Source organism: Cryobacterium sp. N19, assembly GCF_002929595.1.
GTDB lineage: Bacteria > Actinomycetota > Actinomycetes > Actinomycetales > Microbacteriaceae > Cryobacterium > Cryobacterium flavum.
Genome location: NZ_PJJR01000051.1, coordinates 111,369 through 169,039, shown reverse-complemented (window position 1 = coordinate 169,039; position 57,671 = coordinate 111,369). Strand labels below are relative to the sequence as shown.

Here is a 57,671-nt window from a genome sequence, read left to right as displayed (position 1 = left end):
CGAGCTCGAACGTGGCCATGATCGACTACGCCGGAGCCGTGGCAGCGACTACGGGAATTGTCGGCCAGTGGCGTTTGGGCGAGGCTGCGGGCACCGGGTCGTCGTCGGATTCCTTCACCGGCCCGGCCGGGTATCTGAAGAATCACCTGAACGAGCAGTCCGTGCAGTGGGCGGAACTCGACAGCACCGACAGCCGGATTCTGGGCGGTCGTGCCATGCGGGTTGGCACCGGCTATTCCCTGAACTACCTGCCCACCTCCCCAACGAGTGCGAACTACGCCGTCGAAGCCGATCTCTACAGCGCCAGTACGCTGGCCGGCGATGTGATTGGGCTGGTCGGCCGAATGAATATCTCCAGTTACAACCTGTATGCGGGCGGTTGGTTCGGCAACGCCGATGGCAGCGGTGCCTGGCGAATCGCCGAAGCCTCCGGCGGAAATTACACGCTTCCGTCCTCCGCCACGAGCACTGCCCAGTCGGCACTGGTCGTTGGTGAGACCTACCGCCTGCGGCTGGAGGTCAGCGGCACGAGTTCAACGGCACTCAACCTCTACGTCAACGGTGTATTGAAGGCGAGCTACACGGATGCCTCGTCGCCGATAACTTCGAGCGGAGTCGCCGGCTTCATCGATGGGATTCCCGATAACCGGGCGACCAAGACCACGTCCACGGGGCTGCAGCTCGACCACTTCGAGGTCGTCCCCCTCACCTACCCCCGAATCGTACCGAGCGTCGGCACAAATGTCGGTGACTACCTCAGCGGTCCGTCTCTCGGCGCGGCCGGTATCGACGCGTCCCGCGGGGGAATAAACACGGCAGCCTCCTTCAACGGCACGACCAACTACGGTTCAATCGCCAACTCGGTTAGCTCGGCCTTCTCGGTTGAACTGTGGTTCAAATCGACGCAGGGCCTCGGCAGCGGATGCACGGCCTGGTCGCAGGGCGCCGGCCTGGTCGATGCTTCGTCAGCACTCGCCCCGCACGGATTTGGAATTTCCCTCTGCGCGGACGGCTATGTTCTGGCCGGAACCGGCACGACCACGGTCAAGAGCGCCTCCGGCGGATACGACAACAATGCCTGGCACCATGTCGTGCTCACCCGGGCGTCGAATGTGCTCGTGTTGTACGTCGACGGCGTCAGCGTGACATCCTCGTCTGGCACCGCGGCCTCGTTGGCCAGCCCGTTCAACATCAACATCGGACGCCTGCAAACGGGCACCAACTACTTCGCCGGCACCCTCGACGAAATCTCCGTTTACGGTGCCGCACTGAGCGCCGCTATCGTCAGCAATCACTACCAGCTCGGAAACTCGCCGGCGGCAGATATCACCGGACCGTCCGGCGGGTCGGCGGCAATTATCGGCCTCACCGGCACTGGCTCGGCGTATTCCACGTCCACTTCGCTCAGCCTCACCCTCAACCCGGGAACGGATGTCGGTGGGCTGGCTTCCGGCGCCCACCTCGACCGCGCGACGGCCACGTTGTCGTCGTCCGGCACCGCCGACGGCAGCTGCGGCACGATGGGCAGTTTCTCCGTCGTCGCGACCGACCCGGCGGGAACCGTAACCGACACGGTCACGTCCCCTGGCTGCTACCAGTATCGCTACGTCGTGCTCGATACCAGCGGCAACTCCACCACGTATACGAGCGCGGTTGTGAAGGTCGACAGCACGGCGCCGTCAACGCCGACCTTTTCGTCTTTTGCGGCATCCGCTTCGACCAACAGCTATTGGAGTTCCACGACCGGTACCGTCTACTACCGGTCGGGCCAGACCTCGGGATCATTCACCGCCACGGCAAGCGCCACCGACACCATCTCCGGGATCAAGGCCTACAACTTCACCGCCCCCGGCGCCAATTGGACCTCGAGCGGCGGCGGAACGACCGGCGTGAACACCTATTCGTGGACCGGTACCCCGTCGGGCAGCGTGGGTAGTGTGACCGCCACAAACAACGCTTCGCTCACCTCGGCCAGCGCCGCCTTCACGCTGACGCCCGACAACACCGCGCCGAGTGGCGGCACCGTCACGCCTCCGAACGGGACGATCACCAGCTCGACGACCAGTATTGGTTTTACGACGGGTACGGATTTTGGTGCCGGTCTCAGCACGCGCCTGCTGCAACGGGCATCCGCTGCGCTGACCGGATCGACCTGCGGCGCGTACTCAACATTCGCGACGATCACCAACGGAACGAACCCCGGTTCGACCCCGGTTTCAGACACCGTGTCCGGCGGGAACTGCTACCGGTACCAGTACGTCGTGGCCGATAATGTGGGCAACACGGTCATCGCGGCCAGCGGCAGTGTGCTCAAGGTGACGTCGAGCTACTTCACGACCGTCTCGGGCACAACGGGACTCCTCGACTATTACCGCCTGGGCGACGCGTCGACATCGACATCGACGACGATCGCCGACAGCAAGGGAAGCAGCCCGGGTACCTACTATCTCTCGCCGACACGCGGAGTCACCGACTCTGCGATTGCGGGCGACACCGCGGTCACGTTCAACGCATCGGCGTATCAATACGGGAGCGTTACCCGAAACATCAGCGGAAGCATGTCGATCGAGTTCTGGTTTAAGTCGAGTCAGGTCTTCGGTTCACCGTGCGACTCCTGGTGGCAGGGGGCCGGCCTTGTCGATGCTGAAGTTAATGGCGCAGCCTACGACTTTGGAGTGTCGCTGTGCGCCGGCAAAGTGGTCGCCGGGGTCGGTGGCGGGCAGAATGGCAACGACACCTCGATCGTGTCGGGCTCGACCTACTACGGCGCCTGGACTCACGTCGTCTTCACGCGCAATATCTCGACCGGTGCTCTCGTGCTCTACGTCAACGGCGCAGCGGTGGGTACAGCGACGGCCCACACCACCGCTCTCACTGCACCCACCGCCATCACACTGGGGAGTCTCCAAACGCGCACGAACTACTTCACCGGCAGTCTGGACGAGGTCGCCTTCTACAACACCGTTCTCACCGCTGCCCAGGTGAGCGCACACTACGCCGCGCGGTAGTCCGAGCTGACGACCGGCGACGGCTCCCGCAGTTTCCGCTGCACCAACAGCGCGAGCTCGCGCAGCAAGACCTGGTCCACCTCAGCCAGGAGGCGAGGCGCGGAGTCGAAGACGCACAGGGCGCCAATGCGCTCCCCCGACGGCGATTCGATCGGAAAACCGGCATAAAAGCGGATGCCCGAATCGGCCAAGACCAGCGGGTTACCGTGGAAACGGTGATCGTTGCGGGCGTCTTCGACCACGAGCGCGCCCGCACCCTGAATGGTGTGCGCGCAGAACGAGTCGGCCCGCGGAATCTCGGTGCCCTCAACTCCCACCCGGGCCTTGTGCCAGTGCCGATCACGATCGATGACGCTGATCACCGCCGCCTGGGTGTCGAAGAGTCGCTGGGCGAGCGCGACGATTTCATCGAATCGGGCCTCTGGTGCTGGGCCGATACCCAGGCCGTCAACGGCGGCCTGCCGGGCGCGCTCGCGCCCCAAGGCATCCGCTTGGCCGGCATCACCGCGACGCGTAATGCCGAGGCGTACCGAGTCGAGGCTGTCGGCCATGGCACTGGCCAGCAGCACCGCCCAGAGTCGGTAGTCGGCGGCAGTGCGATGGCGGTCAGGGGTGATCGTCGCGCTCGGCGAAAACGGGACGAAGGTCGTGCGCGGAGCTTCGGCGGCGAGCCGGGCGCTGATCTCGTTGAGGTCGGCAGCCGACCGATCGGCGATCGAACCGAGCGAGCGGTTGAAGATCTCAATGCTGCGAATGGGGGGAATGCCGAGGAGAAAAATCTTGGTGCTGCGCGACGTTTCGCGTTCCAACACCCGTAGCAGGTGCAGGAGCCGCTCGTGCCACTCCGGCTTGCTCGTCAGGTCGAGCGCCTCGTTGATGCCCAGCGTCACCACGACCGCATCGAAGCGGCCGAGCCGGGTGCCGACCACGGCGGCCAGGGCGGATTCCGCGGTCATCGTGCGGGTGGCCACGAGGTCGATGTCGACGCCTCGACCGGTACGCACGGACAGCTCCCGGGCGAGCGAGCCGGGCAGGGCAATCTGATGGCTCAACACGCCCCAGCCGACCGCTGGCCCGCAGCCCAGGATCAGCACGCGATCGCTGTCGATTCCTGGCGCGTGGGCCTGCGGGGCGTCGCTCGGACGGGGCAGATGGCGGTCTTGGCGTTCGGCAGATGCCGCCCACACGCGCATGAGCGGGCGGAGTACCCACCGGGTGAGATCGTGAATTTGGTGCCTTTCGGGAACAGCAGGAAAATTCATTCTGCCCCGAATGGGGGATCCCCGAATACCACAAGGCTCATTTTCAGCTAATTCGCGGGCTGGGGGGCCTAAACCAGCCCAGCCACCGCGTTTGCGAGGGTGAAAATGCCCAGGCCAGCGAGGGCGCCGACCACGGTTCCGTTGATGCGGATGAACTGCAGGTCGCGACCCACCTGCAGTTCGATCTTCGCGGCCGTCTCCGCGGCCGGCCAGCGCTCCACGGTTTCGGTGATCACTCCGGCGATCTCGTGCCGATAGTTCGCGACGATGTAGCTGGCGGTGTCGGCGAGCCAGCGGTCGATGCGCAAGCCGAGGGCAGCATCCGTTGTGAGGCGGCGACCGACGTCTTCGAGCGTCGAGCGGATGCCGACCCGCAGCGCGCTGGTCGAGTCGTCGAGGGCCTGAGTGAGGGAAGCCTTGATGGCCTCCCAGGTGTCGCCGGCGAACTCCCGCAGCTTGGCATTGTCGAGAATCTCGTCCTTGAGATTTTCGACTTTGGCGATCATGGCTGATTCATATTGCAGGTCGTGCATGACCTCGCTGAGGTACTCGTCGAGGGCTTTGCGCACCGGATGCCTGCGGTCGTTTCGCGCGGACGCCACAAACGCAAGCACCTCCCGGTAGGCCTTGTCGTCGACGAGTTTGTCGACGAAGCCGGGCAGCCACGTCGGCAGCCGCTGCGACACCACGCGCCCGAACGCCTCGGGATGGGCGCGCAACCAGCCGTCGGCGCGGTCGAGCAGCAGGTCGACGGCCGCGTGCTGCTGCCCGCTCGTGACGAGGCGCTCCCCCACCTTGCCCAGGCTCGGGCCCCACTCGGGCTTCACCAGGTGTTCGCGCGCGACGGATTCAATGAGGTTCTTGATGGCGTCGTCGCCGAGCAGGTTGAGCAGGCCCTGGCCGGCGACGGCGAGCTCGTCGGTGAGGCGTTCGGCGTTGGATGTAGTGGTGAGCCAGGCGCCGAGGCGGCGGGACGGCTGCATGGATTCGAGTTTGCCGCGAATGACGGTTTCGGAAAGAAAATTGGTCTCAACGAATTCGCCGAGGCTCGCACCGATCTCGTCTTTGCGGTTGGCGATGATGTTGGTGTGCGGGATTTTTAGCCCCAGCGGGTAGCGAAACAGGGCGGTCACGGCGAACCAGTCCGCGATCGCGCCGACCATGCCACCCTCGGCGGCGGCGCGTACGTATTCGAGCCAGGGGTAGCTCTCCTGCAGGGCGAACGACACCGTGAAGATGACGGCCATGAGGGCGAGCAGCCCGGCCGCGAGGCGCTTCATGCTTCTCAGGGCGGTACGGCGTGCCTGGTCGTTCGGAGATTCTGCGGGGGACGCGGTTTCTGTTGTCGCGCCCGAGGTCTGGTCGGGGGCGACTTGTTCGTTGCCCGGGGTTCTGCTCTGCGCCATGGCTCAAGCCTGCCCGATTGCGGGGCTGCGCGGGTGCACATTTGGGCGCGGCGTGTTCGAGGCCGTGCCCGAGGTGTTCGTGCGTGGGTTCCTCGCCAAACCACCCACGATGACCTGAGACATCAACTGCCCACGATGTCGTGAGACATCACAAACTCACGGCTCGACGAACGCCGCGGTCACGAACTCACGGCTCGGTGGGGAGCGCCGGACCGATACTCTGAGGGGGTATGCGATTCGCTCGGACCGCATCGCATGCGTCGACGGAGGTGATCTGAGCGTGAAAGCTGGTGTTGCAGCCTCCGTTTCGCACCGGCGCACCGCGCTGCTCGCGCTTCTGGCCCTGGCCGCCCTGGTGCTGAGCGTGCTGGCCATGCACTCCGCCTCCCCCGAGGCCGCCCCGAGCACGGCGGCATCCGCTTTCAAAAGTGACGACGTGATGTTCGCGCAGCAGATGATTCCGCACCACGAACAGGCCGTTGAGATGAGCGATGACCTGCTCACCAAAGACGGCGTCGACCAGGACGTCGTCGATCTGGCGACACAGATCAAGGCCGCGCAGGCGCCCGAGATCGAAACGATGCAGGGCTGGCTCAGCGACTGGGATGCCACCGAGGACGGCATGGCCGGGATGGACCACGGCACCGGCGGCATGATGAGCGACGACGACATGATGGAGCTGCAGGACGCCTCGGGAGCGGATGCCGGAGCGCTCTACCTGACCCAGATGATCATGCACCACGAGGGCGCGATCGCGATGGCCAGGGCCGAGCTGAACGATGGGGAGAACGCCGACGCGCTCGCCCTGGCCGAGGCGATCGTGAGCTCGCAGACCGGCGAGATCGCCGTGATGAACGACCTGCTCGCCGCACGCTAGTGACCGTCACGGTGAGCCGTCGTCGGGTATTGACCATTGGGGGCCTCGGCCTGGCCGCAACCGCCATCGGGGCGGGGGCGGCGTGGCAGCTGTGGCCCGACGGTTCGGGCGGCGCGTCGGGCGGGCCCGAGTTCGTGCAGCCGAAGGAACTGTCCAGCTCGGCCGGTGAACTCACGGTGAAATTGGATGCCGCACCCGTTCGAGTTCACCTGCGCCCTTCGACCGTGACGGCCCGGCGCGAGTTGGTGTTCGCCATGGGAATGGGGTCGGGAATGGGCGGCGGCATGATGACGCCCACGATCAACGGGCAGGTTTTCTCGGGCGACCGGGTCGACCTGACTGTGGCGTCGGGCAGCGTTGAGGAGTGGACACTGCGCAACGACAGCGGAATGGCGCATCCGGTGCACCTGCACGTCTGGCCGGTGCAGATCGTGGAGCAGAACGCACGGGCGGTGTCGGCAGCCGTCTGGCAGGACGTGGTGAACGTTCCGCCGCTCGGCCAAGTGCGGGTGCGCATCGCGTTCGACGACTTCGGCGGTCGCACGGGCTACCACTGCCACATTCTCGACCAGAGGACACCGGCATGATGGGCGTCGTCGAATCCCGTTAGCGTGTGCGTTCGGCCCCCTGTGGGTATACCCTTGGGGGGTATAAGTTGCATTATCGAGAGAATCGGCATCGAGGAATGACATGACGCAGCCCGACCTTGGCAGCACGGATCACGAAATGATGGACCACGGGGCCATGAACCACGGAGCCATGAACCACGGCGGCCACGGCGACCATGTCGGGCAGTTCCGGCGCCTGTTCTGGACCATGCTGGTCATCTCGCTGCCCGTCGTGGGGTTCAGCCACATGTTCTCGGGGCTCGTCGGCTACGCCGTGCCCGATATCGCCGGAATTATGTGGATCTCTCCTGTGCTCGGCACCGTCATGTACGTCTGGGGCGGCCGCCCCTTTCTCACCGGCGCGGTCAGCGAGCTGAAGGCCCGTAAACCCGGCATGATGCTGCTGATCGCGCTCGCGATCACGGTCGCGTTCCTCGCCTCCTGGGGCGCGAGTCTCGGCCTCATCGACGGCGAGCTCGACTTCTGGTGGGAACTGGCCCTGCTGATCGTGATCATGCTGCTCGGCCACTGGATCGAAATGCGGTCGCTGGCGCAGACCTCCACTGCCCTGGAATCGCTCGCCGCCCTGCTGCCCGATGAGGCCGAGCGGGTCGAGGGCGACGAGATCGTCTTGATCTCGCCGAGCGATCTGGTGCTCGGTGACCTCGTCGTGGTGCGTCCGGGCGGGCGAGTGCCGGCCGACGGCCAAGTCACCGAGGGAACGGCCGACGTCGACGAATCGATGATCACCGGCGAATCGCGGCCGGTTCAGCGCTCGGTCGGCGACCAGGTCGTGGCCGGCACGGTCGCGACCGATTCCGCCCTGCGCGTGCGGGTCACGGCGGTCGGCGACGACACGGCGCTGGCCGGAATCCAGCGTCTGGTCAGCGAGGCGCAGAACTCGTCGTCGCGGGCGCAGCGCATCGCCGATCGCGCCGCTGGCTGGCTGTTCTGGTTCGCGCTCGGCTCGGGAGTGCTCACGGCGATCGTCTGGACCGCGCTCGGCCAGCCGCAGGATGCCGTCGTGCGCACCATCACCGTGCTCGTCATCGCCTGCCCGCACGCGCTCGGGCTGGCGATTCCGCTCGTGGTGTCGATCGCGACCGAACGCGCCGCGAAGGGCGGCGTGCTGATCAAGGATCGCCTGGCCCTCGAGAGCATGCGCCAGGTCACGTCGGTGCTGTTCGACAAGACCGGCACGCTCACCAAGGGCGAGCCCACGGTCAGTCACGTTGCTGTTGCCGACCAGGTCGCGAGCAGCGAAGCGGATGCCACGGCTCAGGCCGCGCAGACTGACGCAGATTCGGCTGGCCCGGGTTCGGTCGAGGCGGGCACGTCGGCCCGGGGTTCTGCTTCGGGTTCGGATTCAGCCGCCACTTCACGATCGGTCTCGACACCGATCACCGCCGACGACGTTCTCGCGTGGGCGGCGGCCGTGGAGGGTGACAGCGAGCATCCGCTTGCCCGTGCTATCGTCACGGCGGCGCGAAACCGCGAGCTGACCGTGCCGCGCGCGACCGAGTTTCACACTGCCGCGGCGGTCGGGGTGACCGGTCTGGTCGACGGGCACAGCGTGAGCGTCGGCGGTCCGAGCATGCTCGACGAACACGGAGCCCGGCCGCTGCCTGAGACCGTGGCCTGGCAGCGTCAGGGCGCGATCATTCTGCACGTGCTGCGCGATGGCGTGGTCGTGGGCGCGATCGGTCTGGCCGACGAGATTCGCGAAGAGTCGCGGCAGGCCGTGGACGCGCTGCACCGGCTGGATATCGAGGTGGTCATGATCACCGGCGACGCCGAAGCGGTCGCCCAGTCCGTGGCCGCCGAGCTCGGCATCGACCGGGTGTTCGCGGGGGTGCATCCGGAAGACAAGGCGCGTAAGGTAGCCGAGCTGCAACACGAGGGCCGCCGCGTGGCCATGGTCGGCGACGGGGTGAACGATGCCCCAGCGCTCGCGCAGGCCGATGTCGGCATCGCGATCGGCGCCGGAACCGACGTGGCGATCGCGTCGGCCGGCGTCATTCTCGCGAGCGACGACCCGCGTTCGGTGCTCTCGGTCATCGAGTTGTCGCGGGCGAGCTACCGCAAGATGAAGCAGAACCTGTGGTGGGCGGCCGGCTACAACCTGCTGTCGGTTCCGCTCGCTGCGGGCGTGCTCGCCCCGATCGGGTTCGTGCTGCCGATGGAGATCGGGGCGCTGCTCATGTCGGTGTCGACGGTGGTAGTGGCGCTGAACGCGCAGCTGCTGCGCCGTCTCGACCTGCGGCCCGAGGCGAGTGTGCAGGCGCGGTAGCGCCGCGCTGACGCATCCGCTCACCGGGCCCACCTTATGGTCAGGGGCCCAGTTTATAAACTGGGCCCCTGGACGGGGCCTGGGCCCCGTCCGCAATGCGACGTGCGCGACACGGGTCAGTGGCAGTGACCACCGGATGCCGGGGGCACGTTAGCGGGGACGTCCAGCACGGGGCTGCGGTCGAAGAAGCCGTCGGGGCGCAGCTTGAAGCCCACGGTGTCGACCGGCATGATCGGCCAGTCCTCGACCCGCGGAAAGTGGGTGAGGCCGAAGGTATGCCAGAGCACGATGTCCTCGCCGTCGATCGCTCGGTCGGCCGCAATGTAGGCGGGCAGCCCGGCGCCGCCGGCGTGCTGGTTGACGAAGTCACCGGTGGGATAGCGTTCGTCTTCGGCGAAGCGGGTGACCCAGAGGCCCTTGGTGGCGAACGCCGCGCGCTGGGCCACCGACGACTCCGGGTCGGCCAGCAGCACGGGCAGCCCCTGCGGGTGCAGCTTGTACGCGACGGGTTCGCCGAGGCGATTGAGGGAATTGGGGTTGGAGACGTGCCAGGTGCGGCCGATGGCGGCATCCGCTTGTCTGACGCCCTCGAGCTCGGTGGCGAGCACGGTGCGCTGGCGGGTGAAGGCGTTGCCGCGCTCGTTGCCGGGGCCTATCGGAACGCGCACGACGTCTTCTTCTTCGACCCGGTTGGTGTCGCCGTCGAGGGCCATGTCGAGGCGGGCGCTGAACAGGTGCTGGTGAAAGGGGGCGCCGAGACCGGGAGCGATTTCGGAGGCGTAGGGATAGCCCTTGCCGGCGTAGGCGCTCGTGAAGACGACGCCGGTGGCCTTCGCCTCGAATTCGATGGTGCCGTCGAGGTAGAGGTACCAGTAGAAGCCGTAGTCGTAGTTGCCGACGGTGGTGAAGAAGCTGATGACGAAGCGGCGGTTGCGGCGGGTGTATTCGATGCCGCTCCACAAATCGCTGTGCTTGGCGAGGATGCTCCAATCCTCTTCGTGCATGCAGATACCGTTGCGAATCTCGCGCGGGTTGCCGAAGCCGTCGGTGATGACCGGGCTCAGGTAGGTAATCTCGCCGAGGCAGTCGCAGCCGAGTTCGAGCGAGTTGGCGTACTGGCCGACGAGGTATTCGCCGGTGTCGAAGTAGTTCTGCCAGGACCGCACGGGGGCCGGATCGCCATACGGCACGACCATCTCCGCGATCGACGCACGACGGATGATGGAGCGTGTCTTCGCGCCGTCGCGAAAGCCGATGTTGTGCAGCACGACGCCCTCCCGCACGTCGAAACCCACGTCGAGGCTCCATTTCTCCCACTCGATGTGGTTGCCGCCGGTGACGGTAAAGCTCACGCCATCGGGCTGGGTGATACTGATCGGCTTGAGCGTTTCGCGCAGCGGGCCGGTGAGGGCGGGATCGGTGAAGTTGCCGTGTTCGGCGGGGATGGGAACGACGCCGAAGTCGAGCACCTGGTCCACGGTCTTCGCGACGATGTCGACGTAGGCGACGAGGCCGTCGATCGGGTGGGCCCAGGCGCTGTCCTCCGGAAAGTTCTGCACGAAGGCGAGGCCGCGCAGAATGCGGCGGCCCTTCTCGTTCGGGTATTCGAATACCCCCGCGGAGAGGGGAGCGACGCGCACGGTGGCCACGTCGAGGCCGCGGGCTGCGAGTGCGGCCAGCCAGCGGGCATCCGTTGTGAGGAGGTCTTCGACGGCGCCGAATTCTTCCTCGAGCACGGGCAGTTCACCGGTGAGCGCGGTGTCGAGGGTGACGCGGGACTCGACGGTGCCGTGGGTCGCCGAGACGATCACGTCGGTGGGGGCTGCGCCGGACACGTCGTGCAGAAAGACCCGAAAGCGACGGTTGATCTCGGTGGCACCTCGCGGCGGGTCGAGCAGGCCGAGATAGGCAACCCGAAGACTGTCGCCGAACAGGCCGGCGTCGGCCAGAATCGTGCGCACGGTTTGCAGTTCCTGCGCGGTGGGAAGTGCAAAGTCGGTGACGATGTCGGCAGTCTCGGCGGTGAGCATTGCGTCTCATTTCCTGGATCGGCCCGGCGGTTGCAGCTCCGGGGATTTATTTCCTATGGTTGTAGAATATAAATGGTCAGCGCTGCTGCTGGCAAGCCTTTCGAGAATCTTTCTGACAAGCTGATGCTCCCAGCTCTAACCGCACCACCAGAAGAGGGCCAATGCCGAAAGTCGTCGATCACGACCAGCGTCGCGTCGAGCTGGTCAATGCCACCTGGCGCATCATCGCCCGGCACGGCATCGAGGGCGCGACCCTGCGCGAGATCGCCACCGAGGCCGGATTCGCCAACGGCGCACTCAAACCCTACTTCGGCACCAAGGACGACCTGCTCACCTTCGCCTTCGGGCACGTGTTCAGCCAGACCAACCTGCGCATCGAGCGCGGGGCCGCTGGCCTGACCGGGCTGGCCGCCGTGCGCGCCTTCTGTCACGAAATTCTTCCGCTCGATGAGACGCGTGTGAGCGAGGCGCGCATCGTGATTCCGTTCTGGCAGAAGGCGCTGACCAATGCGGCCAAGGCGCAGCTGCACGATGAGTCGATGCTGCAGTGGCGCCTCGCGCTGCTCGGGCACTTGGCCGAGGCACGCGCAGCCGGCGAGATGCACACGGCTCCTACCGACACGGATGTCGTGGGTCACCTCCTGAACGTGCTGCTCGGCGCGCAGATCACCGCTGCGCTCTCCCCCGACGAGCACGCCCCGGAACAGCTCGTGGCCCAGCTCGACGGCTACCTGCACCTGCTTTCGACCGGAGATTAGCGCTCTGGGTTGCTCGGTTGCCACAAGCTGCCCGCGCAAGCGGATGGGCGCGCCCGACGCTCATGAGAGCGCCCGAAACGGGCAGCCGCGCGCGCAGCCGTTGGCAGCGCCAACGACGGGCCAGGCTCACTGTGTGGGCGCGTCATCCTTCGATTGGGACCGTGAGACCCGCACCGGAAGCAGAGTCCACAGGAAAGCGGAACCGCAGGCAGCCGACAACGCCAGGAGTGCGCCCTGGTCGAAGACCACGCCGAACACGGCGAACAGGGCGGCGGCGGCCAGAGATACCCACCCGACTCGATTACGGATCAGCTGAGCAGCGGCCAAGCGAGCATCGTCATCCATTTTTTCGCTCCACTCGCGACCGGTCAATCACTCTCCGGATACTAGCCAGTTCCGTCGATCTGCGTGCAGATCTATTTTCGCCGAGTGTCGAAAAAAAATGACAAGGGAGCCGTGCAGGACTACATTGGCTCCAGACGATCATGAAACTCCCCCAGAGGGCCGATCTGGTCAGGACCCGGCGAAGGAGCTGCTCGTGACGATGACGGTTGTGAACTCGGTAACGGGCGCCGCAGGCACGAGCACCATGCCACCCGAGGACACCGTTCCGCTGACCGCCCCAACCGACCGAGTGCAGTGCGCCATCGCCGACTCCTTCTCGCAGTGGCGCACCCTCGTGTCGCAGTCATTCGTTCCGCTCGAGGTGCGCAGTGCCTCCCGTAGCTTTCACGGCACCTTGCGCTCGCGCGTGCTCGACGAGCTCTCCATCGTCGAGGTCACCGCCAACGGGCACCAGGTGATTCGCACACCGTCGCTGATCGCGGCATCCACTCGACAGTATTTCAAGCTGAACCTGCAACTGACCGGCACCGGCTTGCTCGTGCAGGACAACCGCGAGGCCACCCTGCGCCCCGGCGACCTGGCCGTGTACGACACCAACCGGCCATACACGCTCGAGTTCGAGAAGGACTTTCGCACTCTCGTGCTCATGTTTCCGCACGACGTACTCGACCTGCCGGCTGATTCGGTGGGCCAGCTCACCGCCGTGCGGCTGCCCGGCGACGCCGGACTCGGCCGCCTGATCAGCCCATTCATGGTGCAGCTCGCGGAAAACCTCGACGTGCTTTCCGGCGCGAGTGGGCACCGCCTCGCCTACAACGCCGTCGACCTGATCGCGACCATGTTCGAGAGCGAACTGAACCTGCGCCGCGACCCGGTGGCGGGGGCGCACGGCGACCTGCTGGGGCGCATCCGCTCGTATGTGGATGCCCACCTGGGCGACCCGGAGCTGTGCCCGGCGAGCATCGCGAGCGCCCACTTCATCTCGACCCGGCACCTGCACAACGTTTTTCACGAGGCCGACAACACCGTGGCGAGCTGGATCCGCACCCGCCGGCTGGAGCACTGCCGCCGCGACCTGCGCGACCCCATTCTTGGAGACCGCTCGGTGGGCACCATCGCCGCTCGCTGGGGCTTCGTCGACGCCGCGCACTTCAGCCGCATCTTTCGCACGGCTTTCGGCGAAACGCCGAGCACCTACCGTCGCGTCTGAGCCCGCTTTCGCGGTCGCGCGGCACGCTTCGTCGGCGTGCGCCTCGACGGCAGGCAACCGTCACAGCATGCGCAATTCGACAACTGCGGTGCCGCAAATGGCAAACGGTTTGGCCCAGAGATTGCCACGCTGATAGCCACAGGTGAAGCGGATGGAGCGTGCATCCGTTTCCGCACCCGACCTCTTACTCAACGAGGAGTAGCCATGACCCAGACCAAGCCCGACCAGGCGACAGCACCGGAAACGGCCCTGCACAAGGGCCGACTCGGCGTTCTCGGCATCGTCTTCTTCGTGGTCGCGGCCGCGGCGCCCCTCGTGGGCATGACCGGCGCGGTGCCCGTGGCGATCGTGCTCGGCAATGGCGCGGCGGCCCCCGGCGCCTACGTGGTTGTCGGACTCACCCTGCTGGTGTTCAGCGTCGGCTACGCCGCGATGAGCCAGCGCGTCACCAATGCCGGTGCGTTCTTCGCCTACATTGGCCGGGGCCTGGGTCGCCACCTCGGCACCGCATCGGCGTTCGTGTCAATTCTCGCCTACCTTGCCGTGCAGCTGGCCATCTACGGATTCTTCGGCGCCCTCATAGCCGGCCAGGTGGGCGTGCTCCCCTGGTGGGCCTGGTCGCTCATCTCCTGGGGCATCGTGACCCTGCTCTCCCTGCTCAGCGTCGACGTCGGCGCCAAGGTGCTCGGCGTGCTCATGCTGCTCGAACTGACCGCGCTCGTGGTCACCGCGGTCGCCATCCTGCTCGACGGCGGGCCGGAAGGAATTAACTTCTGGGCCTCGTTCAACCCCGCCGCCATCGTTGCCGGCGGCCTGGCCGGCTCGGCCGGCATCGCCTTCGCGTTCGCCTTCGCCTCCTTCATCGGCTTCGAGGCCACCGCCATCTACGGCGAAGAATCCAAGGACCCGAAGACCGTCGTTCCCCGCGCCACCTACCTCGCCGTCGTCGTCATCACCGTTCTGTTCGGCCTGACCGCCTTCGCTATGGTGACCGGCATGGGCGCATCGACCGTGGTTGAGAAGACCGTCGAACTCTCGACCGTCGCGGGCGTTCCTTTGGCAGACCCGGCCGCAGTGCTGTTCGCACTCGCGACCCAATACGTGGGCCCGTGGATGGCGACGCTCATGAGCATCCTCGTGCTGTCGAGCCTGTTCGCCGGGCTGCTCGCCTTTCAAAACGCCGCGAGCCGCTACCTGTTCGCGCTCGGTCGCGGCGGCGCGCTGCCGGGGCCGCTCAGCACGGTCAACGGTCGCGGCGCGCCGAGCACGGCGTCGCTCGTCACGTCCGTCATCACCGGCGTCGTGCTCGTGGTGTTCGCGGTGTTCCAGCTCGACCCGGTACTCAACCTGTTCTACTGGTTCAGCGGGCTCTCGGTGATCGCCATCGTACTTATCGAGATTCTGGTCAGCATCGCGATCATCGCGTATTTCCGCCGCAACAAAGGCACCGAGAATATCTTCCAGACGGTGATCGCCCCGGTTCTCGCCACGTTCGGCCTGCTGCTCGGCGAATACCTGTTGATGAGCCACTTCGGACTGCTCGCCGGCACCGTGGCCGACGGCGTTGACCCGACCACCACCTCCTGGGGCCTCAGCACCATCGGCTGGGTGCTCGTGGCTCTGCCGTTCGCGTTGCTGATCGGCGGCTATATCTTCTCCCGGCTGCGCAACCACGAGAACGATGATCTGGTGCGGGACGTGCTGTCCTAGCTGCGACATCCACTTGGTGAGTGCCTGCGGCCTTCGAGCCGCAGGCACTCGTCGTTGGTGGAACGGATTCCTGGCCGCGCGCCGAGCCGTGCGCGAGGTGTCCCGCGAATCGGACTGGTGGGCATACACACGTGGCATTCTTCCTCCACCCCCAGCGGATGCCTACCCGACGCGCAGGCGGTGACTCGCCTCGATGCGCTGGCCCCAGAACGTACCCACGATGATGAGCGCGGCCCCGGCGGCGCCGATCAGGCCGAGGGTTTCGCTGCCGAGCGACACCCCCACGAGCACCGCCCAAATTGGCTCGGTTCCCATGAGCAGGCTGGCCCGGGCCGCCGACGTGCGGCGAATCGCCCACATCTGCGCGAGAAACGCGAACACGCTGCAGGCCAGGCCGAGGTAGAACACGCCGATCCAGGCGGCCAGGTTGAAGGTCGTGACGGCGGTGACGAGGCCGGGAAGATCGAACGCGGTGAAGACCGCCGCCCCGACCAGCGCCTGCAGCAGGGTCAGAGTGATGGTGCTGTCGCTGCGGCCCCGAACGAGGTGGCCCATCATGGTGACGTGCAGGGAGCGCACGACCGCCGCCGCGAGAATGAGCAGGTCGCCCACGTTCGGCTGCGCGAATCCGTTGCCGGAGACGAGCAGCGCTACCCCCACGACCGCGAGCACCGCCGCCACGAAGAAGGGGCGCGGCAGCCAGCGGCGGGCCGCCACCGACTCGAGTACCGGGGTCATGATGATCGTGAGGCTGATGATGAGCCCGGCGTTCGTGGCGGAGGTGAACGCCACACCTTGGGTCTCGAGCCAGAGGATGCTCGCCTGAGTGACCCCGAGCAGCAAGCCGACCCCGAGCGCCCGCCAGGTCGGAAGGCGTTCGCGCCGCACGACCCAGACGATCACGAGGGCCAGCGCCGCGACCAGAAAGCGCAGCGCGAGCACGGCTGACACGCTCGCCTGCTCGGTCAGCATCTTTGCGCTCAGGTAACTGCCACCCCAGACCAAGGCCACGAGCAGCAGCACGAGGTCGACGCGGTAGCGTCCCAGGTGCGGCAGCAGAGTACGGCGGGTCAGAACGGAAGTCATGAGGCAATGGTGCGCGACGGCATCCGTTAAGTCTAGACACCATTTTATAAACGGATGCTTTAGCCTGAGCTTATGGAATTGCGCCAGCTTGCCGTACTGCGGGAGCTCGGCGAGCGCGGAAGCGTCGCCGCTGTGGCCCGCGCCCTGCACGTGTCGTCGTCGGCGGTCTCGCAGCAGCTCAGCGCCCTCGAGCAACGTGCCGGCGTCAAGCTCACCGAGAAACACGGCCGGGTGCTCCGGCTGACCCCTGCCGGCGTCGCCCTGGCGAGCGCCGCCGCCGACGTCTCGACCGCGATGGCCCGGGCCGACGAGGCCGTGGCCCGGTTTCAAAACGACCCCGGCCTGCCGGTGACCGTGAGCGCGTTCCACAGTGCCGGGCTGGCCTGGTTCGGCCCGCTGCTGAACCGAATGCACTTGAGTGGCGGCCCGACCGTGGGCTGCGGCGACGAGGATGTGCCGCGGGAGCGTTTTGCGGCGCTCGTCGCCGACTATGACCTGGTGATCGCGCACCGGGTGCCGCACGATCCGGCCTGGCCGAATACCGTCGCGGTCACGCCGTTGCTGTTCGAGCCGCTGGATGTGGCCGTGCCGGTCGGGCATCCGCTGGCCGAAAAGGTATCGCTCACCCTCGACGATATTCGAGACGAGCCGTGGGTCACCGGTCACGTTGGGTTTCCGCTCGCCGAGGCGGTGAACGTGGTCGCGGCGGCGGCCGGTCAGCCGCTGCGCATCGCGCATCGGATCAACGAGTTCTTCGTGGCGACGTCGGTTGTGGCGACCGGGGCGGCCATTGCGCTGCTGCCGCGCTACACAATGGCGCCGCGACAGGGCGACGGAGTCGTGCTCGTGCCGTTTCGGGGCCTCACTGTGGGGCGGCAGATCGACGTGTTGAGCCGCCCGGAAACGCTCGCCCGCGCCTCGGTGCGCAGGGTGCTGGCCGAACTCGTCGACGTGGCCGGGCAGCGTTAACGCAGCTCAAACCCGTCATGACGGATGCCCCAGCGCACGATCCACTGCTCCCCCGGCTCTACCCAGTGCAGGCCGGCCCCGGAGTTGAACGCATCGGCGGGAGCGGTCATCGGCTCGATCGCGATCGCGAGGCCGCGCACCGGCTCGCCCGCACCCTGCGTGACCGGAAAGATGCGCGGCGTGAACACCTGCACGTAGCGCATGCTTTCATCGCCCCAGAGGGTGAGGCTTCGGCCATCCGGCGCGGTGAGGGTATGTTCGGCACCGACTCCGACGCCGCCGAAGCCGTCGTCGAGGTCTAGATCCCCGACCAGGGCGCCCGCGCGCAGGTCGAAGCGGGTGCCGTGCACCGGGGTCTCACCAATGGGGTTGAGGCGGTCGTCGACGTCGAGGTGGGTCGCGGCATCCACGCGCACGATGAGGTCGCCCGTGGGCACGTCTCCGATCTTCAAAAACGGATGCGCCCCCACGGCCACCGGCGCGGGCTCCGCTCCCACGTTGCGCACCCGATGCGTGACCTCGAGCCCGCTGGAAGTGAGCGCGTAGGTCACCTCGGTCTCAAGGTGAAATGGGTAGCCGGACTGCGGAAAGACCGTCGCCGCCAGGGTTACCGTGTCTGTGCTGCGCGATACCTCCCGGTACGGCGCGAAGCGCAGCAGCCCGTGGCTGGCGTTCTGCTTGGCCGGCTCAGTGAGAGCGAGCTGGCGGGTGATTCCGTTCTGAGTCCATTTGCCGTCACGAATGCGATTGGGCCAGGGCACGAGCACAATTCCGGCCGCCATCGGCGGTTGCACTGACTCGTCGAAGGTCTCCACCAAGTCTATGCCATTTACGGAATATGCGCGCAGTCCCGCCGCGACCTCGGTCACGACGGCGCGAGCGGGGCCGCTCGGGGTTTCGCGGGTCAACTCATACTGGATTCCGGTGGGTGCACGCATCCGCTCAGTGTATTGCGGGCGGGGCCGGGCATGCCCGACGCGATATAGCTCCGACCCGAGCCGCTGCGGGGTCGCAGGTGCAAACCGAGCCGAGTGGCGCCATCCCTCGGCAGTAGGCTGACGCGTATGACTGCTGACAACGCCGCCCGAATCATCGTCCTGCCGAACACACCGGCTCCAACCATCGCCGAGACCGCGTTCGTCGCTCCCGGCGCCGTGATCGTCGGCAACGTCACCCTCGCCGACCGGGCCAGCGTCTGGTACAACTCCGTGCTGCGCGCGGAACTTGCGCCGATCACGATCGGCGCCGACTCGAACCTGCAGGACAACGTCTCCTGCCACGTCGACACCGACTTTCCGCTCACCCTCGGCACCGGCGTCTCGGTCGGGCACGGCGCAGTGCTGCACGGCTGCACCATCGAGGACAACGTGCTCGTCGGCATGGCCGCGACCGTTCTGAACGGAGCCATCATCGGCACCGGATCGCTCGTGGCCGCCGGAGCCGTCGTGCTCGGCGGCACCGTTGTTCCCCCCGGTTCGCTCGTGGCCGGTGTTCCCGCCAAGGTGCGGCGCACGCTGACCGACGAGGAGATCGCGAGCATCCGGCACAACGCCACGAGCTACCTGGCACACACCGAGCTGCACCGCGCAGCCGTCGCCCAGCAGTAGCGCAGGAGCCGAGCGGGTGCCGCGCCGGCCTGAATGCCGCCCCCATACCGGAGGCGTCGTTCACAACTGCGGAAATTCCCGTTTCGAGCGGGCGAGACGCCCTGATTTCGCACAAATATTTGCGAAGTTTCCGCAGTTACGCACACTTACTCCGGTACCACAGCTGGCGTTACGCCAGCAGGGACTGCTCGGCGGCCTTCACTACGTTGGAGAGCAGCATGGCGCGGGTCATCGGGCCGACGCCGCGCGGGTTCGGCGACAGGTGCCCGGCCACCGAGGCCACATCGGGGTGTACGTCGCCGGTCAGGCGGCCCTTGCCGGTGACCGGGTCCGTCACGCGGGTGACTCCCACGTCGAGCACGGCGGCACCCGGCTTGATCCAGTCGGCCTGAATCAGGTGCGGCACGCCAACGGCGGCCACGACGATATCGGCCCGACGCACTTCGCCGGCAAGGTCGACCGTGCGCGAGTGGGTCAGCGTGACGGTCGCGTCGAGGCCCTTGCGGGTGAACAGCAGGCCGAGCGGGCGCCCCACGGTGAGGCCGCGGCCGACCACGACGACCTTCTGGCCCACGATCGGCACGTCGTGACGACGTAGCAGCTCGACGATGCCGGCCGGGGTGCACGGCAGCGGTGAGCGCAGTTCGCCCTCGATGCCGAGCACGAGCCGCCCGAGGTTGGTCGGGTGCAGGCCGTCAGCATCCTTCGACGGATCGATAAGCTCAAGCATCGCGTTCTCGTTATGACCAACGGGCAACGGCAGCTGGATGATGTAGCCCGTGACTTCGCGACTGTGATTGAGGTCGTTGATCGCCGCGCGCACGTCGGCGCTCGTCGCCGAGCCGGGCAGGTCGATGCGCAGCGACTCGATGCCGACCTCGGCGCAGTCGCGGTGCTTGCCCGCCACATAGGTCTCAGAACCCGGGTCATTACCCACGAGCAGGGTTGCCAGGCCGGGCACGACGCCGTGCGAGCGCAGCGCCGCGATGCGGTCCCGCAGCTCGGCCTTGATGTCGGAGGCGGTCTTGACCCCGTCGAGTGTGATTGCCGTCATCGTGGATCCCTACTGTTGTGGTTCAGTTCGGTGCCGTACTTCGGTTCGCTTGGACGGGGCCCAGGCCCCGTCCAGTGGTGATTACCGGGTGCTTGCCGGGTTCATCGCAGGCGGGCGACAGCGGATGCCCAGCCGAGCGGCCGGCGACATCCATCTGCGAGAGCGGATGCCGCGGGCCAGTCAGCGGCATCCGCTTCGACGAAAGTTACTGCTGCAGGCCGGAGTAGAGCGGAAACGCCTGCGTCAGAGCGCCGACGCGGGTGCGGAGCGCTGCGATGTCGGCGCCGGGCTTGAGAGCCTCGGCGATGACGTCGGCGACCTCAGTGAACTCGGCGTCGCCGAATCCGCGGGTGGCCAGGGCGGGCGTGCCGATGCGGAGGCCCGAGGTGACCATCGGCGGGCGCGGGTCGAACGGAACCGAGTTGCGGTTCACGGTGATGCCCACCTCGTGCAGGGCATCCTCGGCCTGCTGGCCGTTGATCTCGGAGTGGCGCAGGTCGGCGAGCACGAGGTGCACGTCAGTGCCGCCGGTGAGCACATCGATGCCGTGGGCACGCGAGTCGTCGGCGGTGAGACGGTCGGCGAGGATGCTGGCACCGCGCAGGGTGCGCTCCTGGCGTTCCTTGAACTCGGGCTCGGCGGCGAGCTTGAACGCGGTCGCCTTGGCGGCGATCACGTGCATGAGCGGGCCGCCCTGCTGGCCGGGGAACACGTTCGAGTTGAGTTTCTTGGCCAGGGCCATGTCGCGCGAGAGGATGAACCCAGAGCGCGGGCCGGCGAGGGTCTTGTGCACGGTGCTCGACACGACGTCGGCGTAGGGCACGGGCGAGGGGTGCAGGCCGGCGGCGACGAGTCCGGCGAAGTGGGCCATGTCAACCCAGAGCAGCGCGCCGACCTCATCGGCGATGGCGCGGAAGGCCTCGAAGTCGAGGTGGCGCGGGTACGCCGACCAGCCGGCGATGATGACCTTCGGCCTGCTCTCGAGCGCCTTGTCGCGCACGACATCCATGTCGACGCGGAAGGTTTCCGGGTCGACGCCGTAGGCGACCGGGTTGTACAGCTTGCCCGAGAAGTTGAGCTTCATGCCGTGGGTGAGGTGGCCTCCGTGGGCCAGCTCGAGGCCGAGAATCGTGTCGCCGGGGGTGGCGATGGCGGAGAGCACTGCCGCGTTGGCGGTGGCGCCAGAGTGCGGCTGCACGTTCGCGTAGGCGGCGCCGAAGAGGCTCTTGGCGCGGTCGATGGCGAGCTGCTCGGCGACGTCGACGTACTCGCAGCCGCCGTAGTAGCGGCGCCCCGGGTAGCCCTCGGCGTACTTGTTGGTGAGCACGGAGCCCTGCGACTGCAGCACGGCGCGCGGAACGAAGTTCTCGCTCGCGATCATTTCGAGGTAGTCGCGCTGGCGACCGAGCTCCTGCTCGAGCACGGCGGCGATCTCGGGGTCAACGACCGAGAGCGGTTCGTTGAAGGTTGACTTCAAGACAGTGGCGGAATCAGGCACGGAGTTCTCCTTATATATGGATGTTGCGGCCCAGGCGTGCGGCCACTAACCGTGTCAGTCGCTCCCCGATGGTGACCCATCTTCGTGCTACGCCAGTTGCGACCCGATTAGTATATCAGCGGATGCCCGCGCCCGCCGCCCAAACATCCGCTCGCGCCTCGTGGCACGCGTCCAGGAAGCTGGCACTGGTTGCAACGCCTGCCAGCTTCGGGGGCACGTGCCGTGAATCTCGAAGGCCGGGAATAGCCGCGCAGGTTCTACCGTTACGATAGATATACATGCAGACGCATAGAAAGTTGGAGGATGGCATGCAGTTCGGAATCTTCACGGTCGGGGACATCACCAGCGACCCCACCACGGGCGACACCCCCACCGAGAACGCCCGGATCAAAGCCATGGTCGCCATCGCGCAGAAGGCCGAGGAGGTCGGTCTCGACGTCTTCGCCACCGGCGAGCACCACAACCCGCCGTTCGTGCCGTCGTCGCCGACCACCATGCTCGGCTACATCGCCGCGAAAACCAAACGCATCATCCTCTCCACCGCGACCACGCTGATCACCACGAGCGACCCGGTGAAAATCGCCGAGGACTTCGCCATGCTGCAGCACCTCGCCGACGGCCGGGTGGACCTCACCCTGGGCCGCGGCAACACCGGCCCGGTCTACCCGTGGTTCGGCAAGGACATCCGCGAGGGCATCCCGCTCGCGCTGGAGAACTACGCCCTGCTCCGCCGGCTCTGGCGTGAAAACTTCGTCGACTGGGAAGGCCAGTTCCGCACCCCGCTGCAGGGTTTCCAGTCCACCCCGCGCCCACTCAACGGCGTGCCCCCGTTCGTCTGGCACGGCAGTATCCGCAGCCCCGAAATCGCCGAACAGGCCGCGTACTACGGCGACGGATTCTTCTCCAACCACATCTTCTGGCCCGCCTCGCACACCGCGAAGATGGTGCAGTACTATCGCCAACGCTTCGAACACTACGGCCACGGCACCGCCGCACAGGCCATCGTCGGGCTCGGCGGCCAGGTGTTCATGAGCAAGAACTCGCAGGATGCCAAGCGCCACTTCCGCCCGTACTTCGACAACGCCCCGGTCTACGGCAACGGCCCGAGCATGGAGGACTTCACCTCGCAGACCCCGCTCACCGTGGGCAGCCCGCAGGAAGTCATCGACCGTACCCTCGGATTCCGCGACTACGTCGGCGACTACCAGCGCCAGCTCTGGTTGATGGACCACGCCGGCCTGCCGCTGAAGACTGTACTCGAGCAACTCGACCTGCTCGGCGAAGAGGTCGTGCCCGTGCTGCGCCGCGAGTTTGCGAAGAACCGCCCGGTCGACGTACCGGATGGCCCCACTCACGAATCCCTGCGCCTCGCCGCCCACACTCCGGTTGCCGCTACGACCGCGCTGCCTGACGACCTCGACACCGCCGCCGCCGCCATCGCACCCGCCCGAACCGGCGCCGCCTTCGGCCTCACCCGCACCACGCAGACCGGAGCCTGAGATGACCACGACCGAGCGCACCCTCGCGGTCGTTTCGGCCGGCCTGAGCCAGCCGTCATCAACTCGGCTGCTCGCCGACAAGCTCACCGCTGCCACCGTGGCGCGGCTGACCGACGAGGGTGTCACGACCCAAGTGGTGACCTACGAGCTGCGCGACTACGCGCAGGACGTGATGAACAACATGCTCACCGGTTTCGCCAGCCCGCGGCTGCAAACGATGATCGAGGTCGTCACCGCGGCCGACGGCCTCATCGCCGTCACACCGATCTTCACGACCAGTTACAGCGGCCTGTTCAAGACGTTCTTCGACGTGATCGACAACCGCTCTCTCACCGACCAGCCGGTTCTGATCGGCGCGACCGCGGGAACGGCCCGGCATTCCCTGGCCCTCGACTACGCGCTGCGCCCTATGTTCACCTACCTGCACGCCGTTGTCGTGCCCACCTCGGTGTTCGCCGCCTCGGAGGACTGGGGCAGCGGCGACGGCGGAGTGGACAGCCGGCTGGCCACCCTGCCCGCCCGCATCGAGAGGGCGGCCGGTGAGCTGGCGACCTTGGTGGCCGCGTCGGACCGGTCGAGCCGCGTGCCCGACCCGTTCGAGCTGCCGGCCGGCTTCAACCCTGCCGGTTTCAGCCCGTCTCGATAGTCACGGCACTCGTTCCAGGTCATGGCACCCCTACGTAGAGTGCCCTGATCTCTAACCGGTGCCGCGACGCGGGCACGTACGTCAGCAGCCGGGTCCGCGAGGGTTGGCGTTGCAGTCTTCGGCCACGAGCACAGTGGATTCCGTCGCGGAGGGTACGGTGAAGATGCCGTCGACGGGTCGCCAGCCCTGGTCGCCGAAGCTGTAGTCGGCGCGGTAGTCGACAGTGAGGGTGACCGAGTAGCTGCCCCTCGCGGCGTACTTGTGGCTGGTGGGGGTGCTGGAAAATTCGGTTAGGCCGAGGTCGGCCCAGCTCGCCCCACCGTCGGCGGATACCGCTGTCGTGCCGTCGCCGTAGTCCCAGCGGTAGCCGATCGGCGTGAACATCACCTGGGCCGGTTCGCCCAGCAGTAGTCCTTCGCCGATCTGAGCGGATGCCCCGGCCCAGAAGTTCGCGGCCAGCCCAACGATCGCCCAGCCATTGGGCTCCATGCCGGTGGGGGCGGGGTAGGCGGGAAAGTTCTGCAGGTCGGAGACTCGCACGATGGTATCGGGAGAGCATCCGGCGCACGGGACCGCGGGTGCGTTGTGCTGGGCCAAAGGCAGAAATGTGCCGTTGCCGCAAGGAATCGTTTCGATTCCGGGCTTCATCGGGTCGCCGTTTGCGCACACTGTCGGCAGCGCGGGAGTGACCGACCCTCCACCGGAACCGTGCTGCTTGCCGGCAGACTTGCCGCTTCCTCGTACGCTAGACCCCGTGGCGGTCTCTGCGGTCAGGTCAACGCCCGGTCCGGCCACAACGGCATGCGAAGCGGGACATGTACCGTCCGTTGTTTCAGCTCGGGTACACCCCACAGCGGTTGCCGCTACTGGAGATCCAATAATGCCGAAGGCTACGAGCGCGATGCAAGCACTCAACAGAAGTTTCGACCGGACCATACGTTTTCCTTATCAACTAAGAGATGAGATGAGTTCGAATCGCTGGAGACGAAAGTCACCTGTAGCGGAATGCGAGTGAGCCGGTCGCTCGGCGTGACATCGATACCAGACGCATCGAACAGTCGAAGGCCTGAAACATCGGAACACATGTAGACCTCGACTTCTGCGTGGCCATCGCCTGCGTCTGTATACCTAATGAGCGCAATTGAATCAAAGGTGGAAGCACCTTCCCCAAGATGCCCCGCTGTCGTGAAATTCGCGAGTCCAGCGACAACCTGTGGCAAGTAACTTCTACTGACTGACGTGCTCAGCGCAGTCAAATTGTCGGGGCTGGTTTTGTGCGTCATCACGTCGTCCGAGAACGACGCATATGCGGCGTAAGCCTCAGTGGCCGTGGCCAGGGCCTCGTCGTTTGAGGCGAAGACGGGGGTAGTGTCGGTCGGTGCCGCCATCGCGTCAGGGACTGGCTTGGGTGTGGCGCTGGGTGCTGGGGCGGGTGTGGCGGAGCATCCGCTCAACGCGCCGGTCGCGAGGGCTATCAGGAGGGCGCTGAGCACGGCGTTGTGCAGCGTTTGGTGACGCGAGGGGTTTCGCATGGGGTCAGAGTAGACGGGTTACTACAATCCTGCCGAGTGTTTCCACAGGCTGGTGCGGAGGTCCAAATCAGGCTATGGGCAAAGCGAAACCCGAACCTCGGGTCGCCGGGCATCGCGTTTCGACCGTGCAAACCCCACGTGACGGGGCAACACCAACGTGCGCTGGGCCACAACGATCGTTCCGGTCAGCGTCGAAGAACGAGAGATCGCCGAAGACTCATCGACTTGTCGAAACATTTCTTTGGGTTTTCTTTGCCGGTTTTGCCGGTGTTGTGCTTTTATAAGTGATATTTTCTCGTGTCGGTGGTTGGGTATTGAGTTGAAGCATGAACAACCTGGCGATGGAGCTCACTCGGGCGGCGAATGCTGTCGCCGCTCTCGGTGGGTCCAGCGCTGAATTCGCCGGACTGTCCGATACAGAGGTGCTCGCCGCGCGCGTGCCGATTGCGGCGTTGTTGCGGCTGACGAACACGGCGGCCGCCCTGCTGGCGGGTACGAACGCGGAACGGTCCCGGCCGCAGCTAGGACAGTCCGGTTTGGCAGCACGGCCGGGGTTCGGCAACCCGACGTTGATGGTGCAGCACGCCACCGGTCTCAGCCGCATCGAAGCGGGACGGCTGGTCGCCGTCGGCGTGCTGATGAGCGAGACGGAGACGGCCGAGCGGGACGCCGCGGCAGCCCGCGAAGCGACGCCGGCTGAAACCACGGGCGCCACCCAGACCACGAAGAACACGCGCGCGGCTAAGGCCACCGGGCCGTTTGGGTACTTTGAGGGAAGCCCGGCCCCCCGTATCGAAAGAGACGATCGACCGACATCTGTGCGACGCCGGTTACCTCGGCATCCTGTTCAGCCAGGACGGCCAGCCCCTCAACGTCGGACGCGACGAACGCCTGTTCAACCGGGACCAACGCCGAGCCCTCGCCGCCTGCGCCGGCGGATGCCGCTGGCCCGGCTGCAATCGACCACCGTCCTGGTCGGAAGCGCATCACGTCGAAAACTGGGCTGACCTCAGACTTTCTAACATCGACCACGCCATCCTGCTCTGCGCCCACCACCACCTGCTGCTCCACAACAAGCACTGGAAGATCCTTCTCTTGGGAGGCTTGTACTGGCTGCACCCCCCGGTCGAGATCGACCCTGAGCAGACGCTGATCGCGCTGCCCAGCAAGAACCCCCTCCTGCAGGTGCCCCTCGTGCAGGAGCCCATGCTGCTCTAGCCGCCGCGGTAGAACGTTGCCCGTGCGCCACCGCAAGCCGGGTCGCGTTGGACGATGCCGGTCTCGGCGAGCTCGACCAGCGACATGTCAGGGCCACACACGCAACGTCACATTGGACGATGGCGATCTCGTCTTGGGCCCACCTTATGACCGCGGGCCCAGTTTATAAACTGGGCCCAGGGACGGGGCCCAGGCCCCGACCGCAAAAAGAGCACCGACGCGCGACCCGACAAACACCCGTGCGGCGCACCGGTCGACGGGTCAGCGATCGGCGGGTCAGCGGTCGGCCCGGCGGTCCTTCAGCTCGTCGACAATGAGCAGGTCTGGCCGCAGGTGCTCGGTCTCGTACGCGGCCCGGCCCACCAGGTGCGCGGCCATCGGCGCGGTCAGGGCCTGGAAGACCACAATCGCGACCACGAGAGTCACGGTTCCGACCGAGAAATTGTTGATCGCGACATCCGCTGTCACCGCCATGAGCCCGAAAATCTGCGGCTTGGTCGCGGCGTGCAGTCGCGACAGTACGTCGGGAAAACGGATGAGCCCGATTCCGGCGGCCAGGCACATGGTCGCGCCGGCTAGCACGAGAATTGCGGTCAGCACATCGTGCAGAACGGCGCTCATGCGTTGTCCCGACCGGGCAGAAAGCGGGCGACGCTGAGCGAACCGAGCACCGCGAACAGCGCCAGCACGAGCAGCACCGGCAGGGTGTCGGTGTGCCGGTTCAGGGCCATCTCGGCGCCGAGGGCGCAGATGATGGTCGCCACGAGCACGTCGGAGGCGATGACCCGGTCGAGCACGCTCGGTCCAATGACGATGCGGTACACCGACAGGAGCGCCCCGACCGCGAACATGACCGACGCGACCACGGCCACAATCTGCAACATCATGACAATTCCTTTCCTGATCGACGAGCACTGAGCCGGTTTGCGGGCAGCACCCCGCGCATCCGCTCGACGTCTTCGTGCGAGCCGAACCCGCGCACGATGCGCCGTTCGGTGTCGAGTACGCGCCGCCGAAACTGCTCGATATCGCTGGCGCTCTGCATATTCAGCACGTGCAGGTACAGGATGGACGATTCCCGGTCGATGTCGACGACGATCGAGCCGGGCACGATCGAGGTGGCCACCGCCGTCCAGGTTAGAATTAGGTCGCTGCGCGTGCGCAGCCGTATCTCCAGGATCGCGTTCGACGTGACCAGCCGGGGCTTGACCGCGAGCCAGGACACGTCGACCGACGCCCGCACGATGTCCACGATGAGCCGCACGAAGAACACCACGGTGTGCAGCGGATGCACGCGCCCGCTCAGCTGCACCGGCACCAAATAAAACGCCACGGTCACGACGATTCCCACGACGAGCCCGACCAGCAGGTTGAGCCAGGAGAACTCGCCCCAGAGCAGCATCCACAGCACGATCAGGGCGATCAGCGGCGGAATTTGATTGCCGACGGCTTCGAGGCGCTCGCGCGGAGTGGTCACTTGGCGCCGCCCTCGAAGTTGGTGCCCACATTACTGTCGGCGATCGACCCGGTTCCGTTCGGGAACACGGCATCGATGTAGGTCGACGGCGAGCTGATGTTGGCGGCGGCCCGGGTGGCGAGGTCGAAGATCGGACCGGCGAACACGGTCAGGCCGAGGGCCAGCACGAGCATGGACGTGGTCGCACCGACCATGAGCGGGGAAACCGTCTTCTTCAGCACGATGCCCTCGTCCTGCGGGTCTTCCACGAGCGACGCCGACATCGACGAGGTGTAGTCCTTCACTTGTTTCTTCGGCCGCCAGAACGCCATGTTCCAGGCCCGGGCCAGGGCGTAGAGGGTGAGCAGCGAGGTCAGTGCGCCCACGCCGATCAGCACGTAGATGATCGGGTCGCCCACGATCGTGCCGGCCTGAAACAGGGCGATCTTGCCGAGAAAGCCGGAGAACGGCGGGATCCCACCGAGGTTGAGCGCGCCCAGAAAGAACAAAATGGCCACGAGCGGTGACGATTTCAGCAGTCCGCCGAGCCGCGACAGCGAGGTGGTGCCGCCGACCCGGTCGATCAGGCCCGCCGCGAGAAACAGGGTGGTCTGCACGGTGATGTGGTGCACGACGTAGAAGATGGTCGCGGCAATGGCGAGTGGGGTGCCGATGGCGATGCCGAAGAGCATGTAGCCGATGTGGCTGACCAGGGTGAATGAGAGCAGCCGTTTGATGTCGGCCTGGGCGAGCGCTCCCAGAATGCCGACCAGCAGGGTCAGCCCCGCCACGATCATGAGTGGCATCGAGAACTGATTGTCTGGAAAGAACAGGGTCTGGGTGCGCAGGATCGCGTAGACACCGACCTTGGTGAGCAGCCCGGCGAACACCGCGGTGACCGGCGCCGGGGCGGTCGGGTAGGAGTCCGGCAGCCAGAACGACATCGGGAACACGGCGGCTTTCACCCCGAAGGCGATGAGCAGCAGCAGCCCGAGGATCAGCTGAATGTCGGCGGGGAGGTCGGGCATCCGCTCGGCGATGAGGGCGAGGGTGACCGTGCCGGTGGCCCCGTAGATGAGGGCGATCGCGCTGAGAAACAGCAGCGACGAGACCAGGCTCACGACGATGTAGGTGATGCCCACGCGAATGCGCGCGCCGGTACCGCCGAGGGTGAGAAGCACGTAGCTCGCCGACAGCAGCATCTCGAAACCGACATACATGGTGAACAGGTCACCGGCAACGAAGGCGTTGAACAAGCCGGCGGCCAACACGAGATACGTGGGGTGAAAGATCGAGACTGGAGTCTCGGTGTCACCGTCGACGATGCCCTGGCCCACCGCGAACAGCAGCACGCCGAGCAGCATGAGCGCCGAGATGAGCAGCATGAGCGCCGAGAGTCGGTCGACGACGAGCACGATGCCCCACGGCGCTTCCCAGCCCCCGACCTGCACCACGACGGTTCCAAACCGGTCCACCAGCGCAAGCAGCACTGCGCTCATCACCGTGGCGGCGGCGAGGCTCAGCACGCTCACCAGCACCTGCAGGCGACGACGCTGGCCGAGCATCAGCGCGACGGCGGCACCGAGCAGCGGCAGGCAGACGATGAGGGGTACGAGGGCGGTCATCGCGCATCTCCCTCGGGCTTTTTCGACGCAGCGCGAGCGGATGCGCCGGCGCTGCCGGCCGCATCCGCTTTGCTGGAGACGGTGTCTTCATCGCTCGTGGCGCCGTCGCCGCGCTCGAAGTCATCGATCGACTCGGCGACCGCGTCGTCATCATCGGAGGAGGAGCGGAAGGTGGCGTCGGCTTCGTCGGCACTCTCGGTGGCGTGCTCGTCGGTGAGGGTGTCGCCCTCATCGCCGAGCTGGGCCAGCCACCACGAGCGATAGATCAGGGCGAGCAACAGCGCGGTGATGCCGAAGTTGATCACGATCGCGGTGAGCATGAGCACCTGCGGAATCGGGTCGACCATGTCGGCGACGCTCGAGCCGGTGACGATCGGCGAGCTTCCGGGCCGGCCGCTCATGATGAAGATGAGCAGGTTGGTGGCGTTGCCGACGAGTAGGAAGCCGATCAGTACCCGGGTGAGGCTGCGTTCGAGCATCACATAGACGCCGGCCGCGTACATGACGGCCATCACAATGACGAGGGTGAGGGAGGCGCTCATTGGGATGCTCCTCCGTTCGAGGAATCGTTCACGGGGCTGATGCTCACGCCGGCAGCCGTGTCGGTGGGAGGTTCGGCGTCGGTCGCCGGGGCCGGTCGCGGCCCGACCTCGTCATTTTCGCTCTGCCGGTCGATTTCGCTGCCGAGGCTGCGCAGAATGTCATAGGTCAGCCCGATGACAACGAGATACACGCCGATATCGAAGATGGTAGAGGTACCAAACGACAGGTCACCGAGCACGGGCACGGACGCCGTGAAGTAGGCCGATTCGAGCGGGATCCCGTCGAAGAACAGCGAGACGACGGCCATTCCCACGGCGAGAATCACTCCCAGACCCAGGATTTTGCCTGGATCGATCGGCGCCGCTTCGCTGAGCTCGTAGCGTCCGCCGGCCAGATACCGGGCCACCAAGGCCAGGCCGGCCAGCAGTCCGCCAGCGAACCCTCCGCCGGGCAGGTTGTGACCGGCGAACAGCAGGTAGATCGACACGATCATCGCGGGGTGGAAGAGCAACCGCACGAGCACTTCAATGAGAATCGACCGGCTGCTTGGGTCGTTTTTACGCCCGGCGAGGAGAAAAGCCTGCCGGGTGACGGCGTGGCCCTCACTCGATAGCTCGGGGTCGGCGACGACGCGACGACGGTTCGCCACCGAGCGCAGGCTGCGGGATTCCTTCAACCTGGGCACGACCGAGTTGCGGCCCGACACGAACAGCAGGCTCGCAACGCCCGTGGCCACGACGATGAGCACCGAGACCTCACCCATGGTGTCCCAGGCGCGAATGTCCACGAGCATCACGTTGACGATGTTGTCGCCGTGCCCGTCGTCGACCGACAATCGGGGCAGTGCGCCGGCGATACTCGCGAAGTCCCGCGCCCCGAGCGCGATGAACCCAATGGTGCCCATGACCAGGCCGACCAGGCTGCCGATCAGCAGGCGACGCTTGCGGCGCACCGGTTTGTTGTGCTGGGCGATGTTCGCGGGCAGTCGGCGCAGCACGAGCACGAAGATCACCAGGGTGATCGACTCGACTAGGGCCTGAGTGAGGGCGAGGTCTGGTGCCCCGTGAAAAGCGAACAGGGCGACCAGGCCGTAACCGGTGACGCCTGCAAGAATCACGGCGGTCATCCGCTGCCCGACCCTGGCCGCCATCACCGCGCAGATTCCCATAATCAGGGCAATCAGTACCTGACCTGGGTAGTCCCACAGCACGATCGCGTCCGGCCAGGTGCGGTTGACGAAGGCCGCAAAACCGAGGGCCAGCACGAAGACGGTAAGGATGGTGCCGAGGTACTGCGGGAGTCCGCCCTGCTGCGCGAAGTGGGTGACGCGGGCCGCGATGCGGTCGACGGCGCGGATGGCCTTGCCGTAACCGCGGCCGGCGTCGATGTAGTCGGGAACCCTCGCCTGCAGTTTCGACACGCCGCGGCGGGCTCGAAACAGCAGCGCGCCGAGCAGCAGCACGGCCGCACTCAGGTAGAGGGCCGGCTCGAGCCCGTGCCACAGCGCGAGATGGTACGGCGGTTCGGTGACGCTGCCGGCGCCCGGAACGGTGTCGGCATAGGGCGCGAGCAGCGGATCGAGCATGGAGGCGAACAGACCAAGACCAATGGTCGCGACGGTGAGCACCCCGGGCGCGAGCAGGGTGTCCCAGGGGCTCGCGTGCAGCACGGTCTGGGGCTGTTCCTTGCGCCTGCCGAAGGCCCCCCAGAAGAAACGGATGCTGTATGCCACCGTCAACACGGACCCGACGGCCGTGCCGATGAGCGCCGCGTAGCCCCAGCCGGACCCGCCGACGCCGGCGTCGAGCAGGGAGGTGAACACAGCCTCCTTGGCGACGAAGCCGAACAACGGCGGCAGGCCGGCCATCGACGCGACAGCGATGAGCGCGATGACGGCGAGGCCGGGAGCTGTGCGACCGACGCCGCTGAGCTTCCGCCAGTCGCGGGTGCCGGCCCGGTGGTCGATCACGCCGACGACGAGGAACAACGTGGCCTTGTAGAGGGCGTGAGCGAGCAGCAGAGCGGCGCCGGCGAGGGCGGTGTCGCGGGTGTTGAAGCCGATCGCGATCATGAGAAAGCCAAGCTGGCTGACCGTGCCGTAGGCGAGCAGAAGTTTGAGGTCGTACTGGCGCAGGGCCCGCCAGGCGCCGACGACCATGGTCCAGACGCCGAGGGTGACGAGCACCGGCAGCCAGCCGTCGCTGTCGGCGTAGCCAGGGGCGAGCCGGGCGACGATGTAGATGCCGGCCTTGACCATGGCGGCGGCATGCAGGTACGCGCTCACCGGGGTCGGCGCGGCCATCGCGGCCGGCAGCCAGAAGTGGAACGGCACCAGCGCACTCTTGGAAAGCGCACCGACCAGGATCAGCAGCACGGCCCAGGTGCCCATGGTGCCCGTCACCGGGTTGGCCACGATATAGGCGAGGCTCGTAGTGCCGGAGGCGACCGAGATCATCACAACACCGACCAGCATGACCAGCCCGCCGAAGGTCGTCACGATCAGCGCCTGCAGGGCGGCGCCGCGGCTCTCGCGTTTATGCGTGTAATGCCCGATCAGCAGATAGGAGAGCACGCTCGTGATCTCCCAAAACATGAACATGATCACCAGGTCGTCCGCGGTGACGAGGCCGTACATGGTGCCGGCAAAGGCGAGCAGCAGCGCGGCGAACCGGCCGAGGCTGGGCTCGTCGTCGGCGAAATACCGCGCGCAATAGATAAGGACGAGGGCGCCGATGCCCGTCACGACGAGGGCGAGCAGCCAGGCCAGCGTGTCGACCCGAAAAGACAGGCTGATACCGAGCTGCGGAATCCACGGGATCGACTGGGTCACGGCCCCGCCGGCGGTGACCGTGGCGGTCTGGGTGAGCGTGTACGCGAAGGCCCCGGCCGGCAGCAGGGCGATCAGATAGAAGACGCGGGTGCCGAGACGCCGGGTAAGCCAAGGCGTGAGCACCGAAAGAACGACAAACGCGAGGAGGAAAAGAACCATGCGGCCTCCAGGCTTGTCAGGTCGGGGTATGAAGGTCTAGTCTACCCGCCTACAGGCGGCCCCCCGCCGGGGGTTCTGGCAACGCGCTCAGCGCAGGGCTCGGGGCCGCAGAGTAGGGTTGCGCTATCCCCCGGCCGACGCCGCACACCGCCAGAAGCGCGCGTGCGTGCAGTTTCCGGCCACTTCCCGCGCCACTCGAATCGTTTCTCACACGAAGCCTTCTGCGTGACCGGCCAGCGAAATCGAGTACCGTTTTGAGCCCCACCCGCGGCCAGCAGCCCTCATCCATGCCCGCGTCGGGCGATTCGTCGTCGGAACCGCACGGTCACCACGACCACGCGATTCCGCCCGAAGAAACCCCGTTCGAGCACATCGAAGACGCCCTGAGCGTGCACGAGGATGACGCCCTGCACAAGGGACTCAAGTCTCGCCACGTGCAGATGATCGCGATCGGCGGTGCGATCGGCACCGGCCTGTTCCTCGGTGCCGGCGGACGCCTCGCCAGCGCCGGTCCCGCCCTGGTGTTCGTCTACGCGATCTGCGGTTTCTTCGCCTTCCTCATCCTGCGGGCGCTCGGCGAACTGGTGCTGCACCGCCCGAGCTCCGGCTCCTTCGTGTCGTACGCGCGCGAATTCTTCGGCGAGAAGACTGCTTTCGTCACCGGTTGGCTGTACTGGCTCAACTGGGCCATGACGGCGATCGTCGACGTGACCGCGGTGGCGCTGTACATGAATTTCTTCGCCACCTACTGGGCGCCGTTCGGCGAGGTGCCGCAGTGGCTGTACGCCCTCGCCGCACTCGCCCTGGTGCTCTCGCTCAACCTGCTCTCGGTCAAGGTGTTCGGTGAGATGGAATTCTGGTTCGCCCTGATCAAGGTGCTCGCCATCGTGGCATTCCTGATCGTCGGAACCTGGATGGTCATCTTCGGCACGCCGCTCGACGGGGCCACCGCCGGTTTTGCGCTGATCGGCGAAAACGGGGGCTGGCTGCCCAACGGGCTGATCGCATCCGTTCTGGTGGTGCAGGGCGTTGTGTTCGCGTATGCCTCGATCGAGCTGGTCGGAACGACGGCCGGGGAGACGAAGAACCCCGAGAAGGTCATGCCGAAGGCCATCAACACGGTCATCATTCGCATTGCGGTGTTCTACGTGGGGTCCATTCTGCTGCTCTCGCTGTTGTTGCCGTACACGGCATATAAAGCCGGCGAAAGCCCGTTCGTCACGTTCTTCGGCACGATCGGCATCGACGGCGTCGACGTGATCATGAACCTCGTCGTTCTCACCGCGGCCTTGTCGTCGCTGAACGCCGGTCTATATTCCACCGGGCGCATACTTCGATCGATGTCGCTTGCCGGCTCAGCGCCGCGTTTCGCGGGCAAGATCAGCCGCAACGGAGTGCCGTTCGGCGGCATCCTGCTGACCGGGGTCGTGACCCTGCTCGGGGTGGGCCTGAACGCCATCGTGCCTGACGAAGCTTTCGAGATCGTGCTGAACATGGCGGCGATCGGCATCGTGAGCGCCTGGGGCATGATCGTGCTGTGCCAGCTGAGGTTGCAGGCCTGGGCCAAACGCGGCATTGTGGTGCGCCCGGTGTTCCGCATGCCGTGGGCGCCGTACTCGGGCTATCTGACGCTCGTGTTCCTGGCCGGTGTGCTCGTGCTGATGGCGTTCGACTGGCCGGTCGGCACCCTCACGATCAGCTCGCTCGTGCTCATCGTTCCGGGACTGATGATCGGCTGGTACGCCTGCCGCGGTCGCATTCTCGAGATCGCCGCAGCCCGCGACGGCTTCACCGGCCGCGTGCCGGTCGTGGCCAACCGTCCGCTCTCCGACCGTTCGCGCGACTAAGCGGATGCGGCCTGGCGCGCCTGGGCGCGCTGCGTCATGAGGTCAGTGACCACCACGAGCACGAGGGCAACGACCAGCAGCCCCACGTAGACCAACGGCACCCGCTCGAGCCCGACGCTGTCGATCAGCACCGCACCGAGCAGTGCACCACCGCCGATGCCGGCGTTGAACGCGGTGGTGTAGAAGGCGCTTGCGGTATCGCGGATGCGCGGCGACGCGGCGTGCAGCATCCGGGTCTGCATCAGCGGAGGGAGCATGCCGAACGCCATGCCCCAGAGCACGAATGCGATGAGCGCCACCGGCAGGGTCGCCGTGAACGCGGCGAGCAGGCTCACGCTGAGGGCGCTCACGGCGAGGCCGAGAATGAGGCCGAGGCTCGGGCGCGGGCCGAAGACCGTGCCGACGAGCAGTAGTCCCACCGCGCCGGCCACACCGTAGGCGAACAGCATCGGGGCCAGCAGTTCGGGGTCAATATTGAGCCCGTCGAGCAGGAACGGCGCGATGTAGGTGTAAAAGCTGTAGTGGCCGATCATGGTGATGCCGGTGATGATACAGATCAGCACCACGGCCGGCACGGTCGCGTCGCGCGGCTGACGGGTTTTCGGTGCGTGAGCGGATGCCGCGGCGCCGGTGGAATACCGCGCGACCGGTGGTAGAAACTTCCAGACCAGAACCGCACCCACGAGCATCAGGCCGGCGAGCACGACGAAGGAGAGCCGCCAGCCGAGCAGGTGTCCGCCCGCGGTGCCGAGCGGCACCCCGAACACGAACGCGAGCGTGCCGCCGGCGACCGTGATCGAGACGGCGCGACCGATCTGCGCTTTCGGCACGAGGTGCCCGGCATAGGCACCCACCACCGACCAGAACAGTCCGTGCGCGACGCCGCCGAGCACGCGCGCGGCGACGACGAACTCGTAGGTCGGCGCGATGGCGGTGAGAATATTGCTCACCGCGAAGATGATGAGCACGACGATGATCAGCCCGTGCCGCGGAAAGCGGCGGGTCCAGATGGCGACCGGTGCGCTCGTGAGCACCACCGTGAACGCGAACCAGGAGACCAGCAGCCCGATCTGCGATTGGGCGACACCCAGGCTGCGACTCATCTCGGGGAGCAGCCCGGTCGGCAGCATTTCACTCGTGACCGAGAGAAAAACGGCGGCAGACAGGGTCATCAAACCGACCCAGGGAAACGGCGGTTCAACCCGGTCTGAGCGAACGGACGGCGCGACCGGGATCGAGCCGGTGGGCAAAAAGATATTGGCGGTGTTGGTCATGGCTGCATTCGAACTGGGCCGAAGAGGACGACCGGTGGGACCATTCACACCGAGATCGAAGCCACTCGACTGCGCGCCGACGTGCGCGCCCGGGGCCGACTTGTTCAGTGCGACCAACAGGTAGTCTACCCAAAGCCGGTGAGGCGGCAACTGGGCGGGCCGCGGCATCCGCTCTCACGCCGGGTATTCTGGCCCAATGACTTCTTCGACCCCGCACCACTGGGTAATCACGCTGGTCTGTGCTGACCAGCCCGGCATTGTGCACGCCGTCAGCGGCGCGATCGTGCTGGCGCAGGGCAATATCTCGGAGAGCCAGCAGTTCTCCAGCGATGACACCGGACGGTTCTTCATGCGGTTGCAGGTGCAGTCGCCGGCGACCAGGCCCGAGCTCGAGGCGGCGCTCGCGCCGGTAATCGAACGTTATGCGATGGCGTCGATCATCGATGTCGTCGGGCGTCCGCTGCGCACGCTCGTGCTCGCTTCCTCGGCCGGTCATTGCGTCAACGATCTGCTGTTTCGCCAGCGCGGCGGGCAGCTGCCGGTGGAGATTCCGCTCGTGCTCAGCAATCACGGCACGCTGCGCGACCTCGTGGGGTTCTACGGGGTGCCGTTCGAATCGCTGCCCATAACGGATGCCGCCAGCAAGGCCGACTTCGAAGCGCGCGTCATCGAGGCGGTCGACGACCTCGACATCGAACTCGTCGTGCTCGCCCGGTACATGCAGATTCTGTCGCCGGAACTGTGCGCGCGGCTCGGCGGGCGGGCGATCAACATTCACCACTCGTTCCTGCCGGGGTTCAAGGGGGCCAACCCCTACCGCCAGGCGCACGCGCGCGGCGTGAAGCTCATTGGTGCGACCGCGCACTTTGTGACCGGCAACCTCGACGAGGGTCCGATCATCGAGCAGAACGTGGTGCGGGTCGATCACTCACGCACTCCGGCGGAGCTCGTGTCGATCGGACAAGATGAGGAGAGCCGCACCCTCACTCAGGCGGTCAAGTGGTTCGCCGAGAACCGCGTGCTGCTCGACGGGGCCCGCACGATCATCTTCAAGTAGCGGACGGGGCCCAGGCCCCGTCCACGGGCCCAGGTTATAAACTGGGCCCAGGGTCCGGGCCTGGGCCCCGTCCGCAGCGCGGGTCCGGAACGCGCGCCCAGAATGTGCGCCCGGAACGCGAGGCCACAGCGCATCGCTAGGATTGACTAGTGACAGATACGCGCGACCTGCCGAAAATCGGCCCCAACGACATGCTCCGGTTCGTGCTCGAACTCTTCGCCTTCGTCAGCCTCGGAATCTGGGGGTTCGTCGCCTGGCCCCTCCCCTGGCCCGGCATTCTGTTCGGCCTCGCCACTCCCGCCTTCGCCATCCTGGTCTGGGCGCTGTTCCGCTCGCCCCGGGCCGTGTTCCGCCTCGATCCATTCGGCAAGGCCGTCATCGAGATCGCCATCTTCGGCTCGGCCGCGCTCGCCTGGTGGGATCTGGGCCTGCCCATCATCACCGTAATCTTCGCCGTCGTCGCCACGGCCAGCGGCATTATCTCCGGCCGTAAAGAGCTTCGCTAACCCCTCCCACTAGAGCAATGCTGAACGGGTCAATCGGGCACGTGCGGTGCACCCTCGCCGGCTAGGCCAACCAGGCGACCGCAGCAGCGACATCGGATTCGGCGATACCGTGGCCACCGGCGCGCAGCTCCTGCTGCACCCGCGCGCCCTGCGCTTCCAGAACCTCCACGAGGCTCTGCACACTGGCAAGCGGTGCCATCGGGTCGCTGTGACCATTCAGCAGCAGCACAGCGGATGCCGCCAGCTCGCTCGCCGCGACCCGCGCGCCGATCGCATGCTTCACCTCGCTCGCATCCGCTGACACGTCGAGCGGGTGCATCCCCGAGAAAGCGATCACCCGCGCCACCACCTCGGGATGCAGCAGGGCCAGGGCGAGGGCGATGTTGGCGCCGTTGGAGAACCCGACGGCAACGAGCGAACGGTCGCCCAACTCGTAGTAGTCCCGGGCCCAGACCAGGAATCCGGCTAGGTCGTCGGCTCGCCGGGCGACATCTTCGGTATCGAAGACACCTTCCGACAGCCGACGGAACCAGCGATTCATGCCGTTCTCTGCCGCGCGTCCGCGTGGGGCGAGCACTGAGGCCGTCGGGTCGAGCGCGGCGGCGAGCCCACTGATCTGCTGCTCGTCGCCGCCGGTTCCGTGCAGCATGAGCAGTACCGGAGCGTCGGGCGAACCCGCCCGAAACAGGTGCGGCCAGTCCGGTGTCACGTCACTCATTCGTGAGCCGCGGCGGCTGCCAGCGCCGCGGCATCCGCCAGCCCCGGGTTGTTCTCGGCGGGCACCGTGACGGGCGCGACCGCGTTCTCGATGGCCTCACGGCTCGGCTCGAGCCACGGCGGAAGCTTAAGCGACCGACCGAGTTCGAGCAGCGGCTCATCGATGTCGAAGCCGGGGGTGTCCGTGGCAATTTCGAATAATACGCCGCCGGGTTCGCGAAAGTAGATCGAGGTGAAGTAGTCCCGGTCGAGAATGGCGGTCACACCATAACCGCTGTCCACGAGCTGTTCGCGCCATTCGGCCTGGGTGGCCCGGTCGGGCACCCGGAACGCCACGTGGTGCACGGTTCCGCCAGCGGTCAGTCCCGGCTCGCCGGCCGGGTCGGCGAGCACGTCGACGAGGTTGCCGGCCGCACCATCACCGGCCCCGACGCGGATGCGGCCATCCGATTCGGAGATGACATGCATGCCGAGGTCAGCCGTGAGCACCTGCACGGTCTTCGCCGGGTCGGCCACCGTGAGCACCGAGGAGTGCTGGCCGCGCACCGCAAATTCGGCGGGAACGGATGCGGAATCCCACGGATTGCGCGGATCCACGGTCGACGATGCCACAAGGTCGAGCTGCAGGCCATCGGGGTCGCGCAGCGAAAGGCGCTCCTCGTGCGAGGAGTGTCCGGTCACCGCAGATTCCACGCCGAGCGCGGCGAAGTGTGCTTTCCACCAGCCGAGGCTGCCGGCCGGAACCGAGAACGCGGTGGTCGTCGACTGCCCGGCACCGGTGCGTCCGCTGCGAATGCCGGCCCACGGAAAGAAGGTGAGTAGTGATCCGGGCCGGCCGGAGTCATCGCCGTAGTAGAGGTGATACGTGCCCGGGTCGTCGAAGTTGACGGTTCGTTTGACGAGGCGCAGGCCCAGTCCGGTCACGTAGAAGTCGATGTTGCGCTGCGGGTCGCCCGCAATCGCGGTGACGTGGTGCAGTCCGCTGGTCTGGACGGTCATGGCTAGTCTCCTTGGCAGATCAATCGTTCGTTGTTTATGCAAACGCATGTATCTGCTGTGGTATTCCCACTCGTCCCATGCCCGCCGGAATTCGTGCGCGCGTTTTCGGGGACTAGTTCAGGAAATCGGTTTCGCTGGCCAGGGAACGCCTCCGACTCCTGCGGAAGCTCGGTGGGCCGCACCGGACTTTCCTGAATCAGCCACGCGCATCCGCTGTTACGCGACGGCGAGGCGCTCCGACGGCATCCGCAGCGCGTACGCCGCCGCAATGACCAGGAAAACCCCGCCCACCGCGAACCCGGCCGAGAACGAGAAGGTATCAACCAGCAAGCCGGCGACGAGCGGACCGACGATCGCACCGGCATCCGCGCACATGGAGAACACCGACACCGGGCGTCCCCCGCGAGCGCCGGCAGCATCGCCCACCGCTGCGGCCGGCGCGGTGCCCATGAACGCCGCGGCGACCCCGTAGACGCAGAGCAGGACGCCGAGCACCCAGATGTTCGGCGCGAACGAGATGGCCACGATCGCCAGCCCGGCCACGGTGAATGCCCCGATGATTGCCGGTTTACGCCCGACCGTATCGACGAACCGGGCGGCCGGCGCCAGCGCGAGTGCCTGGGCCACCGCCGCGGCCGCGAGAGCGATGCCGGTCCACGAGCTGGTCCCGCCGAGCACCACCACCACAAACAGCGGAATGAGCGTCGTGCGTACCCCGAGGGACGTCCAGCCCTGGGCGAAGTTGGCGATGCAGGCCGCGCGAAAGCGCTCGTCGCGCAACACGGTGCGAAACGGCGTGCGCACAGCGGATGCGTCGGCCGCGGCGAGCGCGCTGCCCCGCCCGCCGGAACGCAGCAGGAACAGCCCAACCAGGCCCGCCACGGTGAGGGTGCCAGCGTAGAAGAAGAACGGTGCGGTCAGGGAGATGGTCGCGAGCAGGCTGCCGATCGCCGGGCCAGCCATGCCACCGATCAGGAATCCGCCCTGATAGAACCCGATCGCACGGGCCCGCCGGCCCGGCTCAGCCGTGCGCAGCAGCAGTGTCATGGCCGACACCGAGAACATGGCCGAGCCGATGCCGCCCGCACCGCGCAGCAGCAAGAGTTGCACGTAGCTGTCGGCCGCGCCGACCAGTCCACTGGAGAGCGCGACAATTCCGATGCCGATGGCGAGCACGCTGCGCTCCCCCGCCCAGTCGATCAGGCGGCCACAGACCGGGCTGAACACGAAACGCATAAGCGCGAACGCCGAGACGACCGCACCGACCTCGAGGTTGCCGACCCCGAAGCTCTGCACGTAGACCGGAAGCACCGGAACCACAACCCCGAACCCGACCATCACGAAGAATGCGATGACGCCGAGCACGATCACGTCCCGGTTCAGCCGCGGCTTCGGGCTCGCGCCGGTTGCGCCCGATCCGGCTACAGCGGATGCCCGGGGTCGCCCCCGCATCCATCCCGCCGCTCGCATCCCTACAGCTTAAGCTGCCGCGTGCCCGCCCGGGCCCGAAAAGTACGAACACGCACAACTCGTGACACTCGTGAAGGCGACGGATGGCGCATCCGTCGCCTTCATCGTCGCCCGGGCCCATCTTATGACCACGGGCCCAGTTTCTAAACTGGGCCCAGGGACGGGGCCTGGGCCCCGTCCAGAAAGAGACCGGAACCCGTCCAGAAAGAGACCGGGACCCGTTGGGAACGAGACGAAGCTCGGGCCCCGTGCAGATTGCACGGAGCCCGAGCACCGGCGGCGGGCTACCGCACGACCAGCAGGGAGCGGGCCGGGCTGTTCGCGGCGGCGACCGCGTCGTTGCCGGCGTAGTGCCCGACCACCTTGTACAGGCCGCGACCGAGCTTAGGCAGCGTGACGCTGCCGTGCCCGTTCGCGTCGAGCGTCACGGTGAACCGGCGCTTGTCGACCGTCACCGTGGCGGTGTCACCGACCTCCCCCTTGCTGGTGACCGTGACCGACACGGTGACCCGGCTGGAGAAGAAGACGGCCCGGTGGTTGAGCGTCACCGCGACCTTGGCGGCATACTTCACCAGAACACCAGCCGAGGTGACCGCTGCGCTCGGCCCGCCCGGCACCAATGCGGCCACGACCACGGTCAGTGTCGTTCCGGCGAGCGCCTTGGTCGGCGTGAAGGTGGCTGACGTCGCACCCGTGATGTCGACGCCGTTGCTCTGCCACTGGTAGCCGAAGATAAGACCTTCGACGTTCCACTGGCCGGGGTCAGCCGTCAGAACCGACCCGATCTCCGGCGTACCGGAAATGCTCGGCGCCACGGTATTCACCGGGGCCTGGGTGTTGTCACCCTCGCTCGCCGCAATGGCGAGAATCGTCGAGGCTGTGCTGTCGCCGTAGTCGACCACACCGAGGTACGGCGTGTTCGGCACGAGACCGGCCCAACTGAGCGTGTACGTGATCGGCACGCCCTGCGGCCCCTGGATCGTCGGCGGTGTCGCGGTGAACCCACTGGTGGGAATCCCCGACGCGACCGAGAAGGTGTTCACGTCGAACGCCGTCGAACCGGAGAAGACGTCCACAACGACCTGGTAGAAGCCGGCCTCCGGGGTGGGGATGTCAACGTGCTCATCGGCGGACCCCGTAGCCGACTGCCAGCCGGCAACCGGGTTGCCTCCCGGGCCGTCGAGCAGCAGCACGAACAGGTCGAGGTCGGTCGAATCGTCGACGGCGTTCAGGTCGAACCGGGCGAGCCGGCCTGTCTGAATCTCCACCTCGTAGGTGAACTGGTCGCCGGTCGCGCCCTCACCGCTGTGCGCAGCGGACGGGTCCGCGGCGTTGTTCTGGTGCACCCCGTTGGCCAGGCCGCTGAGGTTCAGCGCGACCGGTTCTGACCCGCCCGGGGCCACGGTGATGTCGATCGAACCGTCGAGGCCGGTGCCAGCCACCTCGGTGGGAGCGACGACGGTGACCGGACGAACAGCGATCGGGCTGTGCACCACGTCGAAGAAGTCGCCCGGGTCGCCCGAACCACCGTTTCCGAAGCCCCAGTCCAGCGAGCCGGTGGCGTACTGGTCAAGCGGAGCATCCGTTCGAGTGAAGGTCACCGTGTAGCTCTGCTTCTCACCCACGGCGCTGAAGGTCATCTCGGCCGGAGACACAACGGCGGTGATGCCGGGGATCTCGATCGGGACGGCCGTGTAGGTGCCCACCCGTACGGCGGTCACCGTGCGGGTGATGGTTTCGGGCGCGGTCAGCGCTCCGATCTGAATCGACGGCAGGTTCAGGTTGCTGGCGTCGATCGGCTCCACGCCGGCGTCGAAACCGATCCCCTGCAGGTAGGCCAGCCAGTCGGCTGGACCGCTCTGGTAGACCAAGCCCGGAAAGTCGAACGAGGACGGGTTGACCTGCCCGGCACCCTGCGCGAACGGGTCGGTCACCGGGGCACCGGTAGCGTCGACCGTGTTCTTCGCGGTCGTCATCATGACCGACTTGATCTCGGCCGGGGTCGCGAGCGGCCGAAAGCCCAGGATCAGTGCGGCGAGGCCGGCGATGTGCGGGCTGGCCATCGAGGTACCCGACTCGAACTGGAACGTCGGGTCGGCACCCTCCGCGTTGGGGCCGTCGGCCAGAATGCTGACACCGGGCGCCGCGATATCGGGCTTGAGCAGGTCGCCGCCGTCGGCGGTCACCGGCCCGCGGGAGGAGAATCCGGCCATCTGGGGCACCGGCGTCTGCGTGGCGGTCGTGTTGTCGGGTGTGAACGTGACGGTCGCGCCTGCCGTTGCGGCGTAGGCGAAGACCGGGTCAAAGGCCGGGGCGTCCAAGTGGATGCTCGGCACCGAGTGTTCGTCGGTATCGACGTCGGCCGGTGTGCGGTTGACCAGCAGCATGCCGCTGCCGCCCGCCCGCAGCACCTCGGCCGACTTGGCCACCCGGTCGTAGACGCCGCGCTGGCAGAACACGATCCCGCCGGCCACCTTGGCCGGGTCGAGTGCGCCCGGCGCGCAGAGCAACGCGTCAGCTGGGTCGAAGCCGTCCACCGCTACGAGGTCGGCCCGCAGCAGGTTGCCGGAGAGCGGGGTGGCTCCCGGCGTGCGGTCGACGGTGATCGAGGCACCGGCATACGCCGTACCGTCACCGAGCGTGGCCGTCGCCTCATACGACGGAATCGTCGTCGCGGCGACCGTGGTGATCCACGGTGACGCGTTCTCCACGGTGGATGCCGTTGGACCGTCGTTACCAGCGGATGCAGCCACGAAAATGCCCGCCGCAGCAGCGCCGAGGAAGGCTTCGTCGGTGGGCGAGAACGTGGTCTGCGCGGGGCCGCCGCCGATCGAGTAATTGATCACGTCGACGCCGTCGGAGATGGCCTGGTCGATGGCCTTCAGAATGTCGGTGTCCGTGCAGCCGTCGTCGGTCGTGACGGTGTTGTCGGGGCCGGACCAGCACACCTTGTAGGCGGCGATCTTGGCAGCCGGGGCTACCCCCGAGATGTTGCCGAAGTCGACTCCGTTAATGGTCGTCGGTATGTCGGCGTTGCCGCCAGCGGTGCTCGAGGTGTGCGAACCGTGACCGTCGCCGTCCCGCGGGGAGATGTATTCACCCGTTGACGCGTCGCCGATCTGGTCGGCTCCGAAGCCGTCGAGAAAGTACCGGGCCCCGATCACCTTGGTGCTGCAGGCACTCGCAGCGAACTGCTCGCCGGTCTGGCAGGTGCCGGTGAAGGTGGTTCCGTCAGCCTTGTTCATGGTGATCGTGTCACCGTCGAGCCACGGCTCCTCGCCGGGTGTCGTGCCGAGCGGCGAGCCGGCGAAGGACGGGTTCTCCGGGGCGATGCCGGTGTCGAGCACTCCGATCACCACGCCCTTACCGGCCTCGCTGGTTCCGCCGAGCTTGGACCACAGTCCGTTCGGTCCGCTCAACCGCAGAAAATCGGTCGACGACTCGGCGGTCACGTGTCGGAGGGCGTCGGGTACAACCGACACCACGTTCTTCTTCACGGCCAGGGCCGCCGCCTGCTTGCCGGTGAGCTGCGCTGCGAATCCGTTCACGGCGAGCGTGTAGGAATACGCCACCTTGGCATCAACGGATGCTGCCACCTCGCTTTGGATGCGCGTCAAGTAGTCCTTGTAGGTCTCGGCCGAGCGGCTTTGGGCGTTGAGCTTGGCCCCGGCATCCGGCATGGTGGCCGAGAAACCGTCGACTCCGCCCTGATACAGCGCAACGGCCTCGTCACTGAGGGTCACGATGTAGCGTCCGGCGGTGAAATCCATCCGCTGTCCGCCGGGAGAGGCGATGCTGCCGGAGAGACCGGTCGCTGCGGGGGCGGCGCCGGCGGGCAGGGTGCCGCCGACCAGTACGGAAGCGCCCACCAGGGCGATGGTGACGGTGGCCGCGATTGTGGCGCGGCGGCGCGTGCGGGATGTTGGCGCTGGGTTCAGCGCTGAATCCGGCGCAGACATCGTGCGCCTGAAGAAAGAACTCACGTGGGTGTCCAATCCGATAAGGGTGCGAGGTGGTCTCGTTCCACAACAGGAACGTGTCGCTGTCCCGATGCGCGGGACAGTTCGCTGGTGACCGTAGCGCGCTCGGCGACCCCCGGATAGGGGCATTCCGCAGGTACCGCAGGCTGGGGGTGCGCAAGCGGGCACACGCAACGCGCGCCGCGTGCATCCGCTTGAAAAACGGATGCACGCGGCGCGCGCCTGGCGCTCGCCTGCTACCGCACGGTCAGCGTGCGCGGCTTGCTGTTCGCCGCGGCGACGAGGTCGGTGCCGGCGTACTGCGCCACAACCGTATAGCTGCCGCGGTCCAGGTCGGGTAGGGTCAGCGATCCCTTGCCCTTCTGATCGAGGGCCACGTCGTAGCTCTGATCGTCGACCAGAATCTGCACTGTGCCGAGCGGCGCCGAGCGCGGTGCGTCGGTCTTCACCGACACATTGATCGTGGCGCCCTTGGAGTGCGGCTTAGCCTTCGAATCGACCTTCACATCAACGGTGGTGGAGTACTTCACTACGACCCCGGCCGAGGTGGCCGCGCCGGCCGGAAGCCCGTCGGCCCGGGCGGTGACAAGCACCGTGAGCGTCTTGCCACCGAGCGACTTGGTCGGCGTGTAGTCGACCTTGGTGGCCTTCTTGATGTCGCGACCATCGGCCTGCCACTGATAGCTGTAGGCCAGCCCGGCGAGGTTCCACTCTCCCGCCAGAGCGGTCAGTTTCGCGCCGACGACGGCGGTGCCCTCGATCGACGGCAACGCCGTGTTCACGGGCGCTTCCGGCTTGGGAGCTGCGCCGCTGGCGACCGAGACGACCGTTGAGACCGAACTGTCACCGTAACCGACGAGACCGAGGTAACCGGTCTCGGGCAGAAGGCCCGACCAAGACAGCGAGTACGTCGCCGCCACGCCCTGCTGGCCCGCGACGACCGGTGGTGCGGCCGCGAACGACCCCGCGCCGGGGCCGGCGAGCACCGAGTAGGTGTTCACGTTGAACGCGGTCGTTCCGCTGTAGACGGAGTTGATCACCTGGTAGAAACCGGCTTCGGGGTCGACCAGGTCGATGAGTTCATCGGCCGATCCGGTCGCGGACTGCCAGCCGGCCACCGGAGAACCGCCGTCACCGTTCAGGCGGTAGACGATCAGGTCGAGATCGGCGGTCTGGTCGACCGCGTCGAGGTCGAACCGGGCGAGCTGGGTACCCTCCGGTACCTCCACCTGGTAGCTGAACTCGTCACCGGCGGTGCCGGATCCGGTGTTCGGACTGGCCGGGTCGGCCGGGTCGCTCTGGTGCAGTCCGGCCGCGAGGCCGATCAGGTTCAGCGCGATGTCCCCGGTGGCTCCGGGGGTGATCGACACGTCGACCGAACCGTCAACCCCGGTGCCGTTGGCGGTGGCCGGCGCGACGAGGGTAACGGGCTGAATGGCGATGGGACTGTGCACGAGCGTCCCTCTGCCGCTCACCCAGTTGAGCGAGCCGGTCGAGAACTGATCGAGCGGGGCATCCGTTCGGGTGAACGTCACGGTGTAGCTGGCCGATTCACCTTCAGCGCCAAAGCTCAGCGTGGCCGGCGAGACGACCGCGTCGATGCCCGGTACCGTCACCGGCTGGGCGGTGAAGGTGCCGGCCTCGGTGCTCGTGACGGTGCGGGTGATGGTCTCCGGCGCGGTCAGTGACCCGATCGCGATGGAGGCCAGGTTGAGGTTGCTCGGGTCCACCGGGTCGGCGCCGACGTCATAACCGATGCCCTGAATGTAGGAGTACCAATCCTCGGTGTCGTTCAGGTAGAGCAGGCCCGGTTCGAACATTCTCGTCGGGTCGACGTGACCTGCACCCTGGGTGAACGGGTCGGTGACGGTGTCGCCGCCCGCATCGACGGTGTCATACGCGCTCGTCATCATGGCCGACTTGATCTCGCTGGGGGTGGCGAGCGGTCGTTCACCGAGATACAGCGCTGCGAGTCCGGCGATCTGCGGGCTCGACATCGACGTACCGGAGAGGAACTGCCAGGTCGGCTCGCCACCCTCGGCGTTCGGACCGTCGGCGAGAATGGCCACGCCGGGCGCGGTCACGTCGGGCTTCAGAATGTCGCTGCCGTCGGCGAGTACCGGCCCATGCGAGGAGAACCCGGCCACCTGCGGTGTCGGCGGCGTGTAGCTGGTCGTATTCCCGTCGGTGAATATAACGGATGCCGCGGCGCTGCCCGCGTAGGCATACGTCGCCTCCCAGTATGTGGAGTCGAGGTGGATGGTGGGCACGCTGTGCTCGTCGGTGTCGACCGAGCCGGGAACGCTGTTCACGAGCAGCGTGCCGATGCCGCCGGCCCGCAAAACCTCGGCGGACTTCGCGACCCGGTCGTAAACGCCGCGTTCACAGAGCACGATGGTTCCGGAAACGAGCGCCGGGTCGAGGGAATCGGGGCCGCAGAGCAGGGCGTCGGCCGGGTCGTGGCCTTCCGCCGCTACGAGGTCACCACGCACGAGAGTGCCGGCCAGCGGGGTGGCGCCCGGGGTGCGGTCGACCGAGATCGAGCCGCCAGCGTAGGCGGTGCCGTCACCGAAGGTGGCGGTGGCCTCGTAGCCGGGGATAGTGCTCGCGGCGACCGTGGTGATCCACGGGGAGGCGTTGTCGAGCGTCGACGCACCGGGGCCGGAGTTGCCGGCCGAGGCGGCCACGAAGATGCCCGCTGCGGCCGCGCCGAGGAAGGCCTGGTCAGTCGGTGAGACCGTGGTGTCGGCCGCTCCGCCGCCGATCGAGTAGTTCAGAACGTCGACGTTGTCGGCGACGGCCTGGTTGATACCGGCCAGCAGGTCGGAGGTGGCGCAGCCGTCGTCTCCGCCGGGAGCAGCCGTCCAGCAGACCTTGTAGGCGGCGATCTTGGCGGCCGGGGCGACGCCCGAGATGAGGCCGTAGTCCAGGCCGCTGATGGTCGCGGTTACGTCGTGGTTGCCTCCGGCGGTGCTCGCGGTGTGCGACCCGTGGCCGTCGCCGTCGCGCGGCGACAGGTATTCGCCCTCGTCGACCCCGCCGATGCGATCGGCGCCGTAGCCGGTCACGAAGTAGCGCGCACCGACCACCTTGGTGCTGCAGTCCGAGGCGTCGAACTGCACGCCGGTGACGCACTCGCCGGTGAAGACGGTGCCGTCGCTCTTGGTCATGGTGATTGTGTCACCGTCGAGCCAGGGCTCGTCACCGGCCGTGCCGCCGAGTGCGTCGCCGGCGAACGAGGGGTTTTCCGGTGCGAAACCGGTGTCAAGCACGCCGATGACGACGCCCTCGCCCGCGGTGTCGGCGCCGCCGGTGGACGCCCAGACGCCGTCATCGCCGGAGAGTCCGAGAAACTCGGTCGACGAGGTAGCGGTCAGGTGCTTGAGCTCGTCGGGCGAGATGGCCACGACGTCTTTCTCGGCCGAGAGCCTGGCCGCCTGCGCGGCGGTCAGTTCGGCGGCGAACCCGTTCAAGGCCAGGGTGTAGGAGTAGTCGATCGTGGCATCAACGGATGCCGCCACCTCCTTTTGCTTACCAGCCAGGTAGTCGGAATAGCTCGACGAGGCGCGACTGTGCGGATCGAGGCGGGAGCCGGCATCCGGTGTGGTCGGTGCAAAACCGTCGACACCGCCGGTGTAGGTGGCGACAGCGTTGTCGGCCAGGGTCACGATGTAGCGACCGTCGGTGAAGTCGGTGACCGGGCTGCCCTCGCCGATGATGCCGCCAAGGCCGGGAGCCATCGGGGCGGCTGCGGCACCGCTCACGCCCACGAGGGCGGCAGCGGCGACGAGGGTCGTGGTCACGCAGAGCGCCATCACCCGCCGCATCTGGTGGGGAGCGAAATACGGGCTTTCGGGCGGGAGTGTGGTTCGCCTGAACTGTGATCTCACGTGCGTTTCCAATCGGATCGGAGTGCGCTAGCCGCTCTGCCCCAGTTCGGGGCACAACGTGCTCGTGAACGTATCGCACGGGCGACACCCCCGTACAGGGTGCAGAATGCTCGGTAACACGATCGTTACCTTGACTAATGCTCAATTCAGGCTCGGGGCAGCCCCTGAATCAGACGGGTCTGTCTACTGTCGGGAGTACCGGCCTGTCTGCCCTTTCGCTGGTTTCCAGTGGGGCCGATGCACCGCCAACGGATGCCCGCCGAGCCCGCACGGCATCGCGCCGACCGCCAATGGCGCGCAGCGCGTTCAGAATGGTGATGAGGTCGACGACCTCCTGGCTGATCGCTCCGGCCGTCGCCGGTATGAGGCCGAACGCCGCGATCACCATGAGCACCACGCTCAGGGCAATCCCCAGCCAGATGCTCTGCAAGGCAACACGAACGGTGTCCTGGCCAATGCGCACGGCCCGCACGGTGCGCGAGATATCGTCGAGCAGAATGACCACGTCGGCCGATTCGCTCGCCGCCGTCGAGCCCTTGGCCCCCATCGCGATGCCCACGTCGGCGACCGCGAGTACGGGAGCGTCGTTGACGCCGTCGCCCACCATGATCACCGGGCGTCGGGTCAGCGCCCGCACAGCGTCGACTTTGTCACTCGGCAGGCAGTCCGCTCGCACGTGCACAATGCCCACCTGGCCGGCCACGTGCAAAGCGGTAGCGCGCGCATCGCCGGTGAGCATGAGATTCTCCCGCACGCCGAGACGGGCGAGGTCAGCGACGCTCTGGCGGGCGTTGTCCCGCACCCGGTCGCTGGCCACGATGCTGCCGGCGAACCGTCCGTCCACGGCGACGTACATGGCCAGCTCGCCGCCGGCAAGGTGCGTAGCCGTCGCATCCGCTGCCCCGTCATTGATGAACGAAAGTTTGCCGACCCGCACGGTTCCGGGGGCGAATCGGGCCTCGACGCCGAAGGTTGCGGCCTCACTGGCCGAGTCCGCCGTGTGCAGCGCGAGACCGCGCTCGTGCGCGGCGCCAAGAACGGATGCCGCCAGCACGTGACTTGAATACTGCTCGGCCGACGCCGCGAGAGTCAGCAGCTCGTCAGCGCTGAAGCCCGCTTCGGGGCGCACCTCGCTGATCGCGGGCGTGCCGTAAGTGAGCGTTCCGGTCTTGTCGAAGACGACAGTTTTGGCGCGGGAGAGGGCTTCGAGCACGCCGGCGCCCTTGACGATGATCCCGTTCCGCGCTGCCCGACTCATGCCGCCCATGAACGCGACCGGCGCGGCGAGCAGCAGTGGGCACGGCGTCGCCACTACGAGCACCTCGGCGAACCGCACCGGATCGTTGGACAACGCCCAGGCCAAACCGGCCAGGGTGAGAGCGCCCACCGTGAACGGAACGGCGTAGCGGTCGGCGAGGCGCACCACCGGGGCTTTACTGCTTGACGCCTCCTCGACCAAGGCAATGATGTGCTGGTACTGACTGTTCGCGGCGGTCGCCGTGGCCATCAGGGTGGCTGCGATTTGCCCGTTGATGGATCCACTCAGTACCGGGTCTCCGACGCTGCGTTCAACCGGGAGGCTCTCGCCGGTAAGCGAGGACTCGTCGAACGCGGCAGTGTCGCTCTGCAGTTGCCCGTCGACCGGCACGATTTCCGACGGGCGCACGAGCAACAGGTCGCCGACACGCACCTCGGTGGCCGGCACATCCGTAGCCTCACCCGAGTCAGGGTCGAGGCGATGAGCGATCTGAGGCGCACGTTTCAGGAGCGCGTCGAGTTCTCGCGCAGCGCGGCCAGCGGCATAATCTTCGAGGGCCGCGCCGCCCGACAGCATGAGCACGATGAGGAGGGTCGCCACGTATTCACCCACGAGGATGGTAGCGACGATCGCGATGATGGCGAGCAGGTCGACGCCGAAGCTGCCCCGGACCAGTTGACGTACCATCCCGACGGACGAAACGAGGGCGGCAACGATGCCGAACCCGCTGAACAGCCAGCGCACGGCATCCGCTTGACCGAAGATTCCGAGCGCGAGCGCGAGCCCGAGCAGGCCGACGAGCACCGTGGCGGCGACGAGCGGATATCGGCGTGCGAACACGAGGAGGCGGGACATGCCTGCATTCTCCCGCGCGGTGCAGCCGAGCGCCACCGAGGAAAGCCTCGCCTGCAGTCACGCAGAACGCACGAAGGCTCCGACCGATTACGGTCGAGGCCTTCCGAGACGCTGGTGCTGGCTACGCCAGGCGGGTCTGCAGGTTCTCGGCGAGCGAGGCGAGGAACTCTTCGGTGGTCTGGTAGCCCTGGTCGGGCCCGACCAGGAGTGCGAGGTCCTTGGTCATCTTGCCGCTTTCGACGGTCTTGATGACGACGTCTTCGAGGGTCAACGCGAACTCGGCCAGGGCCTTGTTGTTGTCGAGCTTGGCGCGGTGCGACAGACCGCGGGTCCAGGCGTAGATCGACGCGATCGGGTTGGTCGAGGTGGGCTTGCCGAGCTGGTGCTGACGGTAGTGACGGGTCACGGTACCGTGGGCGGCTTCAGCTTCGACGATCTTGCCGTCGGGAGTGGAGAGCACGCTGGTCATGAGGCCGAGCGAGCCGAAGCCCTGCGCGACGGTGTCGGACTGAACGTCGCCGTCGTAGTTCTTGCAGGCCCAGAGGTAGCCGCCCTCCCACTTCATGGCCGAGGCGACCATGTCGTCGATGAGGCGGTGCTCGTAGGTGAGGCCGGCCGCTTCGTAGCCGGCCTTGAACTCGGCGTCGAAGATGTCCTGGAAGATGTCCTTGAAGCGACCGTCGTAGGCCTTGAGGATGGTGTTCTTGGTCGAGAGAAAGACCGGCACGTTGCGCTCGAGGCCGTAAGCCAGGGTGGCGCGGGCGAAGTCGGTGATCGACGAGTCGAGGTTGTACATGCCCATGGCGACGCCGTCGCCCGGGGCCTCGAACACCTCGAACGTGGACGGCTCGCTGCCGTCCTGCGGGGTGAAGGTCATGCTGAGCGTGCCCTTGCCCTTGAACCGAAAGTTGGTGGCCTTGTACTGGTCGCCGTAGGCGTGACGGCTGATGATGATCGGCTTGTTCCAGCCCGGCACGAGGCGCGGGATGTTGGAGATGACGATCGGCTCGCGGAAGATGGTGCCGCCGAGGATGTTGCGAATGGTGCCGTTCGGCGAGAGCCACATCTTCTTGAGACCGAACTCTTCCACCCGCGCTTCGTCGGGCGTGATAGTCGCGCACTTCACGCCGACGCCGTGCTTCTGAATGGCGTGGGCGGCGTCGATCGTGATCTGGTCGTTGGTTTCATCGCGCTTCTGGATGGAGAGGTCGTAGTACTCGAGGTCGATATCGAGGTACGGGTGAATGAGCGTTTCTTTGATGGCATGCCAGATGATGCGGGTCATCTCATCGCCATCGAGCTCGACTACTGTTCCCTCAACCTTGATCTTCGACAAAAATATCTCCTCTTTATTCAGTGTGGCCGTCACGACCACCGTCAAGCTTACTAGAGGACGGTAACTATCTTGACATCGAGATAAATTTGTGAGGTGAATTGCGGGGGCCAAACGCCCTCTCGACTACCGGCGACCCCGGGCGCACGTTAGCCTGAACACATGGGTGAGCTGAAGCTGGAAGAATTATCTGCACGAAACATCGTCGCGGCCAACAATCTGAGCCTCAAGCCTGGCCAGGAACAATTCATTGCACCGGTCTCGTATTCAGTCGCCGCCTCGGTGATCAACCCGGCCACCTCGTGGCAGCGCGTGGTACTTCTCGACGGCGTCGTCGCTGGTTTCATCCACGGCAACTTCGACCCGAACTCCGAGCACGAAGAATTTCGCGCCTGCATCTGGCGCATCAACGTCAACGCGGAGACGCAGGGTCAGGGTGTCGGCAAATTCGCCGCTGAAGCCCTCGCCGCTGAAGCCCGTGATCGCGGCTTCGACCACGTCAACGTCATCTGGGAGCCCGGTGCCGACGGCCCGGAGGCCTTTTTCCACCGCCTGGGCTTCGTCGATGTCGGCGAGACCCAGTACGGCGAAGTCATCGGCTCACTGAAGCTCTGAGCCGCGTCGAGCCTCAGATGAGCACGCCTGAGCCCGACGACTTCGTGTCCCGGGTGCTCGGCGTGGTCGATTCTATCCCGCCCGGCCGTGTGATGACCTACGGCGGCGTGGCCGCGCAGCTCGGTTCCCGCGCGGCCCGCGCGGTCGGGCAAGTCATGGCTCGTTACGGCTCTGATGCGGCCTGGTGGCGGGTGATTCGCGCCGGCGGGCATCCCCCGATCGGGCATGAGACCCAGGCGCTACCGCACTACCGCGCCGAAAACACGCCGGTTCTCATCACGAAAACGGATGCCGCGTATCGAGTCGACTACACCGCCGCCCGCTGGTCACCGCCCGCCTAACTTGCCCGCGTAATCTGCTCGCGTAATCTGCTCGCGGCCGGGATTACTCCGGCGGCCGCGCCGTACTGGCGCGCACGATGAGCTCGAACGGCATGTTGATATTGAGCCCGGTACGCGGCTCCGGGTGCGGTCGGAGTTCTTCCATGAGCACCTCAACGGCTTTCTCGCCCTGCTGCCTGGGAAACTGCGCGACCGTGCTGAGCCCGAAGAAGGCTGCCTGTTCGTGGTCGTCTACCCCGATCACCGACACGTCGCGGGGCACAACGAGTCCGAGGTCGCGGGCGGCGAGCATACTGCCGATGGCCATTTCGTCGGAGGCGGCGAAAATGGCGGTCGGGCGTTCGTGCGGCCGCCCAAGCAGTTGCTTGGCAGCCTGGTAGCCGCCGGCCGTGGTGAAGTCGGCCGGGCGGTAGTCCTCCCGGCGCGCTTCGATCCCGGCCGCCGCGAGCGCCGCTTCGTAGCCGAAGCGCCGGTTCGTCGGCAGGTTGAAGTCCAGGTCGAATGCCTTGTCCCCGCCAATATGGGCGATTCGGGTGTGGCCGAGAGCGATCAGGTGTTCGGTCGCCAGGCGTGCCACGGCGAGGTCGTCGACGGTGAGCGTCGGCACGCCCGCGAGTGGGCCGCCGACCCCGACGAGCGGTTTGTCGAGGGCGTGCAGCCGGGCCACCTCGTGCTCGGTCAATTCCAGCGAAACCGCGATGACGGCATCCACTCGCTGGCGCAGCAGGAAGTGTTCGAAGACGCTGCGGCGGGCCTCGAGCCCGCCCGTAAGGTTGTAGAGGGTGAGGTCGTAACCGTGGCGTTGCAGGGCCTGCTGGGCGCCCTCGACGACACTCGCGAAGAACCACCGGTTCAAAAACGGTACGACCACACCGATGTTCTTCATGCGACCGGAGGCGAGGCTCGACGCTGTCGACGATACGACGTAACCGAGCTGGGCAGCGGATGCCTCCACCCGCAGGCGCGTGGCCGGCGACACGTTGTGGGCACCGCTGAGAGCGCGTGACACCGTCGCCGTCGAGACCCCGGCGTGACGGGCGACGTCCGCGATTCCAACCATGATGCCCCTCGTCGTGCCGCCCTCGTTGGCGGCGTAGTCGATATGCTACACATTTTCCGATCACTGCAAGCGTTTGCAGGATGATCCGCACAGAATTCGCGTTCTCCACGATTCGATGCAGTTCTGTGACCAGAATGGCGCGTATTCGGGCTAACCTCGATCAAGGCCGGGATGCAATCGCTTGCAAACCGGATCGGAATCAGCCCGCCTGCATCGCCGCAGGCACTATTTTGCGAAAGGCTCCACACCAATGACGGTGAACACCAAGAACCTGCTCCGCCTCGGCGCCCTCCTGGGCGTTGCAACCCTCGCCCTCGCCGGATGCTCGCCCGCGTCATCCGACGACACCGCCGGCGACGCCGCTTCCGCGAGCACACTGACGGTCTGGATCGACGCCGAACGCGTCGACGCCCTGAAACCGGCCGCGGCCGCGTACACCGAGAAGACCGGAGTGGAGGTCGACCTCGTCTCCAAAGACAATGCCACCCTCAAGGATGACTTCATTCAGCAGGTCCCCACCGGCAAGGGCCCGGACATCACCATGGGTGCCCACGACTGGCTCGGTGAACTCGTCACCAACGGTGTCGTCAGCCCGATCGAACTCGGCGACAAGGCAGACGATTTCCTCCCCGTCGCCATCACGGCATCCACGTACGACGGCCAGGTCTACGAGCTGCCCTACGCCGTCGAAAACCTCGCCCTGCTGCGCAACGCCGACCTCGTGCCCGAGGCCGCCACCTCCTACGACGACATGATCGCCAAGGGCACCGCCACCGGCGTGACTTACCCGTTCCTGGTCGAGCAGGGTGTCGACGGCAACCCGTACCACCTCTACCCGTTCCAGACGTCGTTCGGAGCTCCGGTCTTCGGCACCGACTCAACCGGCGGCTATGACGCCGCCCAGCTCGAAATTGGCAACACCGGCGGTGAGGCCTTCGCTGCATGGCTCTCCGCCCAGGGCAAGACCGGTACCGGCGTGTTCAACACCGAGATCACCGGTGACATCGCCAAGACCGCCTTCACGTCCGGCGACGCCGCCTTCTGGCTGACCGGCCCGTGGAACGTCGGCGCAGCTCTCGACGCAGGAATCAACCTCGCGGTCGACCCGATCGCCGCTCCGTCGACCGGCGCCGCAGCCCCCTTCGCCGGAGTGAAGGGCTTCTTCATCAGCGAGCAGAGCGAGAACAAGGTCGCCGCCAACGACTTCCTGGTGAACTACATGGCCACCGAAGACGTGCAGACCGCCCTGTTCGAGTCGGGCGAGGTCCTTCCCGCGCTGAAGGCATCCGCCGAGGCAGCGTCGAGTGATCCCATCGTGGCCGGCTTCGCCGCGGTCGGCGCTGAGGCCGTGCCGATGCCCGCCATCCCGGCCATGGGCCAGGTCTGGCAGTTCTGGGGCATCGCCCAGGCCGCCATCATCAACGGCGAAGACCCCACCGCGACGTGGCAGAAGCTGGCCGCCGACGTGCAGGGCGCCATCGGCTGACCGGCACCATCCGCAGAGCAGCAACCGCACCACCGCGGGGTGTGGTCGCCCGTCGACCACACCCCGCACGAGAGTTGAACCCGACGAAAGCTGAACCATGCGCACCGATGACACCGACGTCAGCACGACCAAACCGTCGAAGCGGCAGCATCGCGCGGCTATGGTCGCGGAAGCAGCCTCCGGCGGCCTGAAAGCCATCCTGGTCAAGATGGCGCTGCTCGGCGTCGTGGACGCCGTCGCGCTCTATGGCCTGTTCATCCTGTTCCTGCAGCAGCAGTGGCTCATCTTCGCGCTCGTCGCCCTGGTCACGCTCGTGGTCAACTGGATCTACTTCACGCCCGGCAAGCTCCCGGCCAAATACCTCACCCCCGGCGTCATCTTCCTGGTCGTGTTCCAGATCTTCGTCGTGGGCTACACCGCCTACATCGGGTTCACCAACTACAGCACCGGCCACAACAGCGACAAGGCGCAGGCCATCTCGGCGCTCATGAGCAGCGCCCAGGAACGCGTGCCCGACTCCCCCAGCTACGCGGTCACGGTGCTCGACCAGTTCGGCACGCTGAGTTTTCTGGTGACCGACCCTGGCGGCGAGGTGAGCCTCGGCTCGGCCGACAGCCCGTTGGCGCCCGTGAACGATGCCACCATCACCGGTGGTGAGGCCGTCGGGCTCGACGGCTACACCACCCTCAGCTTCCAGGACATCCTGTCGCGCACGGCTGAAATCACCGCCCTCACGGTGCCGTTCTCCGACGACCCGAACGACGGCGCCCTGCGCACCAACGACGGCAGCAGCGCCTACCTCTACCTCTCCTCGCTCGTCTACGACGAGCAGGCCGACACCATGACGGATACCCAGACCGGCACGGTCTTCTCCGACACCGGTGACGGTGCCTTCGTCTCGGCGACCGGTGAGGAGATGCTGCCGGGCTGGCGCATCAACGTGGGATTCGACAACTTCGCCCGCGCCTTCACGGAAAAAGGCATTCGCACACCGCTGATCAGCGTAACCCTGTGGACCATCACCTTCGCCGCCCTCTCGATGGCGACGACATTCTTCCTCGGGCTCTTTCTCGCCATCGTTTTCAACGACATGCGCATGAAGGGTCGCAAGTTCTACCGGGTCGCCATGATCCTGCCCTACGCCTTTCCGGCATTCCTGTCCGCACTAGTCTGGGCCGGCATGCTCAGCGAGAGTTTCGGCTTCGTCAACCAAGTGTTGCTCGGCGGGGCGCAGATCCCCTGGCTCACCAACGAATGGCTGGCCAAGATCAGCATTCTCGTGGTGAACCTGTGGCTCGGGTTTCCGTACATGTTCCTGGTCTGCACCGGAGCCCTGCAGTCGATCCCGGCCGAACTCGAAGAAGCCGCCACGGTCGACGGCGCCAGGCCCTGGGCGGTGTTCCGGCTGATCAAGCTGCCGCTGCTGCTGGTGTCGGTCGCGCCGCTGCTCATCGCATCGTTCGCGTTCAACTTCAACAATTTCAATCTCATCTACATGCTCACCGGTGGCGGGCCGCGCGATGCCTCGGCCGACGTGAATGTCGGGGCCACCGACATCCTGATTTCGATGGTCTACAAGGTCGCCTTCACGGGGCAGGCCCGGGACTACGGGCTCGCTAGCGCGTTCTCGATCATCATCTTCATCCTGGTGGCGGTCATCTCGGTCATCGCCTTCCGCAAGACCAAGGCACTCGAGGAGTTGAACCGATGACATCCGTCGACGAGGGCACGCGGGTGATCCCGCAGAAACGACCGTT

Annotated in this window: 45 protein-coding genes and 1 riboswitch (2 of these 46 cut by a window edge); of the genes, 20 read left to right on the top strand and 25 right to left on the bottom strand. The window is 66.5% G+C overall.

The features are described 5' to 3' along the window. A protein-coding gene (locus CXY78_RS12410; RefSeq protein WP_104089582.1) for a LamG domain-containing protein crosses the window boundary here: on the top strand, nt 1–3,008 show its 3' portion. It extends 1,111 nt beyond the left edge of the window; 3,008 of the gene's 4,119 nt are visible here — the last part of the coding sequence; its start codon lies off the left edge, out of view; the stop codon is at nt 3,006–3,008. On the opposite strand, the gene CXY78_RS12405 is transcribed toward CXY78_RS12410, so the two are convergent. Together CXY78_RS12405 and CXY78_RS12400 are read right to left on the bottom strand one after the other, a co-directional pair. Then, entirely contained in the window at nt 2,993–4,270 is a 1,278-nt protein-coding gene (locus CXY78_RS12405; RefSeq protein ID WP_104089581.1) for a GAF domain-containing protein, read from the bottom strand. The two genes, CXY78_RS12410 and CXY78_RS12405, sit on opposite strands and share 16 nt — an antisense overlap. Nucleotides 4,271–4,338: 68 nt before the next feature. Beyond that, nucleotides 4,339–5,676: a DUF445 domain-containing protein gene (locus CXY78_RS12400; protein ID WP_104089579.1), complete on the bottom strand. Its 1,338-nt coding sequence runs from the start codon at nt 5,674–5,676 to the stop codon at nt 4,339–4,341. Between the two features lie 280 nt (nt 5,677–5,956). Here CXY78_RS12400 and CXY78_RS12395 point away from each other — a divergent pair, with 280 nt between their 5' ends. From CXY78_RS12395 to CXY78_RS12385, 3 genes are all read left to right on the top strand, one after another. Then, nucleotides 5,957–6,553, top strand: coding sequence for a DUF305 domain-containing protein (locus CXY78_RS12395; protein WP_233197353.1), 597 nt, complete (start codon nt 5,957–5,959; stop codon nt 6,551–6,553). Beyond that, nucleotides 6,553–7,140 carry a multicopper oxidase domain-containing protein gene (locus CXY78_RS22125; RefSeq protein WP_338061542.1) on the top strand — a complete coding sequence of 196 codons (588 nt, stop codon included), beginning with the start codon at nt 6,553–6,555 and terminating at the stop codon, nt 7,138–7,140. The genes CXY78_RS12395 and CXY78_RS22125 overlap by 1 nt, the downstream gene beginning before the upstream one ends. Before the next feature lie 103 nt (nt 7,141–7,243). Beyond that, nucleotides 7,244–9,451 carry an HAD-IC family P-type ATPase gene (locus tag CXY78_RS12385; protein ID WP_104089577.1) on the top strand — a complete coding sequence of 736 codons (2,208 nt, stop codon included), beginning with the start codon at nt 7,244–7,246 and terminating at the stop codon, nt 9,449–9,451. Between the two features lie 116 nt (nt 9,452–9,567). Here the strand turns inward: CXY78_RS12385 and CXY78_RS12380 are convergent, their stop codons facing one another. Continuing rightward, nucleotides 9,568–11,481, bottom strand: coding sequence for a primary-amine oxidase (locus CXY78_RS12380; protein WP_104089576.1), 1,914 nt, complete (start codon nt 11,479–11,481; stop codon nt 9,568–9,570). Nucleotides 11,482–11,642: 161 nt separating this feature from the next. On the opposite strand from CXY78_RS12380, the gene CXY78_RS12375 reads away from it, so the two are divergent. After that, entirely contained in the window at nt 11,643–12,239 is a 597-nt protein-coding gene (locus CXY78_RS12375) for a TetR/AcrR family transcriptional regulator (protein WP_104089574.1), read from the top strand. A 126-nt stretch (nt 12,240–12,365) separates the two neighbouring features. Here CXY78_RS12375 and CXY78_RS12370 read toward each other — a convergent pair whose 3' ends face one another. Next, nucleotides 12,366–12,584 carry a hypothetical protein gene (locus CXY78_RS12370; protein WP_092339249.1) on the bottom strand — a complete coding sequence of 73 codons (219 nt, stop codon included), beginning with the start codon at nt 12,582–12,584 and terminating at the stop codon, nt 12,366–12,368. Nucleotides 12,585–12,828: 244 nt separating this feature from the next. Here CXY78_RS12370 and CXY78_RS12365 point away from each other — a divergent pair, with 244 nt between their 5' ends. Further along, a complete protein-coding gene (locus CXY78_RS12365; protein WP_092339507.1) occupies nt 12,829–13,794 on the top strand; it encodes a helix-turn-helix domain-containing protein in 966 nt (321 codons plus the stop codon). 204 nt (nt 13,795–13,998) lie between these two features. Continuing rightward, complete coding sequence (locus tag CXY78_RS12360; protein ID WP_104089573.1) at nt 13,999–15,504, top strand: APC family permease; 1,506 nt, start codon at nt 13,999–14,001, stop codon at nt 15,502–15,504. 162 nt (nt 15,505–15,666) lie between these two features. Here the strand turns inward: CXY78_RS12360 and CXY78_RS12355 are convergent, their stop codons facing one another. Then, nucleotides 15,667–16,590, bottom strand: coding sequence for a DMT family transporter (locus CXY78_RS12355; protein ID WP_104089571.1), 924 nt, complete (start codon nt 16,588–16,590; stop codon nt 15,667–15,669). Between the two features lie 72 nt (nt 16,591–16,662). On the opposite strand from CXY78_RS12355, the gene CXY78_RS12350 reads away from it, so the two are divergent. Next, the gene (locus tag CXY78_RS12350) at nt 16,663–17,559 is read left to right on the top strand and encodes a LysR family transcriptional regulator (RefSeq protein ID WP_092339255.1); all 897 of its coding nucleotides are present in this window, start codon (nt 16,663–16,665) and stop codon (nt 17,557–17,559) included. On the opposite strand, the gene CXY78_RS12345 is transcribed toward CXY78_RS12350, so the two are convergent. Next, the gene (locus CXY78_RS12345) at nt 17,556–18,497 is read right to left on the bottom strand and encodes an aldose 1-epimerase family protein (protein WP_104089570.1); all 942 of its coding nucleotides are present in this window, start codon (nt 18,495–18,497) and stop codon (nt 17,556–17,558) included. The genes CXY78_RS12350 and CXY78_RS12345 overlap by 4 nt on opposite strands. A 126-nt stretch (nt 18,498–18,623) precedes the next feature. On the opposite strand from CXY78_RS12345, the gene CXY78_RS12340 reads away from it, so the two are divergent. Further along, nucleotides 18,624–19,166 (top strand): gamma carbonic anhydrase family protein, encoded by a 543-nt coding sequence (locus tag CXY78_RS12340; RefSeq protein ID WP_092339259.1) that lies wholly within the window; start codon nt 18,624–18,626, stop codon nt 19,164–19,166. A 169-nt stretch (nt 19,167–19,335) separates the two neighbouring features. On the opposite strand, the gene CXY78_RS12335 is transcribed toward CXY78_RS12340, so the two are convergent. Next, nucleotides 19,336–20,220 carry a bifunctional methylenetetrahydrofolate dehydrogenase/methenyltetrahydrofolate cyclohydrolase gene (locus tag CXY78_RS12335; protein WP_104089568.1) on the bottom strand — a complete coding sequence of 295 codons (885 nt, stop codon included), beginning with the start codon at nt 20,218–20,220 and terminating at the stop codon, nt 19,336–19,338. Between the two features lie 205 nt (nt 20,221–20,425). Then, nucleotides 20,426–21,718: a serine hydroxymethyltransferase gene (gene glyA, locus CXY78_RS12330; RefSeq protein ID WP_276326780.1), complete on the bottom strand. Its 1,293-nt coding sequence runs from the start codon at nt 21,716–21,718 to the stop codon at nt 20,426–20,428. A 21-nt stretch (nt 21,719–21,739) separates the two neighbouring features. Next, nucleotides 21,740–21,828: riboswitch (ZMP/ZTP riboswitch) on the bottom strand. Nucleotides 21,829–22,026: 198 nt separating this feature from the next. Here glyA and CXY78_RS12325 point away from each other — a divergent pair. Then, complete coding sequence (locus CXY78_RS12325; protein ID WP_104089567.1) at nt 22,027–23,217, top strand: LLM class flavin-dependent oxidoreductase; 1,191 nt, start codon at nt 22,027–22,029, stop codon at nt 23,215–23,217. 1 nt (nt 23,218) lies between these two features. Then, complete coding sequence (locus tag CXY78_RS12320) at nt 23,219–23,863, top strand: FMN reductase (protein WP_104089565.1); 645 nt, start codon at nt 23,219–23,221, stop codon at nt 23,861–23,863. A gap of 81 nt (nt 23,864–23,944) precedes the next feature. On the opposite strand, the gene CXY78_RS12315 is transcribed toward CXY78_RS12320, so the two are convergent. Then, nucleotides 23,945–24,511: a PKD domain-containing protein gene (locus CXY78_RS12315; protein ID WP_140425702.1), complete on the bottom strand. Its 567-nt coding sequence runs from the start codon at nt 24,509–24,511 to the stop codon at nt 23,945–23,947. 263 nt (nt 24,512–24,774) lie between these two features. Then, on the bottom strand, nt 24,775–25,395 hold the full coding sequence (locus CXY78_RS12310) for a hypothetical protein (RefSeq protein ID WP_104089562.1): 621 nt from the start codon (nt 25,393–25,395) through the stop codon (nt 24,775–24,777). 759 nt (nt 25,396–26,154) lie between these two features. Here CXY78_RS12310 and CXY78_RS12305 point away from each other — a divergent pair. Next, entirely contained in the window at nt 26,155–26,613 is a 459-nt protein-coding gene (locus CXY78_RS12305; protein ID WP_104089561.1) for a hypothetical protein, read from the top strand. A 276-nt stretch (nt 26,614–26,889) separates the two neighbouring features. Here CXY78_RS12305 and mnhG read toward each other — a convergent pair whose 3' ends face one another. The 6 genes from mnhG to CXY78_RS12275 are packed head-to-tail and all read right to left on the bottom strand — an operon-like array spanning nt 26,890 to nt 33,226. Further along, nucleotides 26,890–27,234 (bottom strand): monovalent cation/H(+) antiporter subunit G, encoded by a 345-nt coding sequence (mnhG, locus tag CXY78_RS12300; protein WP_092339272.1) that lies wholly within the window; start codon nt 27,232–27,234, stop codon nt 26,890–26,892. Beyond that, nucleotides 27,231–27,500 (bottom strand): monovalent cation/H+ antiporter complex subunit F, encoded by a 270-nt coding sequence (locus CXY78_RS12295; RefSeq protein WP_338061543.1) that lies wholly within the window; start codon nt 27,498–27,500, stop codon nt 27,231–27,233. The genes mnhG and CXY78_RS12295 overlap by 4 nt, the downstream gene beginning before the upstream one ends. Then, entirely contained in the window at nt 27,497–28,090 is a 594-nt protein-coding gene (locus CXY78_RS12290) for a Na+/H+ antiporter subunit E (protein WP_104089559.1), read from the bottom strand. The genes CXY78_RS12295 and CXY78_RS12290 overlap by 4 nt, the downstream gene beginning before the upstream one ends. Next, on the bottom strand, nt 28,087–29,694 hold the full coding sequence (locus tag CXY78_RS12285; protein WP_104089558.1) for a Na+/H+ antiporter subunit D: 1,608 nt from the start codon (nt 29,692–29,694) through the stop codon (nt 28,087–28,089). Before CXY78_RS12285 ends, CXY78_RS12290 begins: the two co-directional genes overlap by 4 nt. Beyond that, complete coding sequence (locus CXY78_RS12280; protein ID WP_092339278.1) at nt 29,691–30,236, bottom strand: sodium:proton antiporter; 546 nt, start codon at nt 30,234–30,236, stop codon at nt 29,691–29,693. Before CXY78_RS12280 ends, CXY78_RS12285 begins: the two co-directional genes overlap by 4 nt. Further along, entirely contained in the window at nt 30,233–33,226 is a 2,994-nt protein-coding gene (locus CXY78_RS12275) for a Na+/H+ antiporter subunit A (RefSeq protein WP_104089557.1), read from the bottom strand. Before CXY78_RS12275 ends, CXY78_RS12280 begins: the two co-directional genes overlap by 4 nt. A gap of 287 nt (nt 33,227–33,513) precedes the next feature. On the opposite strand from CXY78_RS12275, the gene CXY78_RS12270 reads away from it, so the two are divergent. Further along, nucleotides 33,514–35,073 carry an amino acid permease gene (locus CXY78_RS12270; protein ID WP_104089807.1) on the top strand — a complete coding sequence of 520 codons (1,560 nt, stop codon included), beginning with the start codon at nt 33,514–33,516 and terminating at the stop codon, nt 35,071–35,073. Here CXY78_RS12270 and CXY78_RS12265 read toward each other — a convergent pair. Beyond that, nucleotides 35,070–36,347: an MFS transporter gene (locus tag CXY78_RS12265; protein WP_092339511.1), complete on the bottom strand. Its 1,278-nt coding sequence runs from the start codon at nt 36,345–36,347 to the stop codon at nt 35,070–35,072. The two genes, CXY78_RS12270 and CXY78_RS12265, sit on opposite strands and share 4 nt — an antisense overlap. Nucleotides 36,348–36,543: 196 nt before the next feature. On the opposite strand from CXY78_RS12265, the gene purU reads away from it, so the two are divergent. Together purU and CXY78_RS12255 are read left to right on the top strand one after the other, a co-directional pair. Further along, a complete protein-coding gene (gene purU, locus CXY78_RS12260; RefSeq protein WP_104089555.1) occupies nt 36,544–37,404 on the top strand; it encodes a formyltetrahydrofolate deformylase in 861 nt (286 codons plus the stop codon). Nucleotides 37,405–37,553: 149 nt separating this feature from the next. Then, nucleotides 37,554–37,910, top strand: coding sequence for a YrdB family protein (locus CXY78_RS12255; RefSeq protein WP_233197351.1), 357 nt, complete (start codon nt 37,554–37,556; stop codon nt 37,908–37,910). Nucleotides 37,911–37,971: 61 nt separating this feature from the next. On the opposite strand, the gene CXY78_RS12250 is transcribed toward CXY78_RS12255, so the two are convergent. The 7 genes from CXY78_RS12250 to CXY78_RS12220 all read right to left on the bottom strand — a co-directional run bounded on the left by CXY78_RS12250 (nt 37,972) and on the right by CXY78_RS12220 (nt 52,415). Continuing rightward, a complete protein-coding gene (locus CXY78_RS12250; RefSeq protein ID WP_104089554.1) occupies nt 37,972–38,628 on the bottom strand; it encodes an alpha/beta hydrolase in 657 nt (218 codons plus the stop codon). Then, the gene (locus tag CXY78_RS12245) at nt 38,625–39,626 is read right to left on the bottom strand and encodes a ring-cleaving dioxygenase (protein WP_104089552.1); all 1,002 of its coding nucleotides are present in this window, start codon (nt 39,624–39,626) and stop codon (nt 38,625–38,627) included. The genes CXY78_RS12250 and CXY78_RS12245 overlap by 4 nt, the downstream gene beginning before the upstream one ends. 216 nt (nt 39,627–39,842) lie before the next feature. Continuing rightward, nucleotides 39,843–41,096 carry an MFS transporter gene (locus tag CXY78_RS12240; RefSeq protein WP_233206178.1) on the bottom strand — a complete coding sequence of 418 codons (1,254 nt, stop codon included), beginning with the start codon at nt 41,094–41,096 and terminating at the stop codon, nt 39,843–39,845. Nucleotides 41,097–41,380: 284 nt separating this feature from the next. Further along, on the bottom strand, nt 41,381–45,055 hold the full coding sequence (locus tag CXY78_RS12235) for a S8 family serine peptidase (RefSeq protein ID WP_104089549.1): 3,675 nt from the start codon (nt 45,053–45,055) through the stop codon (nt 41,381–41,383). A 257-nt stretch (nt 45,056–45,312) separates the two neighbouring features. Continuing rightward, nucleotides 45,313–48,879: a S8 family serine peptidase gene (locus CXY78_RS12230; RefSeq protein ID WP_233206177.1), complete on the bottom strand. Its 3,567-nt coding sequence runs from the start codon at nt 48,877–48,879 to the stop codon at nt 45,313–45,315. A gap of 256 nt (nt 48,880–49,135) precedes the next feature. Further along, a complete protein-coding gene (locus CXY78_RS12225) occupies nt 49,136–51,079 on the bottom strand; it encodes a heavy metal translocating P-type ATPase (RefSeq protein WP_104089546.1) in 1,944 nt (647 codons plus the stop codon). A gap of 121 nt (nt 51,080–51,200) precedes the next feature. Further along, entirely contained in the window at nt 51,201–52,415 is a 1,215-nt protein-coding gene (locus CXY78_RS12220) for an NADP-dependent isocitrate dehydrogenase (protein ID WP_104089545.1), read from the bottom strand. 159 nt (nt 52,416–52,574) lie between these two features. Between CXY78_RS12220 and CXY78_RS12215 the strand changes: the two genes are divergently transcribed. Further along, nucleotides 52,575–53,027: a GNAT family N-acetyltransferase gene (locus tag CXY78_RS12215; protein WP_092339295.1), complete on the top strand. Its 453-nt coding sequence runs from the start codon at nt 52,575–52,577 to the stop codon at nt 53,025–53,027. A 17-nt stretch (nt 53,028–53,044) separates the two neighbouring features. Beyond that, nucleotides 53,045–53,368: an MGMT family protein gene (locus tag CXY78_RS12210; protein ID WP_104089543.1), complete on the top strand. Its 324-nt coding sequence runs from the start codon at nt 53,045–53,047 to the stop codon at nt 53,366–53,368. A gap of 43 nt (nt 53,369–53,411) precedes the next feature. Here CXY78_RS12210 and CXY78_RS12205 read toward each other — a convergent pair whose 3' ends face one another. After that, a complete protein-coding gene (locus CXY78_RS12205; RefSeq protein ID WP_092339299.1) occupies nt 53,412–54,428 on the bottom strand; it encodes a LacI family DNA-binding transcriptional regulator in 1,017 nt (338 codons plus the stop codon). A gap of 250 nt (nt 54,429–54,678) precedes the next feature. Between CXY78_RS12205 and CXY78_RS12200 the strand changes: the two genes are divergently transcribed. The 3 genes from CXY78_RS12200 to CXY78_RS12190 form a co-directional block, all read left to right on the top strand. After that, nucleotides 54,679–55,914, top strand: a complete 1,236-nt coding sequence (locus CXY78_RS12200) for a maltose ABC transporter substrate-binding protein (protein ID WP_104089542.1) — start codon at nt 54,679–54,681, stop codon at nt 55,912–55,914. 97 nt (nt 55,915–56,011) lie between these two features. Continuing rightward, a complete protein-coding gene (locus tag CXY78_RS12195; RefSeq protein WP_104089540.1) occupies nt 56,012–57,625 on the top strand; it encodes an ABC transporter permease subunit in 1,614 nt (537 codons plus the stop codon). After that, a protein-coding gene (locus CXY78_RS12190) for a sugar ABC transporter permease (protein WP_092339305.1) crosses the window boundary here: on the top strand, nt 57,622–57,671 show its beginning. Its footprint extends 853 nt past the window's final position; only the first 50 of its 903 coding nucleotides appear in the window; the start codon lies at nt 57,622–57,624; the stop codon falls past the right edge of the window. Before CXY78_RS12195 ends, CXY78_RS12190 begins: the two co-directional genes overlap by 4 nt.

Excerpts from the sequence above, each read along its gene's own strand:
- CXY78_RS12215 (WP_092339295.1), top strand. The coding sequence starts at position 52,575 with ATGGGTGAGCTGAAGCTGGAAGAATTATCTGCACGAAACATCGTCGCG.
- mnhG (WP_092339272.1), bottom strand. The coding sequence starts at position 27,234 with ATGAGCGCCGTTCTGCACGATGTGCTGACCGCAATTCTCGTGCTAGCC.
- CXY78_RS12285 (WP_104089558.1), bottom strand. The coding sequence starts at position 29,694 with ATGACCGCCCTCGTACCCCTCATCGTCTGCCTGCCGCTGCTCGGTGCC.
- CXY78_RS12235 (WP_104089549.1), bottom strand. The coding sequence starts at position 45,055 with ATGTCTGCGCCGGATTCAGCGCTGAACCCAGCGCCAACATCCCGCACG.
- CXY78_RS12365 (WP_092339507.1), top strand. The coding sequence starts at position 12,829 with ATGCCACCCGAGGACACCGTTCCGCTGACCGCCCCAACCGACCGAGTG.
- CXY78_RS12400 (WP_104089579.1), bottom strand. The coding sequence starts at position 5,676 with ATGGCGCAGAGCAGAACCCCGGGCAACGAACAAGTCGCCCCCGACCAG.
- CXY78_RS12265 (WP_092339511.1), bottom strand. The coding sequence starts at position 36,347 with ATGACCAACACCGCCAATATCTTTTTGCCCACCGGCTCGATCCCGGTC.
- CXY78_RS12245 (WP_104089552.1), bottom strand. The coding sequence starts at position 39,626 with ATGACCGTCCAGACCAGCGGACTGCACCACGTCACCGCGATTGCGGGC.
- CXY78_RS12210 (WP_104089543.1), top strand. The coding sequence starts at position 53,045 with ATGAGCACGCCTGAGCCCGACGACTTCGTGTCCCGGGTGCTCGGCGTG.
- CXY78_RS12270 (WP_104089807.1), top strand. The coding sequence starts at position 33,514 with ATGCCCGCGTCGGGCGATTCGTCGTCGGAACCGCACGGTCACCACGAC.
- CXY78_RS12200 (WP_104089542.1), top strand. The coding sequence starts at position 54,679 with ATGACGGTGAACACCAAGAACCTGCTCCGCCTCGGCGCCCTCCTGGGC.
- CXY78_RS12345 (WP_104089570.1), bottom strand. The coding sequence starts at position 18,497 with ATGCGTGCACCCACCGGAATCCAGTATGAGTTGACCCGCGAAACCCCG.
- CXY78_RS12310 (WP_104089562.1), bottom strand. The coding sequence starts at position 25,395 with ATGCGAAACCCCTCGCGTCACCAAACGCTGCACAACGCCGTGCTCAGC.
- CXY78_RS12370 (WP_092339249.1), bottom strand. The coding sequence starts at position 12,584 with ATGGATGACGATGCTCGCTTGGCCGCTGCTCAGCTGATCCGTAATCGA.
- CXY78_RS12325 (WP_104089567.1), top strand. The coding sequence starts at position 22,027 with ATGCAGTTCGGAATCTTCACGGTCGGGGACATCACCAGCGACCCCACC.
- CXY78_RS12250 (WP_104089554.1), bottom strand. The coding sequence starts at position 38,628 with ATGAGTGACGTGACACCGGACTGGCCGCACCTGTTTCGGGCGGGTTCG.
- CXY78_RS12350 (WP_092339255.1), top strand. The coding sequence starts at position 16,663 with ATGGAATTGCGCCAGCTTGCCGTACTGCGGGAGCTCGGCGAGCGCGGA.
- CXY78_RS12275 (WP_104089557.1), bottom strand. The coding sequence starts at position 33,226 with ATGGTTCTTTTCCTCCTCGCGTTTGTCGTTCTTTCGGTGCTCACGCCT.
- CXY78_RS12225 (WP_104089546.1), bottom strand. The coding sequence starts at position 51,079 with ATGTCCCGCCTCCTCGTGTTCGCACGCCGATATCCGCTCGTCGCCGCC.
- CXY78_RS12380 (WP_104089576.1), bottom strand. The coding sequence starts at position 11,481 with ATGCTCACCGCCGAGACTGCCGACATCGTCACCGACTTTGCACTTCCC.
- CXY78_RS12385 (WP_104089577.1), top strand. The coding sequence starts at position 7,244 with ATGACGCAGCCCGACCTTGGCAGCACGGATCACGAAATGATGGACCAC.
- CXY78_RS12195 (WP_104089540.1), top strand. The coding sequence starts at position 56,012 with ATGCGCACCGATGACACCGACGTCAGCACGACCAAACCGTCGAAGCGG.
- CXY78_RS12360 (WP_104089573.1), top strand. The coding sequence starts at position 13,999 with ATGACCCAGACCAAGCCCGACCAGGCGACAGCACCGGAAACGGCCCTG.
- CXY78_RS12375 (WP_104089574.1), top strand. The coding sequence starts at position 11,643 with ATGCCGAAAGTCGTCGATCACGACCAGCGTCGCGTCGAGCTGGTCAAT.
- CXY78_RS12340 (WP_092339259.1), top strand. The coding sequence starts at position 18,624 with ATGACTGCTGACAACGCCGCCCGAATCATCGTCCTGCCGAACACACCG.
- CXY78_RS12320 (WP_104089565.1), top strand. The coding sequence starts at position 23,219 with ATGACCACGACCGAGCGCACCCTCGCGGTCGTTTCGGCCGGCCTGAGC.
- CXY78_RS12335 (WP_104089568.1), bottom strand. The coding sequence starts at position 20,220 with ATGACGGCAATCACACTCGACGGGGTCAAGACCGCCTCCGACATCAAG.
- CXY78_RS12205 (WP_092339299.1), bottom strand. The coding sequence starts at position 54,428 with ATGGTTGGAATCGCGGACGTCGCCCGTCACGCCGGGGTCTCGACGGCG.
- CXY78_RS12240 (WP_233206178.1), bottom strand. The coding sequence starts at position 41,096 with ATGCGAGCGGCGGGATGGATGCGGGGGCGACCCCGGGCATCCGCTGTA.
- CXY78_RS12295 (WP_338061543.1), bottom strand. The coding sequence starts at position 27,500 with ATGATGTTGCAGATTGTGGCCGTGGTCGCGTCGGTCATGTTCGCGGTC.
- CXY78_RS12405 (WP_104089581.1), bottom strand. The coding sequence starts at position 4,270 with ATGAATTTTCCTGCTGTTCCCGAAAGGCACCAAATTCACGATCTCACC.
- CXY78_RS12315 (WP_140425702.1), bottom strand. The coding sequence starts at position 24,511 with ATGAAGCCCGGAATCGAAACGATTCCTTGCGGCAACGGCACATTTCTG.
- CXY78_RS12280 (WP_092339278.1), bottom strand. The coding sequence starts at position 30,236 with ATGAGCGCCTCCCTCACCCTCGTCATTGTGATGGCCGTCATGTACGCG.
- CXY78_RS12355 (WP_104089571.1), bottom strand. The coding sequence starts at position 16,590 with ATGACTTCCGTTCTGACCCGCCGTACTCTGCTGCCGCACCTGGGACGC.
- purU (WP_104089555.1), top strand. The coding sequence starts at position 36,544 with ATGACTTCTTCGACCCCGCACCACTGGGTAATCACGCTGGTCTGTGCT.